General features: G+C 74.3%; 51 protein-coding genes and 3 pseudogenes (1 of these 54 running past the window's edge). 29 read left to right on the forward strand and 25 right to left on the reverse strand.

Annotated elements, in window-relative coordinates; genetic code table 11:
* The 4 genes from IE330_RS02870 to IE330_RS02885 all read right to left on the reverse strand — a co-directional run.
* On the reverse strand, positions 1-51 hold the beginning of the coding sequence (locus IE330_RS02870) for a dihydrodipicolinate synthase family protein (protein ID WP_190134213.1). The gene continues 882 nt to the left of window position 1, outside the view; only the first 51 of its 933 coding nucleotides appear in the window; its start codon is at positions 49-51; its stop codon lies beyond the left edge, outside the window.
* Positions 52-139: 88 nt separating this feature from the next.
* A complete protein-coding gene (locus IE330_RS02875) occupies positions 140-1,801 on the reverse strand; it encodes an FAD/NAD(P)-dependent oxidoreductase (protein WP_229925330.1) in 1,662 nt (553 codons plus the stop codon).
* Positions 1,802-1,904: 103 nt separating this feature from the next.
* On the reverse strand, positions 1,905-2,228 hold the full coding sequence (locus IE330_RS02880; protein WP_190134215.1) for a (2Fe-2S)-binding protein: 324 nt from the start codon (positions 2,226-2,228) through the stop codon (positions 1,905-1,907).
* Positions 2,218-3,417: an NAD(P)/FAD-dependent oxidoreductase gene (locus tag IE330_RS02885; protein WP_190134216.1), complete on the reverse strand. Its 1,200-nt coding sequence runs from the start codon at positions 3,415-3,417 to the stop codon at positions 2,218-2,220. The genes IE330_RS02880 and IE330_RS02885 overlap by 11 nt, the downstream gene beginning before the upstream one ends.
* Before the next feature lie 317 nt (positions 3,418-3,734).
* On the opposite strand from IE330_RS02885, the gene IE330_RS02890 reads away from it, so the two are divergent.
* Both IE330_RS02890 and IE330_RS02895 read left to right on the forward strand, forming a co-directional pair.
* On the forward strand, positions 3,735-6,047 hold the full coding sequence (locus IE330_RS02890; protein ID WP_229925312.1) for a collagenase: 2,313 nt from the start codon (positions 3,735-3,737) through the stop codon (positions 6,045-6,047).
* Positions 6,048-6,204: 157 nt separating this feature from the next.
* Positions 6,205-7,077: an alpha/beta hydrolase gene (locus IE330_RS02895; RefSeq protein WP_190134218.1), complete on the forward strand. Its 873-nt coding sequence runs from the start codon at positions 6,205-6,207 to the stop codon at positions 7,075-7,077.
* Between the two features lie 16 nt (positions 7,078-7,093).
* Here IE330_RS02895 and IE330_RS02900 read toward each other — a convergent pair whose 3' ends face one another.
* Entirely contained in the window at positions 7,094-7,672 is a 579-nt protein-coding gene (locus IE330_RS02900) for a histone deacetylase (protein ID WP_190134281.1), read from the reverse strand.
* 348 nt (positions 7,673-8,020) lie between these two features.
* On the opposite strand from IE330_RS02900, the gene IE330_RS02905 reads away from it, so the two are divergent.
* Positions 8,021-8,566, forward strand: coding sequence for a hypothetical protein (locus IE330_RS02905; protein WP_190134219.1), 546 nt, complete (start codon positions 8,021-8,023; stop codon positions 8,564-8,566).
* A gap of 76 nt (positions 8,567-8,642) precedes the next feature.
* Here IE330_RS02905 and IE330_RS02910 read toward each other — a convergent pair whose 3' ends face one another.
* Positions 8,643-11,129 (reverse strand): hypothetical protein, encoded by a 2,487-nt coding sequence (locus IE330_RS02910; protein WP_190134220.1) that lies wholly within the window; start codon positions 11,127-11,129, stop codon positions 8,643-8,645.
* A gap of 121 nt (positions 11,130-11,250) precedes the next feature.
* On the opposite strand from IE330_RS02910, the gene IE330_RS02915 reads away from it, so the two are divergent.
* Positions 11,251-13,509 (forward strand): ATP-binding protein, encoded by a 2,259-nt coding sequence (locus tag IE330_RS02915; protein WP_190134221.1) that lies wholly within the window; start codon positions 11,251-11,253, stop codon positions 13,507-13,509.
* Between the two features lie 180 nt (positions 13,510-13,689).
* Positions 13,690-14,214 (forward strand): VOC family protein, encoded by a 525-nt coding sequence (locus IE330_RS02920; protein ID WP_190134222.1) that lies wholly within the window; start codon positions 13,690-13,692, stop codon positions 14,212-14,214.
* A gap of 123 nt (positions 14,215-14,337) precedes the next feature.
* Here the strand turns inward: IE330_RS02920 and IE330_RS02925 are convergent, their stop codons facing one another.
* A complete protein-coding gene (locus tag IE330_RS02925) occupies positions 14,338-15,120 on the reverse strand; it encodes an alpha/beta fold hydrolase (protein WP_190134223.1) in 783 nt (260 codons plus the stop codon).
* A gap of 230 nt (positions 15,121-15,350) precedes the next feature.
* On the opposite strand from IE330_RS02925, the gene IE330_RS02930 reads away from it, so the two are divergent.
* Together IE330_RS02930 and IE330_RS02935 are read left to right on the forward strand one after the other, a co-directional pair.
* Positions 15,351-16,256 carry a LysR family transcriptional regulator gene (locus IE330_RS02930; RefSeq protein WP_190134224.1) on the forward strand — a complete coding sequence of 302 codons (906 nt, stop codon included), beginning with the start codon at positions 15,351-15,353 and terminating at the stop codon, positions 16,254-16,256.
* A 296-nt stretch (positions 16,257-16,552) separates the two neighbouring features.
* Positions 16,553-17,611 (forward strand): methyltransferase, encoded by a 1,059-nt coding sequence (locus tag IE330_RS02935; RefSeq protein WP_229925314.1) that lies wholly within the window; start codon positions 16,553-16,555, stop codon positions 17,609-17,611.
* A gap of 31 nt (positions 17,612-17,642) precedes the next feature.
* On the opposite strand, the gene IE330_RS02940 is transcribed toward IE330_RS02935, so the two are convergent.
* The gene (locus IE330_RS02940; protein ID WP_190134225.1) at positions 17,643-18,350 is read right to left on the reverse strand and encodes a class I SAM-dependent methyltransferase; all 708 of its coding nucleotides are present in this window, start codon (positions 18,348-18,350) and stop codon (positions 17,643-17,645) included.
* A 105-nt stretch (positions 18,351-18,455) separates the two neighbouring features.
* Between IE330_RS02940 and IE330_RS02945 the strand changes: the two genes are divergently transcribed.
* The 3 genes from IE330_RS02945 (at position 18,456) to IE330_RS02955 (ending at position 20,509) form a co-directional block, all read left to right on the forward strand.
* Positions 18,456-19,142, forward strand: coding sequence for a response regulator (locus tag IE330_RS02945; protein ID WP_190134226.1), 687 nt, complete (start codon positions 18,456-18,458; stop codon positions 19,140-19,142).
* A 47-nt stretch (positions 19,143-19,189) separates the two neighbouring features.
* Positions 19,190-19,915, forward strand: coding sequence for a class I SAM-dependent methyltransferase (locus IE330_RS02950; RefSeq protein ID WP_190134227.1), 726 nt, complete (start codon positions 19,190-19,192; stop codon positions 19,913-19,915).
* A 120-nt stretch (positions 19,916-20,035) separates the two neighbouring features.
* Complete coding sequence (locus tag IE330_RS02955; RefSeq protein WP_190134228.1) at positions 20,036-20,509, forward strand: carboxymuconolactone decarboxylase family protein; 474 nt, start codon at positions 20,036-20,038, stop codon at positions 20,507-20,509.
* 159 nt (positions 20,510-20,668) lie between these two features.
* Here IE330_RS02955 and IE330_RS02960 read toward each other — a convergent pair whose 3' ends face one another.
* Positions 20,669-21,316, reverse strand: coding sequence for a TetR/AcrR family transcriptional regulator (locus IE330_RS02960; protein WP_190134229.1), 648 nt, complete (start codon positions 21,314-21,316; stop codon positions 20,669-20,671).
* A 262-nt stretch (positions 21,317-21,578) separates the two neighbouring features.
* Between IE330_RS02960 and IE330_RS02965 the strand changes: the two genes are divergently transcribed.
* The 5 genes from IE330_RS02965 (at position 21,579) to IE330_RS02985 (ending at position 26,287) form a co-directional block, all read left to right on the forward strand.
* Positions 21,579-22,292: a DUF1326 domain-containing protein gene (locus IE330_RS02965; protein WP_190134230.1), complete on the forward strand. Its 714-nt coding sequence runs from the start codon at positions 21,579-21,581 to the stop codon at positions 22,290-22,292.
* A 365-nt stretch (positions 22,293-22,657) separates the two neighbouring features.
* Complete coding sequence (locus IE330_RS02970) at positions 22,658-23,725, forward strand: hypothetical protein (RefSeq protein ID WP_190134231.1); 1,068 nt, start codon at positions 22,658-22,660, stop codon at positions 23,723-23,725.
* Positions 23,726-23,939: 214 nt separating this feature from the next.
* Positions 23,940-24,545, forward strand: coding sequence for a dihydrofolate reductase family protein (locus IE330_RS02975; protein ID WP_190134232.1), 606 nt, complete (start codon positions 23,940-23,942; stop codon positions 24,543-24,545).
* 496 nt (positions 24,546-25,041) lie between these two features.
* A complete protein-coding gene (locus IE330_RS02980; protein ID WP_190134233.1) occupies positions 25,042-25,974 on the forward strand; it encodes a trypsin-like serine peptidase in 933 nt (310 codons plus the stop codon).
* A gap of 10 nt (positions 25,975-25,984) precedes the next feature.
* Entirely contained in the window at positions 25,985-26,287 is a 303-nt protein-coding gene (locus tag IE330_RS02985) for a carboxypeptidase-like regulatory domain-containing protein (RefSeq protein ID WP_190134234.1), read from the forward strand.
* A gap of 39 nt (positions 26,288-26,326) precedes the next feature.
* Here IE330_RS02985 and IE330_RS02990 read toward each other — a convergent pair whose 3' ends face one another.
* Positions 26,327-26,593, reverse strand: a complete 267-nt coding sequence (locus tag IE330_RS02990) for a hypothetical protein (RefSeq protein WP_190134235.1) — start codon at positions 26,591-26,593, stop codon at positions 26,327-26,329.
* A gap of 393 nt (positions 26,594-26,986) precedes the next feature.
* On the opposite strand from IE330_RS02990, the gene IE330_RS02995 reads away from it, so the two are divergent.
* Complete coding sequence (locus IE330_RS02995; RefSeq protein WP_190134236.1) at positions 26,987-27,415, forward strand: hypothetical protein; 429 nt, start codon at positions 26,987-26,989, stop codon at positions 27,413-27,415.
* Between the two features lie 123 nt (positions 27,416-27,538).
* On the opposite strand, the gene IE330_RS03000 is transcribed toward IE330_RS02995, so the two are convergent.
* The gene (locus IE330_RS03000; protein ID WP_190134237.1) at positions 27,539-27,925 is read right to left on the reverse strand and encodes a tRNA-dependent cyclodipeptide synthase; all 387 of its coding nucleotides are present in this window, start codon (positions 27,923-27,925) and stop codon (positions 27,539-27,541) included.
* Positions 27,926-28,158: 233 nt separating this feature from the next.
* Between IE330_RS03000 and IE330_RS03005 the strand changes: the two genes are divergently transcribed.
* Together IE330_RS03005 and IE330_RS38685 are read left to right on the forward strand one after the other, a co-directional pair.
* Positions 28,159-28,593 carry a hypothetical protein gene (locus IE330_RS03005; protein ID WP_190134238.1) on the forward strand — a complete coding sequence of 145 codons (435 nt, stop codon included), beginning with the start codon at positions 28,159-28,161 and terminating at the stop codon, positions 28,591-28,593.
* Between the two features lie 691 nt (positions 28,594-29,284).
* Positions 29,285-29,497: pseudogene (locus tag IE330_RS38685) on the forward strand (hypothetical protein); the annotation flags it as partial.
* On the opposite strand, the pseudogene IE330_RS38690 reads toward IE330_RS38685, so the two are convergent.
* The 5 genes and pseudogenes from IE330_RS38690 to IE330_RS39965 form a co-directional block, all read right to left on the reverse strand.
* Positions 29,445-29,732 (reverse strand): annotated as a pseudogene (locus IE330_RS38690) (ATP-grasp peptide maturase system methyltransferase); the annotation flags it as partial. The pseudogenes IE330_RS38685 and IE330_RS38690 overlap by 53 nt on opposite strands.
* A 190-nt stretch (positions 29,733-29,922) precedes the next feature.
* Positions 29,923-30,297, reverse strand: a complete 375-nt coding sequence (locus tag IE330_RS39960; RefSeq protein ID WP_373314546.1) for an MvdC/MvdD family ATP grasp protein — start codon at positions 30,295-30,297, stop codon at positions 29,923-29,925.
* Entirely contained in the window at positions 30,294-30,728 is a 435-nt protein-coding gene (tgmA, locus tag IE330_RS39850; protein ID WP_190134240.1) for a putative ATP-grasp-modified RiPP, read from the reverse strand. Before tgmA ends, IE330_RS39960 begins: the two co-directional genes overlap by 4 nt.
* Before the next feature lie 97 nt (positions 30,729-30,825).
* A complete protein-coding gene (locus tag IE330_RS38700; protein WP_229925318.1) occupies positions 30,826-31,155 on the reverse strand; it encodes a hypothetical protein in 330 nt (109 codons plus the stop codon).
* A gap of 798 nt (positions 31,156-31,953) precedes the next feature.
* Positions 31,954-32,466: pseudogene (locus IE330_RS39965) on the reverse strand (pentapeptide repeat-containing protein); the annotation flags it as partial.
* A 53-nt stretch (positions 32,467-32,519) separates the two neighbouring features.
* On the opposite strand from IE330_RS39965, the gene IE330_RS03030 reads away from it, so the two are divergent.
* Together IE330_RS03030 and IE330_RS38705 are read left to right on the forward strand one after the other, a co-directional pair.
* Positions 32,520-32,744 carry a hypothetical protein gene (locus IE330_RS03030; RefSeq protein WP_190134242.1) on the forward strand — a complete coding sequence of 75 codons (225 nt, stop codon included), beginning with the start codon at positions 32,520-32,522 and terminating at the stop codon, positions 32,742-32,744.
* A 134-nt stretch (positions 32,745-32,878) separates the two neighbouring features.
* Positions 32,879-33,994 (forward strand): hypothetical protein, encoded by a 1,116-nt coding sequence (locus tag IE330_RS38705; protein WP_229925319.1) that lies wholly within the window; start codon positions 32,879-32,881, stop codon positions 33,992-33,994.
* Positions 33,995-34,024: 30 nt separating this feature from the next.
* On the opposite strand, the gene IE330_RS03035 is transcribed toward IE330_RS38705, so the two are convergent.
* The 6 genes from IE330_RS03035 to IE330_RS03060 form a co-directional block, all read right to left on the reverse strand.
* Positions 34,025-34,477 (reverse strand): recombinase family protein, encoded by a 453-nt coding sequence (locus IE330_RS03035; protein ID WP_229925321.1) that lies wholly within the window; start codon positions 34,475-34,477, stop codon positions 34,025-34,027.
* A gap of 346 nt (positions 34,478-34,823) precedes the next feature.
* Positions 34,824-36,389 (reverse strand): alkaline phosphatase D family protein, encoded by a 1,566-nt coding sequence (locus IE330_RS03040; RefSeq protein ID WP_190134243.1) that lies wholly within the window; start codon positions 36,387-36,389, stop codon positions 34,824-34,826.
* On the reverse strand, positions 36,386-36,964 hold the full coding sequence (locus IE330_RS03045) for a phosphoesterase (protein ID WP_190134244.1): 579 nt from the start codon (positions 36,962-36,964) through the stop codon (positions 36,386-36,388). The genes IE330_RS03040 and IE330_RS03045 overlap by 4 nt, the downstream gene beginning before the upstream one ends.
* A 188-nt stretch (positions 36,965-37,152) precedes the next feature.
* Complete coding sequence (locus IE330_RS03050) at positions 37,153-38,634, reverse strand: helix-turn-helix domain-containing protein (protein ID WP_229925323.1); 1,482 nt, start codon at positions 38,632-38,634, stop codon at positions 37,153-37,155.
* Entirely contained in the window at positions 38,631-39,437 is an 807-nt protein-coding gene (locus IE330_RS03055; RefSeq protein ID WP_190134245.1) for an SAM-dependent methyltransferase, read from the reverse strand. Before IE330_RS03055 ends, IE330_RS03050 begins: the two co-directional genes overlap by 4 nt.
* The gene (locus IE330_RS03060) at positions 39,434-40,285 is read right to left on the reverse strand and encodes a helix-turn-helix domain-containing protein (RefSeq protein WP_190134246.1); all 852 of its coding nucleotides are present in this window, start codon (positions 40,283-40,285) and stop codon (positions 39,434-39,436) included. The genes IE330_RS03055 and IE330_RS03060 overlap by 4 nt, the downstream gene beginning before the upstream one ends.
* A 163-nt stretch (positions 40,286-40,448) precedes the next feature.
* On the opposite strand from IE330_RS03060, the gene IE330_RS03065 reads away from it, so the two are divergent.
* The 7 genes from IE330_RS03065 (at position 40,449) to IE330_RS03095 (ending at position 49,481) form a co-directional block, all read left to right on the forward strand.
* Complete coding sequence (locus tag IE330_RS03065) at positions 40,449-42,644, forward strand: helix-turn-helix domain-containing protein (protein WP_229925325.1); 2,196 nt, start codon at positions 40,449-40,451, stop codon at positions 42,642-42,644.
* Positions 42,645-42,917: 273 nt separating this feature from the next.
* Complete coding sequence (locus tag IE330_RS03070; protein ID WP_190134247.1) at positions 42,918-43,508, forward strand: RNA polymerase sigma factor; 591 nt, start codon at positions 42,918-42,920, stop codon at positions 43,506-43,508.
* A gap of 388 nt (positions 43,509-43,896) precedes the next feature.
* Positions 43,897-44,049, forward strand: a complete 153-nt coding sequence (locus tag IE330_RS03075; protein ID WP_190134248.1) for a hypothetical protein — start codon at positions 43,897-43,899, stop codon at positions 44,047-44,049.
* 327 nt (positions 44,050-44,376) lie between these two features.
* Entirely contained in the window at positions 44,377-45,726 is a 1,350-nt protein-coding gene (locus tag IE330_RS03080) for a TolB family protein (RefSeq protein WP_190134249.1), read from the forward strand.
* A 70-nt stretch (positions 45,727-45,796) separates the two neighbouring features.
* Positions 45,797-46,732 carry a hypothetical protein gene (locus tag IE330_RS03085; RefSeq protein WP_190134250.1) on the forward strand — a complete coding sequence of 312 codons (936 nt, stop codon included), beginning with the start codon at positions 45,797-45,799 and terminating at the stop codon, positions 46,730-46,732.
* Positions 46,733-46,814: 82 nt separating this feature from the next.
* Positions 46,815-47,243, forward strand: a complete 429-nt coding sequence (locus IE330_RS03090) for a pyridoxamine 5'-phosphate oxidase family protein (protein ID WP_190134251.1) — start codon at positions 46,815-46,817, stop codon at positions 47,241-47,243.
* Positions 47,244-47,582: 339 nt separating this feature from the next.
* Complete coding sequence (locus tag IE330_RS03095) at positions 47,583-49,481, forward strand: protein-arginine deiminase domain-containing protein (protein ID WP_190134286.1); 1,899 nt, start codon at positions 47,583-47,585, stop codon at positions 49,479-49,481.
* Positions 49,482-49,601: 120 nt separating this feature from the next.
* On the opposite strand, the gene IE330_RS03100 is transcribed toward IE330_RS03095, so the two are convergent.
* The gene (locus IE330_RS03100) at positions 49,602-50,018 is read right to left on the reverse strand and encodes a helix-turn-helix domain-containing protein (protein WP_190134287.1); all 417 of its coding nucleotides are present in this window, start codon (positions 50,016-50,018) and stop codon (positions 49,602-49,604) included.
* A gap of 327 nt (positions 50,019-50,345) precedes the next feature.
* On the opposite strand from IE330_RS03100, the gene IE330_RS03105 reads away from it, so the two are divergent.
* Entirely contained in the window at positions 50,346-51,236 is an 891-nt protein-coding gene (locus IE330_RS03105; protein WP_190134252.1) for a hypothetical protein, read from the forward strand.
* Positions 51,237-51,309: 73 nt separating this feature from the next.
* Positions 51,310-53,679 carry a protein translocase subunit SecD gene (gene secD, locus IE330_RS03110; RefSeq protein WP_190134253.1) on the forward strand — a complete coding sequence of 790 codons (2,370 nt, stop codon included), beginning with the start codon at positions 51,310-51,312 and terminating at the stop codon, positions 53,677-53,679.
* 30 nt (positions 53,680-53,709) lie between these two features.
* Here secD and IE330_RS03115 read toward each other — a convergent pair whose 3' ends face one another.
* A complete protein-coding gene (locus IE330_RS03115; RefSeq protein ID WP_190134254.1) occupies positions 53,710-54,918 on the reverse strand; it encodes a M20 metallopeptidase family protein in 1,209 nt (402 codons plus the stop codon).
* A 119-nt stretch (positions 54,919-55,037) separates the two neighbouring features.
* Positions 55,038-56,432: a M64 family metallopeptidase gene (locus IE330_RS03120; RefSeq protein ID WP_190134255.1), complete on the reverse strand. Its 1,395-nt coding sequence runs from the start codon at positions 56,430-56,432 to the stop codon at positions 55,038-55,040.
* Between the last annotated feature and the right edge of the window lie 97 nt (positions 56,433-56,529).

Consider the following 56,529-nt stretch of genomic DNA (forward strand, 5'->3'; position numbering starts at 1 on the left):
GTCGGGGGTCCAGGAGGCGGCGGGGGAGGGGGGCGTCGTCAGGGACGTCATGAAGGGGCCCTTCTGTGGTGTGACGTGTGGCGTGGAGGGCAGGGGCTGCGGGCGGGCCAGGGCTGAGGGGGCGTCTTGCGCCCCGGTCCTACTGCTCGTCGGGCGGGGAGCACGCCTGGGCGTCGGTGGCCGTGGCGGAGTCCTCGGCAGGGGTGTCGGCGGTGGCGGTGGCGGTGGTGGCGGTGATGTCGGCGGTGGCGGTGGCGGTGGCGATGGCGGTGTCGTGTGAGGGATGGTCGTCGGGGTCAGGGTCAGGGTCGGGGTCGGGGTCCGGGTCTGGGTCCCGCGTCCCGGTCTCCTCCGTGTCAAGGGCCGCGAGCACTCCCAGGGGCACCGGTGCGGCGAGCGGTCTGCGCTCCGGGGACGGCGGCTGCCGGGGGCCGGGTGCCGCCTCCGCCAGGCAGGCCACGGCCGTGCCGCACACACGGCCCTGGCACCAGCCCATGCCCGCGCGCGTGAGGAGCTTGACGGTGCGCGCGTCCCGGGCGCCGTAGTCGGCGACGGCCTCGCGGACGCGCCCCGCGGTGACCTCCTCGCAGCGGCAGACGTCCGTGCCGTCGTCGAGCCAGCGGGTCCAGCCGGGGCCGGGCGCGTGCGCGCGGGCCATGGCGTCGGCGAAGGCGCGCAGCCGGGCGCGCCGCCGCCCCAGCTCGCGCACGCGTGCCGTGCGGACGAGCGCGGACCGGCCGAGCAGGTGGGCCGCCGCGGCGACACCCGCCAGCTCGCCCTCGGTATAGGCGAGTTGGGCACCGCCCACGCCGCCGGTCTCGCCCGCGGCGAACACCCCGGGGACCGTGGTGGCCTGCACGCCGTCCAGGACGAGGGCGTACGTCCCGTCCGGCGTCCGCCGCGTCGCGCAGCCGAGCCCGAGGGCCAGCTCCACCTGCGGCACCAGGCCGTGGCCGACGGCGAGCGCGTCACAGGCGATACGGCGGCCGGTGCCCGGCACGGGCCGCCAGTGGCGGTCGAGCCGGGAGACGGTGACCGCCTCCACCCGGTCGGTGCCGTGGGCGCGGGTCACCGCGCTGCGGGTGCGCAGCGGCACCCGGTGGCGCAGCAGCGCCGCGCCGTGGGCCGCGCCCTCCACCAGCTTGTGCGGGGCGGCGAGCAGGGCGCGCGGCACGCGGGCGTACGCGCGGTAGGCCGACGCCTCCACCACCACGGGGACGCGGGCGCCCGCCGCGGCCAGGGCCGAGGCCACCGCAAGGAGCAGCGGACCGCTGCCCGCCACCACGACCCGGCGGCCGGGAAGCACGAGGCCCGACTTCAGCATCGCCTGAGCACCACCGGCGGCCACCACGCCCGGCAGGGTCCAGCCGGGGAAGGGCAGATGGCGTTCGTGGGAGCCGGTCGCGAAGAGCACCGCGCGGGCGCGCACGCACACCGGGCGGCCTCCGTCGCCGGCGCCGTCGTCACTGTCCCCGTCCCTGTCGCCGTCCCCGTCGCCGTCGCCGTCGCCGTCCGGGCCGGTGACCGCGTGCACCGCCCAGAGGTCGCCGTCGCGTACGACGGTCCATACGTGGTGGCCGGTCAGGCGGGTCACCGCGCTGGAGGTCAGGCGGTGGTACAGGCCCGTGAAGACGGACCAGTCGTGGTGGAGGGCCCCGGGACGCGCCGCGCCCAGCGCCGGATCGGGGTGGCGGTGGAACTGGCCGCCCGGCCGGTCCGCGCCGTCCAGCAGGGTCACGGAGAGGCCGAGCCCGGACGCGGCCACGGCACCCGCGAGCCCTGCCGGACCCGCGCCGATCACCGCGAGGTCGCAGGGTTCGGCGGGCGGGGCGGGGGCGGGGCCCGGCCCGTGGGTGTCCGGCGTCGGCCCGTCCGTGGTGCACCACGGCCCCGGCCCCTCCGCCTCAGGTGTCGAGTCCGGCACGGCCGTGTCCCTCCTGTGTGGTGACGGCGTCGCCGGGCCGGGCCGGGACCAGGCAGGCGCGGCGGTTGGGGCGGCCGTTGACGGTGGCCAGGCAGTCGTGGCACTGGCCGATGCCGCAGAACGCGCCGCGCGGCCGTCCGCCGACGCGGGTGGTGCGCCAGGCGAGGATGCCCGCCGCCCACAGCGCGGCCGCCACCGACTGGCCGGACAGGGCCGGGACCGGGCGCCCGTCGAAGGTGATCTCGAAGGCGGCCCGGGGCGCCGCGCCCACGAGGCGGGCGGGCGTACGGCTGTCACGCGCCATGGTTCGCTTCCTTTCCGCAGGCGGAGTGCGCGCCGAACCGGTCGGGCCGGAACGGCGCGGTGTCGAGCGGGAGTTCGCCGCCGGTGAGCAGCGCGGCCACCAGCAGGCCCGTCGCCGGGGCGAGGCCGATGCCCGCGCCCTCGTGACCGCAGGCGTGCAGCAGGCCGGGGACGCGGGGGTCGGCACCGATCGCGGGCAGGTGGTCGGGCAGGTACGGCCGGAACCCGGCGTAGGCGCGCACGGCCCGTACGGTGGCGAGGACCGGGAAGAGCCGTACCGCCTGCGCGGCCAGGCGGTGCAGCGCCGCCACCGACAAGGAGCGGTCGAAGCCGACCCGCTCCCGGCTCGCGCCGATGAGCACGGGCCCGGCGGGGGTGCCCTCGACGACGGCCGAGGTCCGCAGCGCCGCCGAGTCGCTGGCGACGTCGGCGACGTAGTCCGCCGCGTACACCTTGCGCCGGACCACGCGCGGCAGCGCCTCGGTGACCAGGACGAAGCCGCGCCGCGGCAGCACGGGCAGGGCCACGCCCGCGAGCCGGGCGAGGTCGCCGCCCCAGGTGCCCGCGGCGTTCACGAGGTACGGCGCGTGCAGCTCGCCCGCGCGGGTCCGCACGCCGCGGATCCGCCCGCCGGCGCCGGTGAGGACGCCGGTGACCTCCTCGCCGAGCCGCAGCCGGACCCGGTCGCCGCCCGCGCGCAGCAGATGGGCGGCGGCGAGGGCGGGCTGCACCTGGGCGTCCTGCGGGTAGTGGAAGCCGCCCGCGAGGCCGGGAGCCAGATGGGGTTCCAGCTCGCGGAGCCGCTCGCCCGGCACCTCCCGCGCGGTGACGCCCGCGTGCGCCTGCCGCCGGGCGAAGTCGCGCAGGGCGGCCATGGCGCCCGGCTCGGAGGCGACGACGAGACCGCCCTTGGCCTCGTACTCGATCCGGGGCGGCAGCAGTTCGGCGAGCGAGCGCCACAACCGCGTGGACAGCAGGGCCAGTTCCAGTTCCGGGCCGGGCTCCTTGTCCGAGACCAGCAGGTTGCCCTCACCTGCGCCCGTGGTCCCGCCCGCGACGGGGCCGCGGTCGACCACGGTGACGTCCAGGCCGGCGCGGGCCGCGTAGTAGGCGCAGGCGGCACCGACCACGCCCGCTCCGACGACGATGACGTCCGGGGAGGTGCTCGCTGTCCGCTCGACCGTGGCCACGTCAGTAATATTTCACATTGCACCGAGGCTGCCAAGGGATCGCGTGGCTCCTCAACTGCCGCTCGTCAGATGCCCGTTCGTTGCGGCAAAGGCGTGTCTGACCCCTTGTCAGTGCAATTTCACATTACTACGTTACGCGTCACATGGCGGAGAGCGAGCCGCGTGGGCAACGCCGCCAACGGCCCTACAAGGACCTGCACTTGAGCTCCGGCGCATCATGCCGCGGCGCCGCTCTCCCACGACCCCCCACCTCGGGAGCCCCTGTGTTTCCTTCGAGACCCGGTCCGAGACCACCGCGCAGGCCCCTGCACGGACCCTTGAGCCGATCCTTGTGCAGAGGCGCGCTCACCTTCCTCACGGCGGTGGCCCTGTGCGTCACCGTCGCCCCGCCCGGGCAGGCGGACACCACCGCCCCGGCGCCCGCGGAGCGGCGTACGGCTGACCGCGGGGCCGCCGCGGCCGACCCGTACGATCGGGCCGAGCGGGTGGCCAGGGCGCCCGAGCCGTCGGCCCGGCGGCTGCTCGCGCCGGGCGGTCTGGCCGACGGCCGCGTCCCCGGCCCGCGCACACCCGAGCCCACCGAGCGCACCCGCGTTGCCGGTTGCACGCTCGACGATCTGGCGCGGTTGTCCCCCGAGGGCCTCGCCGACTTCCTCGCCGACCGCGCCGTCACCGCCGACGGCTGCCTGCGCGGCCTCGTCTGGACGTGGGACCGGCGCCTCGCGCCGGTGATGTCCGACGCCCACGTGCAGGCCGTCGCCCGCCGCGCCGGCGCGCTCGCGGCGGGCCACGACGGCAGGAACGGCAGCCACCTCCTGGAGATGTTCACCTATCTGCACGCGGTGGCGTACCACGACTTCTCGCGCGACGAGATCGACGTCACCGACCCGCCGACCGTCGCCGCCACGCGGGCGGCCGTCGACGCCTTCGGATCGGCCGCCCGCACCTTCGACGTGACCCGTACCAATGCCGAGACGCTGCGCGAGGCCCTGTACGCGGCGAGCGCCCCGGGCCTGCGCCAGCACCAACTGCCGCTGATCCAGCGGGTCCTCGCGACCATGGGACCGGACCGGCCGGACACCCACAAGGACGCCTCGTGGGCCGGTGCCGCGCTCGCCGCCCTCTCCGTCAACTACCTGGGCGTGTACCCCGGCAACCAGGACACCGCCTTCCACGCGGCCGTCACCGCCGCGCCCGCCTACCGCGCCGCCTTCAAGGCGTTCGCGCACCACACCCACCTCAAGGGCACGGCCAACGCGTGGGTGGCGCGCGACGCCGTCTCGGAGTACGGGCGCATGGGTCAGATCGACGCACTCCGCGGCGAGATCGTCCCCGGTCTCGGTCCGCTGCTCGCCGTCACCGCCCGCGCCTTCGGCGACCTCAGCGCGCCCTGGGCGAAGGTCGCCGCCTGGCTGATCGCGTTCGACGCCTGCGCCCCGTACCAGGTGTGCCGCCCGGACATCGAGAAGCGTCTCTTCCCGCACACCTACCGCTACGGCGTCCAGGGCACGGACGGCATGGCGGTGCGCACCGCACTCGGCCGGGACACCGTGGACCAGCTCGCCTACGCGAGCCGCCAGGTGGAGGCCCAGTTCCGGCGGGTGGTCGGCACCCGGGCCCCGCTGGCGGGCGACCCGAACACCGACCTGCGCGTCGTCCTGTACGCCTCGCGCGCCCAGTACGAGGACTTCCAGCCGCTCCTGACCGGCCTGGGCACCGACAACGGCGGCATGTACATCGAGCGGGGCGCCACCTTCTACACGTACCAGCGCCGCGTCCCCCAGGACTCCTCGCTCACGCTCGAAGAGCTGTTCCGGCACGAGTACACGCACTACCTCAACGGCCGCTGGGCGGTGCCCGGCTTCTTCGGCGAGGGCCCCTGGTACGAGGGCGACCGGACCACGGCGATGGACGAGGGCACCGCGGAGTTCCTCGGCGGCGCCACCCGCGACGACGGCGTCAAGGTCCGCAAGTCCCTGATCCAGGGCGTCATCGCCGACACCGCGGGCGGCCGCCCGCGCATGACCGTCGACGAGCTGCTGCACGCCACGTACGCCGGTGACGGCTTCCGCTTCTACGACTACGCGGGCGCGTTCTTCACGTACCTGTGGACCGAACACCCGTCCCGGCTCCAGGAGATGTACCGCCTGCTGCGCGCCGGCGACCCGGCGGCCTTCGACGCCTGGCGCGACCGGCTCGGCGGGAACGCGGGCGTCCAGCGGGAGTTCGACGCGTTCCTCGACGACCAGATCGCCCAGGTGGACGACCTGTTCGTGCCGGACACCACGTACGTCCCGGTGGGCGAGCTGCGCGCCGCGACGGCCGCGCGGATCCGCGACTCCCTCGCCGCGACGACCGGCCTCGCGCCGCGGTGCGCCGCCGGGGGTTCCCCGGAGCGCCCGCGCTTCACCTGCACCGGCCGGGTCACGGCGCGGCTCACCGACGCCGCCGACGCGGACCTCGTCCTGAAGGACATGTCCGAGACCGTCGACCACTTCGTCCTGGACCGGGCGACGGGCGGCGACAACAACCTCACCGACATGACCTGCTCCTTCGGCCGGGTGGACATCTGGCCCGACGGCCACGGCGGCACCTCTGACGTGCACTGCGAGGGCCCGCTGCGCGGCTGACACCCGTACCCCGGCGGCACCCCGCCCACGGGCGGCAGCGGCGGAGGGCGCCACCAGTGCCCCCCGCCGCACGCGTGACCCCCGGGATCCGGGGCAGAGGGGAGAGCCGATGCCGCGTCGGCGGGCGTGCGCGAGCCGAGGACCGAGGAGGACAAGGGTGTTCGAAGGTTTCGAGGAGACACGGATCGACGTCGGTGAGGCGTCCGTCTTCGTCCGCTTCGGCGGTGACGGCCCGCCGGTGGTGCTCCTGCACGGCTACCCCCGTACGTCGGCGACGTGGCACCGGGTCGCGCCGCGGCTCGTGGCGGCCGGCCACACGGTGGTCTGCCCGGACCTGCGCGGCTACGGGCGCTCCACCGGGCCGCGGTTCACGGCGGACCACGCGGGCTACTCCAAGCGCGCCGTCGCCGGGGACGTCGTCGCGGCGATGCGCCACCTCGGGCACCGCCGCTTCGCCCTCGCCGGACACGACCGCGGGGGCGCCGTGGCGCTGCGCCTGGTGCTCGACCACCCGGACGCCGTCTCCCGGGTGGCCTTCCTGGACTGCCTGCCGGTGACGGAGCACCTGTCGCGGATCACGGCCGAGTTCGCCACCCAGTGGTGGCACTGGTTCTTCTTCGCGCAGCCGGACATCCCCGAGCGGGTCATCACCGCCGACCCCGACGCCTGGTACCGCGGCGACCCGGACGCCATGGGCCCCGAGAACTACGAGGAGTGGCGGCAGGCGACCCGCCGCCCCGAGGTGGTGCGGGCGATGCTGGAGGACTACCGCGCCGGGCTCACGGTCGACCGGTTCCACGAGGAGGCCGACCGGGACGCCGGGCGGCGTGTCACCTGCCCGGCGCTGGCCCTGTGGTCGCTCCGGGACGACCTGGAGGACCTCTACGGCGATCCGCTGGCCATCTGGCGCCGGTGGGCCACCGACGTGCGCGGGCACGGCATCGACTCCGGCCACCACGTCGCCGAGCAGGCGCCCGAGGCCCTGGCCGCGGCGCTCGCCGACTTCCTCCGGGACGAGCCCCGCGCCTGAGCCGCGGGCCCCGCCCTCAGCGGACCAGCAGCCCCGCGATCCGCCCGGCGGTCCAGTGCCCGAGCGCGCCCGGGCAGGCCGCGAGATAGGCGGCGACGGCGGCCTCGTCCCAGGCGGCCGTCTCCAGCAGGCCCGCGGCCAGGTGCCGCAGATAGGCGCGCGCGGGGACATTCAGGGCGACGTCGGTCAGCCGCCAGGGGGCCGTGAAGGTGAGCAGGGGCAGCCCGTCGAGCAGGCCCGCGCACACCAGGGTCTCGTAGCGCCCGGCGCCGAGGCGGGCCCGCCCGTCCCGCAGGACCGCCGTCAGGTCGAGGTCGGTGCCGGGCGGCCGGTACATCTCCTGGGCGGCGATGTCCGAGAACTGCGCCGGAGTCACCAGGTGCGCCCGCGCGTACACCCGGCCGTCGGCGCCGGGGTCGTAGAAGGCCCGGCCGCCCGTCCACAGGACCGACTCCGTGGCGAAGTACAGCACACCCGGCAGCTCCACGGCCCGGGACACCCGCGGCGGGCGGCGGTCGCGGCAGCCGGGGTGGTCCCGGGACGACCCCGGGGGCCTGCCGCCGGCGATGTACGCCATCAGGCGGTCCAGGTGCATGTTCGAGCCGTAGGAGACGTACCAGACGTGCTCCGGGCCCGGGACGGGACGCGGCACGAGCGGCTCCGTGTGCGGCGGGGGCGGACTCCTGACCAGTATGAGCCCGACATGGTCCGTCATCACGCGAAAGTGATCGAAAGCTCTCGAAAAGAAGATCGACTCCTCCTTATACTTCGCTTTGTTCGAAGGGCGGGGGGCTGTGTCTTCGAGACGTCCCTCCTCCCTGCCGCCGTCACGCCACGCCATGCCGCCCCATGCCATGCCCTGCCATGCCATGCCGCGTCGTGTCGTGCCGTGCGGCGCACGAGCTCCGAGAGACCCCCAAGAGACCTACGAAAAGGGACCCCCATGTCACGCAAGAGCCTGGCCGCCGCCGGTCTGCTCGCCACCGCCCTCACCGCCACCCTGGCCCCGTCCGCGCAGGCGGCCTCGGCCTCGATCACGCGGGCCGAGTACGACAAGGTCAAGCTGGGCGCGACCGTCGCCAAGCTGCACTCGACCGCGGGCTCGGGCGCCTGCAAGAAGACCTCGAGCAGCAGCTCGCCCGGCTACTCCAGCAAGACCTACACGTGCAAGGGCAACAAGAGGGGCAGCACGGCGTCCTTCCTGTTCGTCAACAGCAAGCTGGAGCTGAAGTCGCAGGGGGGCCTGGACGGCAGGACGTCCAACGGCAAGATGACGAAGGCCAAGTACAAGAAGATCACCAAGGGCAAGACGGTCGCCCAGATGCACGCGGTCGCGGGCAGGGGCGTGTGCGTGCGCACCGCCGACGCCGAGGCCAAGGGCGCGAAGTCGGCGGTCTACACCTGCGAGCAGAAGTCCCCCTTCGGCGTCGCGTCCTTCTCCTTCACCAACGGCAAGCTGAACGGCCGCAGCCAGTTCGGTCTGCGCTAGGGCACGTCCGGGCAGGGCGCCCGGGCCCGGGCCCGGCCGCGTCGGACCGGCTCGTGCCCGGCCCCGGTGACCCTCCTCAAGGCCGCCGTTGGACGAGCGACACCGACGGCGGCACCGGCGTCCCGCCGAGGCGGGCCTCGAAGGTCAGCGGGTGGTCCACGCCGGAGGGCACCCGTTCGCCCGCCGTGACGGTGAAGGGCACGCCGAACCGCCCGTGCGCGGGCACCCGCACCTCCTCCACCCGCTGGGGCGTCACCCGCCAGCCCTCGGGCGGCCGTACCCGGAGCGTGACCGTCCGCGCGACCCGGTCGAAGTTGTAGACGTCGAGGACCATCCGGGTGCGCGCCCCGAGGCGGTACCCGAGCGGCGGCTCCGCGTCGCCGTCGGCCTTGCCGGGAGCGGAGTCGGCCGCCGCGTACCGCTGGGCCAGGACGATGTGCTCCGCCGGGGAGAGGACCCGCGGCCGGAGCGGGCCGGACGGGGGCCGCGGCGTGCCGGGCGGCGGCGCGTCCGTCACCAGGTAGAGCGGGTCGCGGGACGCCCGCACGCGCACGGTGCCGCGCCGCGACCGGGGCGGCGCGGGGTGCGGGGCGCCCATGATGTCGTACACGCGCGTCGCCGCGTCCGGCACCGGCACGTCCACGGTCCGCGTGCGCGGCGCGCACACCACCGTCACCGTGCGCCCCGCGCCGTCGGCGAAGACGAACCCGGCCGCGCGCGGCAGCAACTCCGCCAGCGTCCGTACGTAGTTGGCCTCGCCGAGGAGCGCGGTCAGCGCGGCGTACGCGCTGTACGCGGGCAGCGGCTGGAAGGCGCGGCTGAACAGCGCGAACGAGGTGCCCTCGTCCGTGCACGGCGGCCCGCAGAACCAGAACTGCCGGTCCGTGCCCGCGGCCAGGCTCTCCACGGTCGACAGCACCAGGTAGCGGGCCTGTACGCGCTGCGTGGCGTACGGCAGGTCCGCGCCCGGCTCCGCGGGCAGGAAGGCGCCGCACTCCGTCATCCACATCGCGAGCCGCCGGGCCGGGGCCCCGTACCGCTCCCGCAGCTCCTGCTGGTCCTCGGGCGCCGACGGCGGCTCGGGGTCGGGGTCGTCCAGGGGCGGATAGCCGTGGAAGCTCCACACGTCGGCGTACCGCGCCACGTCGTTGCGCAGCATCAGCTCCTGGAAGACGCCCTCGCCCGCGATGCCCGGCAGCACCACGGGCGGCCCGCCCGGCCGGTCCCGGACGCCGAGCGCCGCCGCCTTCACGTACGCGGCGTGCTGGTCGCCGGTGCTCGCGGTGTCGTCCACGTCGGGCTCGTTGGAGAGCTGGAGCGCGTCGGCCACGGCCCGCTTGCCGCGTCCGGCGAGGTGGGCGGCGTAGCGGTAGGCGTCACGCAGGTCGGCGGGCAGCGGCACGGAGACCGGCGTCAACGCCCAGTCCGGGGGCGGGGACACCACTTCGAGGACTGCCAGGCCGTGCTCGTGAAAGGTGTCGATGACGGTGTCGTGCACCTCGCTGTCGAAGGGCGCGTGCCGGGCGCGCTGCGCGGCCGGCCAGGAGCTGCCGTCGCGGACGCACCCGACGCCCATCGCGGCGACGGCCGAGGCGAGCGCGGGCAGCCGCGCGGGCGGGACAAGCGCGAACGTGGCCACGTTGACGCCGAAGCGGTTCGCAGGGCCGGACACCGCACGGCGCGCGGGCAGCCGGGCGAACCGCCCGGTGACGGTGGACCGCGGGGACGTGCTCAGGGCCGCGACGGCGCGGTAGGCCCCCGGCGGCAGCGGGGGCAGGGGCGCCGCGGCCCCGGTGGCCCCCGCCGGGACGCGCACCGAGCCGGAGGCGACCCGCCGCGAGGAATAGTCGAGGACACGGTAGGAGACGGTCAACGGCTCGGGCGCCGACGCGTTCAGCTCGAAGCGCAAGGGCGCGTGCTCGCCGTCGCGGTGGTGGCCGAGACCGGCCGCCGGATCCCCGGCGTGCACCCGGCGCAGGGCCACCGGGACACGGGTGAGCGTGAACTCGTCCAGCAGGAAGCGGTATCCGGTGTACGTGTCCAGGACCGTCGGCCCGTCCACCCTGAACGTGACGGTGTTGGCGCCCCGGCACAGCTCGACGTCGCCGAGCGCGACCCGGGACAGCGCGCCCCAGGCCCTGGGCGACTCGTACCAGTGGGGCTGGGAGTGGGCGAGCGGCACCGGCTCGCCGCCGTTGACCGCCAGGCGGACGTACGAGCCGGGCTCCTCGGCGCCGGGCCGCTCCACGGGCACGGAGGTGACCGCCTCCAGACGGTACGGCCCGGCCGCCGGGGCCGTCACGGTGTACGTGGCGTACCAACCGCCCCCGGCGGGCGGGGGGTCGGCGGTGGCCAGCGCCAGGTACGCGCCGCCCGAGGCGCGGCGGTCGCGGGCGACGGGGAGGGTGGTGCGGGTGGGGAACTCCCCCTGAACGCTGATGATTTGCCGGTCCGGGGGTCGGCCCGCGGTGGCGTTCCTGGCCGTGGCCGCTGCGGACCCGGCCGCCAGGGCAAGTCCGGTGGCGATGCCTCCCGTGACGGCGGTGCGTCGGTCGATGCTCATGGGTCAAGGACACCGTGGCCGGGGCGGGGTCGCGTCCTGCGCGGGCAGGGGTCCGGCACCGGCCAGAGGGCCGGTCTCTCCTCCACCCCTGGGTGGAGAAGGGCGCCGGTAGGGTCGCGGTGTGGGACGGGGACCGACGGGTGCGGGGCCGGGCGGGCCGAGGGCCGCCGATGTGGTGGTTCCCGCGCTGCTCGTGGCGGGACATGTGGCGGCGGTCGTCCTGGGCGGGGTCCTCGACGGTTTCCCGGGCGGGGCCGGAGGCGAGGGCGGAGCCGGGGGCGGGGGAGGCGGCGCGGGCGCGGCCTGGCAGTCGGCTGTCGGGTCTCTCGTGGTGGTCCTGGCCGCGGCGGCCCTGGTGCGGCGGAGGACGGCCCCGGCACCGGTGTGCTGCGCCGCGCTCTGCGCCGACGTGGTGACACGGGCGCTGCTGCCCCAGTCGGTCCTGACGGCCGCGCTGCCCGTCGCCGTCTGGGTGGCGCTGTACTCCCTGTCCGTGCACCGGCCGGTGCGCCTCGCCCTGCCCGTCGCCGCCCTCGCGACGGCGGCGACACCGCTGCCCGGCGCGGGCGGTGACCTGGCCGGGCCCCTGCTCGACGACCTCGTCGCGGGGGCCCTGCTGCACGCGGCCGTCGTCCTTGGCGGGCGCCTGTGGGCCCACCGGAAGGCCGGGCGCGCCCGCGCCCTGGCGCGCCTGGCCGACGTGGCGGGCGAACGCCGAGTCGCGGCGGCCGCCGAGCGCGAACGGCTCGCCCGCGACCTGCACGACACCGCGGGGCACCACTTCACCGCCCTGGCCGTGCAGGGCGCGGCGGCGCGGCGTCTCCTCGACGCCCACCCCGAACTGGCCGACGAGGCCCTCGCCGCGGGCGCCGCGGTGGGCCGCGACGTGCTGGCCGCCCTCGGAGCCATGGTCGCGGCGGCCGCCGACGTACCGGACGAGGGGGACGGCGGGGGCGACGAAGGCGGTGGGGGCGGTGGGGGCGGCGGGGCCCGGAGGGGTGAGGGGTCCGAGAGGACGGTGGGGGCTTCGGGGGTTGAGGGGGCCGAGAAAGCTCTGGGAGCCGAGAGGGTTGAAGGCACGGAGAGGGATGAGGCCACGGAGAGGGGTGAGGGCACGGAGAGGGACGATCGGAACGCCGGGCTGCACGACGTCCTGCCGTCCCTGTGCGCGGGCCTGGAACGCCTCGGCACGCCCGTGTCCCTCGACCTCCACGGACGCCCCCGCGCCCTGCCGCCCGACGTCCGCGTGACGGCTTACCGTGTCGTGCAGGAGTCGCTGACCAACGCCATGCGGTACGCCGCCGGGGCACCGGTCACGGTACAAGTACGCCAGGGTCTCGTGGAGTTGACGGTCGCGGTGACCAACGCCCCCGCCCCGCGGCCCGCCGGAGGTGCCACGGCGTGGGGCAGCGGCCGGGGCCTCGGGCTCCTGCGGGAGCGGGTGGCGGCGCTGGGCGGGAGGCTGACGGCGGGGCCGGGGGCGCACGGGGGCTGGACCGTGGCCGCGAGCCTGCCGACCCCCGTACGGCGCGCCCGGCGCGCGTGGTGGCCGAGGGCGCTGGACGTGGCGGCGTTCACGGCCTGCGCGGCGGGGCCCCTGCTCGCGACGGCGGCGGGGCCCTTCGCCGCAGCCGCGCGAGGCGGCCCCGAACTCGCTGCCCTGGCCTGCCTCTTGACGGCGCACGCGGCCCCCCTGCTGCTGCGCCGCCGGGCCCCCGCGACAGCCCTCGCGGCCCTGCTCGCCGTGTCCCTGGCCTGGTCGGCGGCCACGGCCGCGGGCGTCCTCGGCTTCGCCTGGCTGACGGCGCTGGCCCTCGCGTGGCCGGGCGAACTGATCGCCCTGCACGCGGTCGGGGCGTACGGGCCCGCCCGCGCGACCTGGCCCGCGCCGGTGGCGGTGGGCGTCGTCGGCGGGACGGAGCTCGGGCTCGCGGTGGTGGCCGACCCGGCCGAGGCGGCGGGCTTCGGCACCGTGGCCGTGACGACGGCCCTGGGGCTGGCGGCGGTGCCCTGGCTGCTGCCGGTCTGGGGCCTCGGCCTGCTGGCGCGGGCCCGGCGCGGCGAGGGCGGCCCGTGGGAGCGGCGCGTGCTCGACGCGGTTGCCGTACGCGTCGGCGACGCGGCCGCCGGCGAACGGCGCCGCGTCGCCACGGCCCTGCACGGCACGGTCGTCGGCCACGCGGTACGGCTGGTGCGCAGCGCCGAGGCGGGCCTCGCCGGGACGGCCGACCGCAGCTCGGCGCTTGCGGAGATGACGACCGCCGCGCGCGGGGCGCTGGCCGGGCTGCGGGACCTGCTGGACGCACTGGACGCCCGCGCGCCCGCGCCGGGCCTGGGGAAACCGGATGCCGCGCACTCCCAGCCGGACGAGGGCCGTTGAGCGAGGCCGCACCGGCGTGCCGCACCACCGCCGTACCGGCGTGTCGTACCGCCGGTGCCGCACCACCGGCGCTCGTCCCAACTAGGACATGATCTGACCTACTTGAGTCCTACTGTCGTCGTGTTGCGAGGCCCGGCACGCACCGCGTCGGGCAGGACGGCACGAGGGGACGAGAGAACCATGGAGAACACCGCACCCGAGGGGTACACCAGCGTCGCGCCGTGGGTGGTCACCGACGACACCGGCGCGCTGCTGGACTTCGTCGCCGCCGCGTTCGGCGGGGAGGAGCTCGCGCGGGTGCCGGTCGAGGACGGCACCATCGGGCACGGCGAGATCCGCGTCGGCGACACGGTCGTGCTGGCCTTCGACCGGCGGCCCGACTGGCCGGTGATGCCCTCGCTGCTGCGGGTGTACGTCCCCGACGCGGACGCCGCGGTGGACGCCGCCGTCGCGCACGGCGGGCGGATCGTCACCGAGGTCCGCGACAGCGCGTGGGGCGACCGCGGCGGCCGCGTACGGGACCCCTTCGGCAACATCTGGTGGGTGATGAGCCGCCAGGAGGAGGTCACGCCGGAGCAGGCCTGGGAACGGATGTCCGAGCCGAAGTACGTCGAGGCCATGCGCGTGGCGCAGGAGACGCTGGACGTGGAGCTCAGCGGCCGCGAGACGGGCATCGCGAGCCGTCCGGTGGGGCCGCGTAACTGAACTCAGCGTCATTGACGGGAGCTGACGGCCCCCTCAGTGAGGGGCCGGGCCGGACGCGGGGGCGGCCGCACGAGCGCGCGTGTCCAGCCGGGCCGGGCGGGGGCGCGCCCGCGTCCACGCGGTTCACGCCGCGGCCGTGACCGTGGCGAGCGCGGAGCGGAGCGCGGCGTTGAAGCGGTCGGGGAACTCCTGGTGGGGCATGTGGCCGGCGCCGGCGAGCACGGTGAGGCCGGCGCCGGGGGTGAGGGCGGCACAGGTTCGGGCCACCTCCAGGGGGATCGCGGCGTCCAGCTCGCCGTGGACGTAGTGGACCGGCACGCGGAGGCCGGGCAGCGCGGGACGCGGGTCGTAACCCCGGGCGGCGGCCTGGTGCTCGTCGATGTGGACGCCGGAGTCCAGGATCTGGCGGACGGTCCGCTCCACGAGCGCGGGCGCGGTGCCCGGCGCGTACCACCCCGGCACCCAGGAGGTGACCGTGCCGGTCCGGTCGCGGCGCAGCCGGGTCAGCAGCTCCGCCTGGTCCTGGGGCCGCGTCGACGGCCAGTACGCCGGGGCCCCCACCGGGATCACACCGGCCGCCAAGTCGGGCCGGTGCAGGGCGAGTTCCGTCGCGAACGTCCCGCCGATCGACGAGCCGACGACCACCGGCCGGTCCAGCCGCAGCGCGTCGATCAGTGCCACCAGGTCGGCGACCACCCCGGCGATGGTGTTGCCCCGCCGGGGGTGGGCCGACCGGCCGCAGCCCCGCCAGTCCACGGTGACCACCCGGTGGTCCCGGGCGAAGTCGGGCACCTGGGCGTCCCAGGCCCGGCCGCTGGTGCCCCAGCCGTGCAGGAAGAGCAGCGCGGGGCCGCTCCCCTGGTCCTCGTAGTGGAGCGTGGTGTCGTCGACGTGCAGGCTGGGCATGGTTCTCCTCTGTTCCGGGGGGTGTCCCGTGGGCTGCACCGGGACTGCCCCATGGGCTGTGCCGCGGGCTCTCGCGGGCTCCCGCGGGCCACGGCTTCGCGGCGTCCTCAGCCAACCGTGATCACCTCCGCCGACCAAGGGGCGTCCCGCGCCTAAACTGATCGCGAACGGTGATCAATGCTGGTCACGGCGGGCGTGAGGCAGGTGGACGAAGGGGAGGGCGGGGAGCCATGGAGCTGCGTCAGTTGCGCTACTTCCTCACCGTGGCGGAGGAGCTGCACTTCGGCCGTGCCGCCGAGCGGCTGCACATCGCGCAGTCCGCGGTCAGCCAGCAGCTCCGCCGCCTCGAACGGGAACTGGGGGCCGAGCTGTTCACCCGTACCACCCGTGTCGTCCGGCTCACCGAGGCCGGCGACCGGCTCCTGCCGTACGCCAGGGAGATGCTGGCCCTCCAGGCCCGGGCCAGGGAGGCCGTCGACGACCTGCGCGCCGAAGGGGCCGCCACGGTGCGCCTCGGCACCAGCGCGGGTCTGGGGGCCCGCCTGGACGCCGTGCTCACCGCGTTCGGCGGGCACGCCGGAGCGGCCCAGGTGGAACTCGTCACCGGCAGCGTCGAGCACCGCCTGGCGCAGGTGCGGACCGGTGACCTGGACGCGGCCCTGCTGCGCGGCGAACGGACCCCCGAACCCGGGCTCGAGTTCCTGCCGCTGTGGGAGGACGCGCTGCTGGCGGCGCTGCCCGCGAGCCACGAGCTGGCCGCCCTGGAGACGGTCGAGCTGGCCCGGCTCGCGGAGCTGCCGCTGCGGCTCGCCCCGCGCTCGCGCAACCCCGCCCTCCACGACCTGGTGGTGCGCTCCTGCCGGGCGGCCGGTTACACGCCCGTGCCGGGGCCGGAGTTCACCAACGACCAGGACACGCTCGCCGCCATCGGCCACGGCAGACCGACCTGGACGGTCTTCTACGCCCCGCATGCCCGCCAACTGCCTGTACCCGGCGTGGTGTTCCGCCCCTTGAGCGGACCGGAACCCACCATGCCGACGTACCTCGTGGTGCGCGACGGCCCGCCAGGAGCCGCGCTCCGCGCCTTGATCGAAGCCTGCTACGAGGCGGCCGAGGCGACCCCGGTGCGAGGCTGAGGGGGGCGCGGCGCCCCGGCCGTCCGCGCGCGTCCGCCGTGCGGAAGCCGAGCAGCACCTGGCGGCTCGTCCGGGACACGAGGCTGCCGGAGGCATGGTCGGCGAAGGGGAGTCCGGGCACCGGGGTGGCACCTCCGCGGCGCACGGCACGGCGCCGAGGGCGCCGCCGAACGCACCATCCGCACAAGCCCCTTGGCCGGATCGCGACGGTCCCACCACACGGCAAGTTAGGGTGACCTAACTTGCGCGGCTCGCGGGGGACGGCGCGCGTCCGGAGCGGAGATGGGGAGGCAGCGGTGGCGGAGACGAACGGCGGAACCCTGGGGGCGGGCGGCGCGGACCGCGCGCACGTGGTCCAGCTCGTCCTCGGGAGCATGGCGGCCCAGACGCTGCGCGCGGCGCTGCGGCTGCGCGTGGTCGAACTCCTCGGCGACCAGGAGCGGCAGGCCGCCGAGGTGGCCGCGGACGCGGGTGCGCAGCCGCAGGCCATGCACCGGCTGCTGCGCGCCCTGGCGGGCCTCGGCGTCCTGGAGGAGCGCGCCCCGGGCGCCTTCGCGGTGACGTCCGCGGGCCGCCTCCTCGACCCGGGGCGGCCCGACTCGATGGCGGCGTTGGTGGGCATGTTCACCGAGCCGGCGATGCTGCGCGCCTGGGAGCACCTGGACGACGGCGTACGGACCGGCGGGACCACCTTCCCCAAGGTGTTCGGCAAGGAGTTCTTCGCCCACCTCAAGGACGAACCGGAGCTGTCCGCGCAGTTCAACGCGGCGATGAGCCAGGGCACCAGGGTCACCGCGGCGCAACTGCCGGACGCGTACGACTTCGGCCGCTTCACCACGGTCGCCGACGTCGGCGGCGGTGACGGCACCCTCTTGGCCGGGGTGCTCGGAGCCCATCCGAAGCTGTCCGGCATCCTGTACGACACCGAGGAGGGGCTGGCGCAGGCCGCGGAGAACCTGGCGCGGCACGGCGTCGCCGAGCGGTGCTCCCTGGTGGCCGGGGACTTCTTCGCGTCGGTTCCCGAGGGCGCCGACCTCTACCTTCTCAAGAGCATCGTGCACGACTGGCCGGACGACCGCGTGGTCACGCTGCTCGGCCACTGCCGCGCGGTGCTGCCGCCCGGCGGGCGCGTCCTGATCGTGGAGCCCGTCCTGCCCGACGTGGTCCCCGGCCCCAACGGCGGCCTGACGTACCTGAGCGACCTCAACATGCTGGTGAACGTGGGCGGCCGGGAGCGCACCCGCGACGAGTTCACGCAGGTGTGCGCCCGCGCGGGCCTCACGGTCACGTCGGTGACGCCGCTCGGCGAGGGCAACGCCTTCCACGCCATCGAGGCGGAGGCCACCGCCGGGTGACGGCGGGCGCCCAGGCCCGGGCACGACTGCCTCACGGGCCGGGCTTCCGCCAGGTCAGCGAGTACCGGCGGAGGACGTGCCGGCGGTAGCGCACGCCCGGCAGGATCCGGTGCGCCGCGGCCCGCACCTGGCCGTAGCTCAGCCGCGGGGCGGCCAGCGGCATCCCGTCGGGCGTGCGGGCGCGGCGCACCAGCTTCGTGAGGCGCACGACCGGGGCGGCCGCGACGGTCACGGCCCACTCCGCCGGACCCGCCGAGCGGGCGAGTCCCACCACCACCAACGTGCCACCGGGGCACAGGAGTTCCCGCATACGGGTCAGGGCCGCCTCGAAGTCCATGTGGTGGACGGCCGACACCGAGCAGACGAAGTCGTAGCCGCCGGTGGGCAGGTCCGCGGCGAGGAAGTCGCCCTCGACGAAGGTGAGCCCCGGCCGTCCGCGGGCGAGCCCGCGGGCACGGGCGATCATCTCCGGCGCCTCGTCGACGCCGGTGACGCGCTCGGCCCGCCCGGCCAGCTTCCGCGCCAGCAGCCCGTCGCCGCAGCCCACGTCCAGCGCGTCACGACACCCCGGCGGGACCGCCCGGAGAATGTCCCGGTGCCGAGCGACGTTCGTGTTCCAGTACGGCGAGAGGTCGTCAGGGGCGGGGTTGTCCCGGCCGGGGTTGTCCTGGCCGGGGTTGTCCTGGCCGGGGTCGTTCCGGCTGTCGAGGTCGCCCTGGTGGGGTTCGTTCCGGCGCATCGGGCCACCGTAGCCACCCGCGGCGGGCCGCGGACGCGCGGTCCTGCGCTGTAATGGTCACCGGCGAACGGGGGGTGGCTCCGCGGCGGCGGGGGAGGGGGAGCGATGGCGGTACGGGTGCTCGTGGTGGACGACCAGGCGGTGGTGCGCGCGGGCTTCGCGGCCGTCGTCGACGCCGAACCGGACCTGGCCGTGGTCGGGCAGGCCGCGGACGGCGCCGAGGCCGTCGCGCTGGCCCGCGCGCACCACCCCGACGTGGTCCTGATGGACGTCCGCATGCCGGGCATGGACGGCCTGGAGGCCACGCGGCGGCTGACGGCCCTCGACCCGCCGGCGCGGGTCCTGGTGCTGACCACCTTCCGGCGCGACGAGTACGTGTTCTCCGCCCTGCGCGGCGGCGCCTCCGGCTTCCTCCTGAAGGACTGCGAACCCGGGGAACTCGTCGACGCCATCCGCACCGTGGCCGCCGGGGAGGCGCTGCTCGCCCCGGCCGTCACACGCCGGCTCGTCGACGCCTTCGCCTCCGGCGCCGTGTCCCCGCGGCCCCGGCCCGACGGCCGCCTCGACGCCCTCACCGCGCGCGAGACGGACGTACTGCGCGAACTGGCCAGGGGCTCGAGCAACCCGGAGATCGCCCAGGCCCTCGGCATCGGCCGCTCCACGGTCAAGACCCACGTCAACGCCATCCTGTCCAAGCTGGGGCTGCGGGACCGGGCGCAGGCCATCATCTTCGCGTACGAGGTGGGGCTGACGGGGCCGGGCGCGAACGGGGCCGACACGGACGGCTGTTGACGTGTGAGCCGGGTGGTCCGTGAGCGGCCGGGGATACGTTGGGCCGTATGGCTGACGAGAGTTACGGACATCCGCGGCTCGCCGCGATCTACGACCGGCTCGACCCGGACCGGAGCGACCTCGACCTCTACCTCGGGTGCGTGCGGGAGTTCGGGGCGCGCCGGGTGCTGGACATCGGCTGCGGTACCGGGGTGTTCGCCCTGCTCCTGGCGGACCGCGGGGTGGAAGCCGTCGGCGTGGACCCGGCCCGGGCGTCCCTCGACGTCGCCCGGGCGAAGCCGGGCGGTGAGCGGGTGCGCTGGATCCACGGCGACGCCACGGACCTGCCGCCGCTGCGGGCCGACCTCGCGACGATGACGGCGAACGTCGCCCAGCACCTCACCGACGCGGCGGCCTGGAGCGGGACCCTGCGCGGCGCGCGCGAGGCCCTGCGCCCCGGCGGGCGCCTGGTGTTCGAGACCCGGGACCCGGCGTGGCGCGCCTGGGAGGGGTGGAACCGCGAGCGCACCCACGGCGTCACGCGCGTCCCGGGGGTCGGCGCCGTCGAGTCCTGGGTCGAGCTGGTCGAGGTGAGCCTGCCGCTGGTGACGTTCCGGTGGACCTACGTCTTCGCCGCCGACGGGCAGGTGCTGACCTCGGACTCGACGCTGCGCTTCCGCGAGCGGGACGAGGTCGGGAGCGACCTGGCCGCCCACGGCTACACCGTGGAGGACGTGCGCGACGCCCCCGACCGGCCCGGCAGGGAGTTCGTCTTCGTCGCGCGACGCCCCTGACTGCTCCGCCACTGAAGGGGTGTGGCGGGGGGAGACGCAGGTCACAACGGGCCGTGTCACATCCGGCCGCTGCGGTCCGTCGTATGGGTGGAACCACCGACCGACACGATGGAGCAGATCATGGAAGCGCGCCTGAACCCCTTCACCAACCCGGTCCTGGGCAAGGTCTTCAAGCACATCGTCGCCGCCAACAAGGTGCTCGAGGAGTCGACCCTGCCCCGCTCGACGCAGGAGCTGGTGAAGCTCCGCGCCAGCCAGATCAACGGCTGCGGCTTCTGCACCGACATGCACTTCAAGGACGCCGTGCACGCCGGGGAGTCCGCGGAGCGGCTCAACCTGGTCGCGGCCTGGCGGGAGGCCACGGTGTTCACCGAGGCCGAGCGCGCGGCGCTGGAGTTCGCGGAGGAGGCGACCCGCATCGCCGACGCGGCCGGCGGCGTCCCGGACGCGGTGTGGGCGAACGCCGCCAAGCACTACGACGAGGAGCAGCTCGGCGCCCTGGTGGGCGTCGTCACCGTCATCAACGCCTTCAACCGCGGCAACGTCGCGATCCAGACCCCCGCGGGCGACTACCAGCCGGGCCAGTTCGGCTGACGGGTCTGTCGACAGGGGCGCCGACGGGTCCGTCCTCGGGAGGGAACCGGCCTGCGGCGACGGAGGCGGGCCGGTCCATGGCGCCGGAGGCGGACGGGCCACCGGACCCGCCCGTCTCCCGCCCGGCAGGGCCGGGCCGACCCGGTCGCCCCGGCCCGGTCAGCGCTCCAGGACGCTGTCCAGTTCGGCCGCGAAGAGCACGGCGGGGTCGAACCCCATCCCGCTGAAGTGGCCCGCGAGTTCCAGGGACAGCGCGCCGTGCAGCCGGGTCCAGAAGGCCAGGGCGCGGCGCAGGGCCGCGGGCGGCGCGGGGTGGTCGCCCGCCCAGTCCCGGTGCCCCGCGAGGTGCTCCTGGAGCGGGCCCCCGGAGTCGCCCGGGGGCGGCGGCGTGAAGGCGTCGAGCAGGGTCGTCATGATCTCGGCGGCGATCCGGGTGATGTCGTCGGGCGCGTGGTAGCCGGGCACGGGCGTGCCGTAGACGAGGAAGTACCGCTGGGGGTCCGCCAGGGCCCAGTCGCGCAGGGCGTGCGCGAGACCGGCCGCGTCGGCTCCCGGGGCGGCGGCCGCGCGGAAGGCGTCGGCGAGGCTCCGGTACGCGTCCCGGACGAGTTCGGTGATCAGCTCGTCCCGGCCGGCGAAGTACCGGTAGAGGGCCGGGCCGCTCATGCCCATCTGCTTGGCGATCGCGTTCAGCGACAGCGCGGACGCCCCCGCCGTGGCGATCTGCTCCCGGGCGTGCTCCTTGATCTCCGCGCGCACCTGCGCGCGGTAGCGCTCCCGGGGCCCCTGCGGGCTCTTCTCCGCCATGGCGTGCCGCCTTTCCCGCCTGCCCGGCTAGATCGTGCAGATTTCGTTAGAGGTTATCAGGGAGCGTGGTCGCGACGCAGGGGCGCACATGTGTGGAATGCATACCCCTGGGGGGTACTTGACGTCGGCGGGGCGAAGGCCCTAGCGTCCTCTCTTGTCGGCGTGCATACCCCCCCGGGGTATGCACCACGTGAGGACGCTGTGAACGCCCCCCTCACGCCCGTCTCGCCCCTCTCGCCCCTCGACCCAGGAGGAACCCACCATGTGCACCACCACCGCCACCTCGCGGACCACCCCCGCCGGCCCCGCCGTCGTACGGGCGGGAAGCGCGGGGAGCAACGGCACGCTGCCCGACTGGCACCTGCGGGGCGAGTGGTTCGACGTGTGCAGTTGCGCGCTGCCCTGCCCCTGCACCTTCGCGCAGGCCCCGACCCACGGGGACTGCCTGTTCACCCTCGTCTGGCAGGTCCACGAGGGGCACTTCGGGGACGTACGCCTTGACGGCCTCGGCGTGGTCGCGCTCGGCGAGTTCGCGGGCAACATGTGGGTCGGGGACCCGGACGCCACGATGAAGGTGATGCTCTACATCGACGCCAAGGGCGACCGCGCCCAGCGCGACGCGCTGGAGCAGATCTTCGCCGGGCACGTCGGCGGCTGGCCGGGCGAGTTCGGCTCGCTCATCAGCGAACTGCGCGACATCCAGTACGCGCCGGTCCACTTCGACGCCGCCGAGGACCTGTCGTACTGGCGGGCCGACGTCGACGGCAAGGTCGCTGTCGGCGCCACCGCCCTCACCGGTCCCACCGCCGACCCCACACGCCGGGTCCAGCTCGTCAACGCGCCGGGCGCCGAGGCGGGGCCGGGGCAGATCGCCACCTGGGGCGTCGTCGACCGCGACCACGCCGAGGGCTTCGACTTCTCCCACACCTACCGCGGCGGGTCGAGCAAGCACTTCCCCTTCGACTGGCGCCCCTGACCCGCGCCGGGCCCTGACCCGCCCGGCCCAGGGCCCCGTCCGGCCTGGACCCGCGCCCGGCCCCGGACCCGGGCCGGGCGGGTCCCTCGCGGTGTCCTGTCTCAACGGGACACCAACGGGACACCCGAACCCGTATCCCCACACGCGTACCACCGACCAACCCCCTTCTCGCGCCCGCCACTTGGCGCTTCCGGTGGAACGCGCATCCCTTCGCAGCGGTGTGGGAACCGCAGTGGTGAGGGTCGACCCATGAGGCATCCGCGGGACCGGAAGGGGCACAACGCCACCCCGAGACCCCTGCCGCTCCGTCGACACGTCCACCGCACCGCCGAAGACCTGACAGCGCGCACCAACGGGGGAGAACGATGAGACGTACGCACAGTGCCGCCCGCTTCCTGCTCTCCGCAGCACTGATGGTGACAACGGCCGGTATCGCGGCGCCCACCGCCACCGCCACCGCGGCCGAGGCCGAGTCCTGCACGTGGACACGGACCGCCCTGAGGATGCCCGCCGGCGCGCTCGCCGGCAGCGTGACCGCGGCCGACGGAGAGGGCGGCTACGCGGGCGCCCTCTCCTACGGCGCCCATTCCGAGAAGAACGGCGCCGCGGTGTGGAAGAACGGCGAGTTCACCGCGTACGCCAACCTGAACGATCCGGACTTCCAGAACCGGGTGGCCGTCCACGGCCTCAACGACGCCGGGACGGTCGTCGGCGACGTCCACCGGCAGGCAACCGGCTTCCCCGCCGCCGTCCACTCGCGCAACCACGGGATGGAGCGCCTGCCCGAGCTGCCCGGCGCCTACGCATCGAGGGCGGAAGGCATCAACGACCACGGGGACGTCGTCGGCGGCGTCGCGATCGACGACGAGGACGGCAACCGGTGGCATCCGGTCCTCTGGCCCGCCGACAAGCCCGGCACCGTGGTGGCGCTGACCGGCCTGCCGACGGGCACGGACGCGATCGCCACGGGCATCGACCAGGACGGCACCGTGCTGGTCTCGGTGGGGAACGGATTCGGCGAGGACACGCCCTACCTGTGGAAGGACGGCGAGGCACGCGCACTGCCCGTCCCCGACCGGACCCGGGACGTCGTCACACGCGGGATGTCCAACGGCCGGGTCGTCGCGGACGTCACCTCCTACGAGGGGCCCCCGCGGAGCGTGCTGTGGGATCGCGACGGCGAGCCGCGGGTGGTGTCGCGGAACGCGGACATCCGGGGCATCAACCGCGATGGACAGATCGTCGGGCGCACCGACGACCCGAGCTGGCGGGAACAGGGCGTGTGGCGGTTGACGGCGCTCGACGCCACGCTGAAGTGGGAGCCCGACCGCGGACTGCAACTCCTCGTCTCCAGTGACGACGGCACGATCGCGGGCCGGAGCTGGGCGATCCCCGGCGGGCGGGACGAGCCGACCGTCTGGGCCTGCCGCTGAGCGCACTCCCGCGCCGCGTCCGACGCTCCCGCAGGCGCGGCCTTTCCCTTGCCACCGACCGCGGTGACCCCGCCGTCGGCGGCGAGGTCACGTACCGCGCGACCGATGAGTCCGCGGCCCCCGGCCGGTCCAAGCTCGTGACACGCCAGCACTGGTGACACGCCAGCACTGGTGCCACGCCGGCACCCGTGACACCCCGGGAAAGGACACCGCCATGTCGGAGCTTCTCGTCGACTTCATCACCTCCCTCGACGGCCACGCGTCGGGGGAGGGCTGGCCCGGCTTCTGGGGCCTGGAGGGCCCGGAGTACCTCGCATGGCTCGGTGAGCAGCCCGAGGCCACCTACCTGATGGGAGCGAACACCTACCGCCTGATGTCGGGCTTCGCCGCGGGCGAGGTCCCGGACGGCCAGGACGAGTTCCGGCCCGAGGAGGAGGCGTCCGTCGACGAGCTCACGCAAGCGCCCAAGGTGGTGTTCTCCTCCTCGCTCAAGGAGCCGCTGACGTGGGCCAACTCCACGCTCATCCGTGACGACGCCGTCGGGACGGTCCGTGCCATGAAGTCGAGTGGCTCCGGACTCCTCAGCACGATCGGCAGCCTCAGCCTGTGCCGGTCCCTGCTGCGGGCCGGACTCGTCGACCGCTTCCGGGTCGTGATGTTCCCGGTGATCACCGGGGCCACGGGCGAGGAACGCATCTACGACGGCTATCCGGACGTCGCCCTCGAGATGATCGAGCACCGGACCTTCGACGGCCGCATCCAGCTCGTCGAGTACAAGCCCCGCGTGCTCGAACACCCGCCGCTCGGCGCCCCCGCCTGACGTCGCCGGTACACCGGTCCCGGACACCGGTCCCGTACGCCGGTCCCGTACGCCGGTCCCGTACAGCCGGTCCCGTACGTCGGTCCCGTACGGCCGGTCCCGTACGCCGGTCCGGACACCGGTGGCGCCCGGCGACGGCTCACAGGTGCGGTGCCGAGTCCGACGGGCAGCCGGATTCGGGCAGGACGCCCCGGCCGACCCCGCGGCGCGTGGGGCGCGCGCGGGGTGGTGGGGCAGAGGGGGTCCCGCCCGGGGCGTTCGTCGTGGGGCAGCGGGGGCGGACGTCACCCTGGCCGCCACACGGGCCCCCGGAGTCCGCAGCCGGCGTACTCGGCATCCGCCCGGAAGGGGACACGCGCCGACAAGTGGTCGGCGCGAACGGCTCATTGCGGCACATGCCCGGCGGCAGTAGAAGAGGCATTGACCCCCTACGTTGCGGCCGCGGCGTCCAGCAAGGCATCACATCGCAGCTCTCAGAGAAGCCGGGTGATCCAGCATGCCGCACGACCCGCACACCGCAGTGACGAACGAACCCGACGAAGCGGCCGTCGCTCCGGTCGTCGAACAGGAAACCGTCCTGCAGCCGCCGTCCCAGGGCACTCAGGGCGACACCCAGCACGCGACCGGAGAGGGCCTGGAGCACGTCGAGGGCTACCGGCGCCCCGAACACTTCGCGCCGGAGGCCTGGACGGCCCCGACCGCCGTGCTGCCCGACATCGGCGAGGCCTCGTACGGCCCACCGCCCCCGGCTCCCGAGACCGTGCACGGGCCCGACGACCGCGTACAGATCACCAACACCACCGTGTACCCGTGGCGGGTGCACTGCTACCTGCTGATCACGGCCCGCGACAACGCCCGCTACCAGGGCACCGGCTGGCTGCTCGGCCCCCACACCCTCGCCACCGCGGGCCACTGCGTCTACATCAAGGGCAGCGGCGTGGCCGGCCGGGACGGCTGGGTCAAGAGCATCCAGGTCATGCCCGGACGCAACGGCGGTTCGCTGCCCTACGGCAGCATCACCTGCACCAGCTTCCGGTCCGTGCTCGGCTGGACGCAGGACGGCGACGAGAACTTCGACTACGGCGCCATCATCGCGCCCTCCGACATCGGCTCCACCACGGGCTGGTTCGGCTTCGGCGTGTGGTCGGACTCGGACCTGCTCAAGACCACGGGGAACATCGCGGGCTATCCGGGCGACAAACCGCCCGGAACGCTCTGGTACGCGGCACGCGGCATCGACTCGGTGGCCGCGCGCAAGGTGTACTACGACATCGACACCGCCGGCGGGCAGAGCGGAAGCTCCGTCTACCGCATCGACAACAACAACCGCTACGGCTTCGCGATACACGCCTACGGCGGGGCACGGGTGAACTCGGGAACCCGGTTCACCACACCGGTCTTCAACAACTACGTGGCATGGAAGGCGTGAGCACACCCCCATGAGCGGCGGCGACTCCGCGGTGGAGATCACCGGACGCGTCCGGGACGCCTCCGGCGCGCCGGTGCCGGGCGCGCACGTCCTGTTCACCGACGGGCCCCGGCCGCTGCCGGACATCGCGGCCGTGACGGACGCCGAGGGACGCTTCTCCCTCGGCGCCCCCACGGCGGGCCGGTACACGCTCACCTGCCGGGCGGACCCCCTCACGGGCCCGCCCGGCACGGCCGAGGCCACCGTGCGCGTCGGACCGACGCCGTCGGCCACCGCTCCGGGGCCCGTACGGATCGAGCTGACGCTGGGCTGACATGCCCTGAGCCCCTACGCCCTCGCCGCGGGAAAAGACCTAGCCGGCGACAATGGCACCGAGGATCATGCCGCCGATCAGCCCGACGGCACCGACTATCAGGGCGATGGTGGAGAGCCGCTCGTGCCGGGCGAACTTGGCGATGAGGGCCAGGATCAGCCCGCCCAGTCCGAAGACGATCGGCAGGAAGAGGAAGCCGATCGCACCCATGACGATCGCGATGATGCTGAGAACGTTCTCGCCGGCACCGCTCCTGGCCGGGGCGTGGTGCTGCCCGACCGGCTGGTTACCGTACTGCGTGGTCATCTCTCGCTCCTTCGCGTCGGTCGCTCCGAGATCCGGTCTGACGACGACCGGCCTGACGTCCGGGTGCCCCGAACACCCGGCTCCATACGGCCAGCAGCCGTCCGTCCGCTCCTCGCTGGTGCGCGTGGGCTGCTGCCCGACGAGCCCATGACGGCCCATCAGAGCCGTTTGTATCGGGCCCTGTTGCCGCGCCGCCACCGCGCCTGAGCTGTCCGGCGTCGACCCCGCCCGGGCCGTCCCCCCGGTCGGCAGGGCGCTCGCAGACGCCGATGGGATGACACGCTGTTTGAGTGATAGTCGTGCCGGACGCTTCAGGCGTCGGCCGGTGCCGCCGATGGATCGAGGTGTCGGGGACGCCTCCGCGTCCTCGCCTCAAGATCGGCAAGGAGAATCATGACTGCTGTCCATCGTCGTGTGCTGAACGTCGCCGTGCCCGGGGCGCTGGCCCTCATCGCCCTGGTCGCACCGGCGCACGCGGCTGCCGCGACCGTTCCTTCGGTTTCCGCCACGCCCAGGGGGTGCGACGCCATCGATTCCTACGCCCCGAACGCCCATGAGGAGCACTCCGTCGCACTCGTCGACGGCCGTGCCTTCGCGGGTGAGTGGGACCCCAAGCTGCGCACGATCGTGTGGCAGGACCTGTCGGACAACCCGGGCTTCCCCGCGCACGCGTGTGACATCACCATCAGCGAGCAGGGTGACAGGGCGTTCGTCAAGACCATCACACGCGGCGGGGCGGTATACGAGACCACCTGTGACGCCGGTGGCATCGACCTGAAGTGCGACAAGCGGTGGACGCAGCTCAAGCCCTCGCACCACTGATCGTGACGTGACGGGAAGTCACCCGGTCTGAGCGACCGCGAGTGCCGCCAGGTCCACGAGGCCCGGCGGCGCTCACGCATGGCCGCGCAAGGTCCAGCCTGCTGTGGGGTGCTCGGCGCACGCTCAGAGCCGGCACACGACTTGCAGGTGGCCTTGATTGGGCGACGGCTGCAGTTGGTAGGCGCGCTCGAAGAAGCGCTGCAGCAAAGGGCTGGGGCGGTGGTAGCAACGGACGGACGACTCCGCTCCCACGAGGGCTCCGGTATCGATGCACGTGGGCATCTTCTCGAGCAGGTAACGGGCGGCCAGCGTCAGACGCGCCGGATCGTCCAACGCGACGAGACGGCGTACCAGTTCGGGCGACCGCACCACGGTGAAGTGCCAAGCCTGGTTGTTGACGCATGACGGAGCGGCCAGAGCGGCATCCAACAGGCTCTCGACCTCCCAGGCCTCCACCGGCTCCTGGGCGAGAGCACGCACGGACCTTCGGGTGCGCAGCACGTGCAGCACGTCAGTGCCGGGGCGCGCCGGAGGGGCCTCGTCCGCGCCGATCGCGCCCGCCCGGCCGTGACCGCTCGGCCCCTGTCGACCCGCATGGTCCCCCTCCCGGCCGGTCGAAGTGGAGGACGGCCCCGGCGCGGACTGGTCCGGCCGGTCACTTCGGGAAGCCAGGCACCCAAGGCGGCCCGGCCGTGGGCCGGTTATCCTGCGCTCTACCGCTGACGAGCAGGAGCAGACAGAGGATGACGGGCGTGGACATGCGCAGGGCCGTCGAGGACTTGACGGAAGAAGCGGAGCGGCTGATCCGCGACCAGGTGTGGGTCCTGACGTCCGCCGAGCGCTACGCCGCGGCCAAGGCGGCGGCCGAGCTGCGCGCCGCCGTGGGCGCCGAGCAGTCCCAGCAGTCCCTGTCACAAGTGGACCGGCTGGCACATCTGAGGGGAGCGCTCGCCGCTGTGGCCATCGCCCTCGCCCACGTCCACGGACGCCTGGCCTGGTTCTTCGGCGCGGCTGCCACCGCGCTCACGCCAGTCCTGCACTGGCGCGCCGTACCGGCCGAGGACGGCCCCACCTTCGGCGCAGTCCCGCCGACCCCCGAGCAGTACACGGAGGCCGAAGAGGCGGTCCGCCGGCTCGAGAGCACCCTCGTCGGCATGGCCCGCATCGGCACCGCCTGACACCGTCCGGCTCGGCCCGAGGAGCCGCCGCGCGGCGACTGCAGCAGACAACCCCCCCCGCGCGCAGCGCGTGCACATGGCCCGTCACATCACCGCCCCACAGGTCCATCGCGGCCATGAGGCGACGACCGGACCGTCTGCTGCTGCGAGCCACGCTTGGGGCACGGGGAAGCCCTGGGCGTGCGCGCACAGGGCTTTTCCCGCGAGGGCCCGGTCAATCCCTTCGGTACTGTCCGCCGCATCGGGAGGTGCACTGTGCTCAGCCTCGGACACCCCGCTCAGCAGCGCTGAATGGGGCGTTCTGGCGCACTGGATGTCGCACATGCCGTCGAGTTGCTTGAAAGGAGGCTGTCGATGTCGAGCACGTGAACGACTCGTCGCTGCTGAACAGGGATTTGGCCATCAGGTGTGCGCCGACCTCTTGTACGGTGCCGTGCCGACGGGCACCGGCCACGAAGCGGCAGGCCGCGCACGTGGACGTCTACCAGCGCACACCACCATGGGTCCTGCCGTCACCGTGCCGGAGTTCCCCAACCTGTATCTGCTGCTGGGCTGTCCAGACGGCGCCCGCGCCTCGCTGGATCCTCCCTCGCCAACCGGGGCCCGATCAGCGTCAGAATCGCGGGGACCAGCAGCCGCGCGTAGAGGGCGGACATCACCAGCATCCCGGCCGTCGCCGTCTCAAGGCCCACCGGGGGTTGAGGGGTTCACGGTCATCCCGAGACGCTGGACGATTTAGCGGAGCATCGGATGGCTCATGCACCACCGCCGACTCGCCCACGACTACGAAACCCACCCCCACCGGTCCGAAGCCATGATCCACCTCGCAGTACCGGCGTGCAGCCGGCCTCGGCCAGGTGTGCGGCGGCGCTGGCCGCGAGGGCGGCGTCGTACTCGATGCTGATGACGTTCCCGGCGGCGAGCCGGTGGCACAGCAGGGCGGTCGAGTAGCCGGTGCCGGTGCCGGTGCCCACCTCCAGGACCTTCAGGCCGGGCCGCAGCTCTGCCACCTGGGCGGTGCGGACCACCAGGGAGGGCAGGGTGGCCCGGGAGGTGGGAATTCCGGTAACCGGGCGGGCCATGTCGGCGGCGTCCTGGCCCTCGACTTGGGTGACCCACGTCTGGTCGCGGTAAGCCATCCGCAGCCAGTCCTCCTCCCCGGCCTGCGCCCGGTGGGCCGGTTCCCATGGGCTGCCGGCGGGGCGAGAGACCGGGGAGCCCAGCAACAGCTCGCGGGGGACGGCGGCGACGGCGTCTCGCCACCCGGCGTCCAGGGCCGGGTCGGCAGCGGCGATCTGGTCGGCCAGCGCGCGGCGCAGTGAAGTGGGGTCAGCGGGGGCGCCAGGGGTGGTTGACGTAGTGCGCGCTGGGCGGGGAGGGGAGGATGCCGCCGAGCCCGTACCGGGCCTCGTTCACGCACCAGCGGGCATCCTGCTCGGCCAGGCCGGTAGGAGCCGTGTAGAGGTGTGGGCGGCACCAGTACACCGAACGCACCCGCTGGAGATCCACCACGCGAGAGCGCGTCCATGCGCTTCCGCGCATCCCGTCCTCGTCCAGGCGGGCCGCAACGGACAACTCCCCGGGGGAATCACCGGGATCCAGGCGTACCACCGGGATCCGCCGCCGGTTCAGCTCACCGGTGACCGCATCGGCGGTCGCGTCGTCTGCCTGTGAGACGGCCAGGACAGCGGCGGCCGACGTCAATCCGTGTCGCCTTCCTGGTCACTGCCCTCATCAGTGTTGTCGTCCAGGCTGGTCCTGGTGGAGGTCTCCTTGCTCGTCTCGGTCCTTTTGTGCCTGGCTGTGCGAGGTAGGTCCCGGCCGTCCGGGCCGATGAAGCGCCCGGTCTGGGTCTCAGGAGCAAGGATGATCTCGGCAGCAGGGAGAGCGGCCGTGTCGGGATAGGGCCGCATGTGCGTTACACCCCAGGGCACTGCTGTGTCGCGCACTACTGCCTCCAGTCGCTGCCGGATCGGCGCGCAGTGTGCCGCCTTGCACCGCACCGGTAGAGCACATTCAGGCACTGCTGGATCGCCCGTGGCCACCCGCGACGCACCGCGCCCGGTGCTGGAGCCGCTCAAGGCGGTCACGGCACTGGGCGCAGAGGATTTGGTCGAGGTGGCAGCGCATGGCATTGCCTGGGAAGTCTGGTGGCTCCGAACTGGCTCATCGCCATTGCCACGCTGCTCGGCTCTGCCGCCGCCTTGATCACAGCCATCCGCGGGTAGGCGGCTAGCGCTTCACCCGCCCCCGGATCGCGAGGGCTCCGAGGCCCAGCAGAATCGGCTCGGAGAAACGGGACGCCATCTCGATGTACTCGCCGGCCGTAGTCAAATCCTGGCCGCTGGACCGGAACACGACCGAGTTGAGCGTGACCTTGAGCGCCTGTTCGAAGCGCTTTGTCGTGAACCGGTCTCCGCTTGGGTTCTCCGGATCGCCCTTGTCGATCTCGAAGGTGACCTTCCCGCCGCCCGGCGGCACGGTGCCGGTGGCTTCCTGCTTGGGGGAATTCTGCGGCAGCCCGAGGCCCATCATCAGCAGGATCGTCGTCAGCATCGCCACGGCGAGCCACCCCAGCGCCCGCGAGGCGCGCAGACCGTAGCCGGACAACAACCAGTAAGCCGTTAGGACGGCTTGTTCCGAGCAGGGGGACCCTTGGAATTGACGACGCGCGCTCATTCGGCGGGGATTTATTGAACGCGATCGTGTGGGTCGATCAAGGCGGCGCATCTCCATTTCGCCATAGTAGAAGTCCGCCGCTCCGGGCTCATTCTTGGCATCCTCCAAGGCCTTGCGTAATTGTCGGTAGTTTCCGGCTAGCGCTTTGGGCCAAGGCAGGGTCGGTACAAGGTCAGGTGGTGTGGGCGGCCGCCATCTGTATCGCAACACGCCTCTCTGGGACCGCAATGATGCCTCTTCGGCCAGTATGCGCCGTCTGGTGAAAGGGCTAGGAGTCGTGCGGAAGATGCACCCCCCTTCAAGCCTGATTTGATCCAGATGGATCGCGCCGGTGAACCAGCATTCGGAAAGGTCTACGTCTGTCAGGGATAGAAGTGCGCAGTCGACACCTCTCACGTTTGATACCTTTACGCCGTCGGCCATGTGGCGTGAATGTGGCGTGAAGAAGCCCTCTCTCCCGGTGACGGCGAGCGGGGAAGTCAGTACACAATCGCTCAAGTCGACGGTCGTGCGCATCAGTCGCAATGTGGCGGGCGCTTCCCATGTCGTTCGGTGACACATGAGCGACCCCGCCGCAATGTCCATGGTGACGGCAATAGCGAAATTTGCTCTCGACAGGTCGAGTTTCCCGTGACAGGTAACGTGATCTATCGCGTGTACACCCTCGAACCGGGCTCCTGTGAATATGGCATCCGATTTGAAGAGTAGATTCCTGAAGGAGGCCGGCGTATGGAATTGGGCAGCCGTAAAATCTGCATCGCCTTCAAACGTGGCCAATTCGAACGATGTGTCACTTGCGAAGATGGACGAAGTGAAGTCGACTGACCCAAACTTGGCGCCCATGAAGTTGACGCCGAAATGGAGATTGCGATCGGCGAAGGATGTATTGTCGTCGAATTGGGCACTTCTGAAATCAAGACTTGCTACGTCGGCCCAATCCAGTATGTCCAAAAGTTCTAGCAGTGAATTCCGAGTGAAGTGAGTTCTTGAGTAATTCAGGTGCCCTACGTTGCGTGCTCGTGATCTGACGTCTGCGGAAGCATGTTCCCAGCACGGAGGGCCCGAAGGGGAATCACCTGTCGCAGGGATCACCACATCAAGTGACGCGGCCAAGCAGCCGAGGGGATCGGCGTCCGGATCGGCGCCGTGCCCACAACGGGGCCACCGCGTGTGACTGTCAGTCGACGCACTCATGGCGATACAGCTACCTCATTAGCTGCTTCCGAGCAGGAAGTTGAGGAAACTCGTTGCACCTGACTGCCCACGCCATCGCTGCCTGGCAGCGCGGCTTTACAATCTTCCCGTGCAACCCGCCGGGGACCCGCTGCCCGCAGTCCGGCGACGTCATCGACAAGCAGCCGCACCTCGTGCAAAAGGACAAGCCCTACAAGATCCGGTGGGGCGAGTGGGCGACGCGCGACCTCAACCGCATGGGTTCCCCGTGCGGGGTGCCGGTCTTCACGTTGGCGTAGGTGCCCTCCGCGTTCACGCTGACCGCGGGCACTTGGGTCTTCAGACCTTCACCCAGTAGGCATCGCGGTCCACGACCCGTTCGTACCAGGTCCGCGGGCTGTGCGACCGGTGCGCGGTAGAAGACCACGTCACCATGCTGTTCGCCGGCGTGCCCGAGGACAACGGCCCCTACGCCCACATGCGCGCGGCCTTGGCCGAGTGCCCCGAGCCGCGCAGGGTCCTGAACTGGCTGTGCAGCTCCCGCTCGGCCCGCCTGCTGGCCGACCTGATCGCCACCGGCCGCCAGCTCACGCACGAGGACCTGGATGCCACCGCCACAAGCCGCTCCGCCGCGATGACCGCGGAATACCTGCGCGGCCTCCTCATGGCCTACCAAGTACTCCCCGAGCGCGACGAACCGACCGCCCGTATTACCCGCCACCTCGATCCGGTCACCGCCCGCCACCCCGAGCACGCGGTACTGCTGCGCGCTTACGTCCGCTGGTCCTTGCTGACCCGGGCCCGGCGCCACCAGCGTCTGCGCGGCGGCGGGGCCACGCACCGCATCCACTGGGCCTACACCCGCATCAACCTCGCCGCACGCTTCCTGACAGCGATGACGGCCCGCGGGCTGACGCTCGCCGAGGTCACTCAGCATTACGTCGACGACTGGCTCGTCGGCGGCCGCCCCAGACCCGCTACGACGTACGCGGCTCTCTCGTCTGGGCCCACCGCCGCCACCACGCCAAAGGCCCTGCACGTCCCGCACCGCCCCAAGGCCGATCCCGTGGGGCTGGAGGAAGATTCACACTGGGACCTGCTGCACCAGTGCCTGACCGACGCCACCCTCCCGCTCGAGGTCCGGACCGCGGGCGCGATCCTCCTGCTGTTCGGCCAGGACCTCACCCGCATCACCGCGCTGACCACCACCGCCCTGACCACCGTGGACAACACCTTCTTCCTCACCCTCGACCACGCCCCCATCCCCCTGCCCGTCTACCTCGGCCACCTCTTGGCCCATCTCGCCAGGCGTGCCGCGTCCACCGGCTGGGCCGCCAACACCCCAGCCGACTGGCTCTTTCCCGGCCACCTGCCTGGCGCCCACCTCTCCGCCATCGCCGTGAGCCACCGCCTGACCGCCCCCCCCCACATCCCCAGCCGCCCCGCCCGCACCACCGCACTGATCACCCTCTCCCAGGACCTCCCCCCGGCGGGTGCGGTCGCGGATGTACTCGCGTTCCATGCCGGACATCGCGGGCGAGCACGGTGAACACGATGCCGGAGGGGTCGTGTGAGCCCTTCAGTTCCCTGGTACGGTGAGGTACTCCAGGCCGACGTCGCTCGTCTTCAGCTCTTCGGCGGGCATGGCCAGTCCGATGCCGCGGCCGAGGCGCTTGTGCTCGTGCACGACGAGGGCGACGGCGACGTCGGAGGAGCGGATCTTCCCGGCGAGCCTGACGGCGGCCTCCAGCTCCGGGCGCCGGGCGGCGCGGGTGGAGATCTTCACCGAGAAGACCCCGGTCGCCTCGGTCTGTGCGAGCGAGTCGAGCTGGGCGTCCAGGGACTGCCGGGCGGTGGAGGCCTGGGCGTAGCCCAGGCGGACGTGTCCGACCGGTGCGGCGCCGGCGTTCACCGGCCGGGGCAGCTCGGTCCACGACGACCCTGGCTTCCGCGCCGCGGGGGTCGGGACGCTCAAGACCTTGACGAGTTGGGGCACGAGGCGGAAGCGGGCGGTGTGGCACGGGACGGCCACCTTGCGACGTTTCGAGACCTGCACCATTTCGTTGACGCGGTGCTCATCGCTTCGGGTGTTGAGCCGCGCAAGGTTCAGGCGCGCATGAGGCATGCGCCTGTCGGAGACGCTGGACACCTACGGTTATCTGGACTGGGTAAACGCTCCGGCTTCGTTCGAGGAGCTGTACGGCATGCCGGCGCCGCCCGGCCTCCCGGGTGCTGCCCTGGTGCCTGGGGCTGAGCGGAGGGGCGGCGCCGACATGGCTGAGTGCTGTCGCCGTCTTCGTCATGTGCACGTGGTGTGCACGGGCGTGGGAGAAGCCCTGGGTAGGCGCAGTTCACAGGGCTTCCCCGCGGAGGCCCCGTCAGTCCCTTCGGTACTGCGCGGGTGACGCCTTCGTGGCGTCGTCCTCGTACGATCCGGTCTTGCCCCGGTCCACGTGGAAGGTGGTGAGCGTGGAGACGGGGGAGTTCGGGTCGCGGCGGTCGCCGATCACGCGCATGTGCGCGCTGAACCGCTCCGGGGTCACCTCGTACACGTCGTAGCCGTACCGGTTGCCCTCGAAGTACTTCAGGTGCGGGTTGGCCTTGCCCATCAGGGGGCCGTTCTTGGCGTTCCACTCCGGGGAGTACGCGCCCGAGGTCACCGAGTGCGCCGTGAACTCCGTGCCCACCAACGGGGAGTCGGGGGTGTCGAAGTCGGTGCGGATGTCGTCGACGAACGCCGAGTGCCAGTCGCCGGTGACGACCACCAGGTCCTCCAGGCCGCTCGCGTGCACGTGCCCGAGGACCTCCTTGCGCTCGGCGAGGAAGCCGTCCCACTGGTCGGTGAACATGTAGGAGCCGCCCGGCCGGCCGCGCAACTGGCTCAGCATGATCGAGTTGGCCCAGACGTGCCAGGAGTCCGGGGCCCGGTCGACGGTCTTCTTGAGCCACGCCTTCTGCTCGGCCCCGAGGATCGTGCCGTCGGGCAGGTTCTGCGCGGAGCGGTGCGAACGCAGGTCGAGGACGGTGAGTTCGAGCAGGTCGCCCCAGCGCCGGACGCGGTGGATCTCCGGGTCCGGCAGCGCCGACCCGCCGAACGAGTCGCGGTGCGGCATGTGCTCGAACCACGCCTGGTACGCGGCGGCGCGGCGCTTCATGAACGGCGCGCCGCCGCCGGTGCCGCTGTAGTCGTTGACGACCTCGTGGTCGTCCCACGTCAGGAACCACGGGTGCGCGGCGTGCGCCGCGCGCAGCGACGCGTCGCCCTTGTAGAGGGCGTGCCGCTTGCGGTAGTCGGCGAGCGTGAGGATCTCCGGGCCGTCGTGGTCCCGTACGTGCGCCTCGGGGACGCCGCCGACCTGCCCGTGCTCGTAGATGTAGTCGCCGAGGTGCACGACGAAGTCGACGTCCTCGCGGGCGATGCCCCGGTGGGCGGCGTAGTAACCGTCGTGGAAGGCCTGGCAGTTGGCGGCGGCGAAGGTCACCTTGGCGACCTTGCCGCGCGGCGCGGTCCGCGTCCGGCCCACGCGGCTGGTGCGGCCCAGCGCCGTGAACGCGTACCAGTAGGTGCGGCCCGGCGCCAGCCCGTCCACCGGCACGTGCACGCTGTGCCCGAGCGTGGCCGACGCCGGGGCCGTGCCCCGGGCGACGACGCGGCGCAGGCCGGCGTCCTTGGCGACGACCCACGCGACCTCGACGACCTCGGGCAGGTCCTGCTCGGCGGCCAGCGGCTCGGGCGCGAGCCTGGTCCACAGCACCACCGAGTGCGGCTGCGGGTCGCCGGAGGCCACGCCGAGCGTGAACGGCGCCCGGTCGTACACGGCACCCAGCTTCTCGGCGGCCTCCCGGGCCTGCGCGGGGCTGAGGCCGGTGGCGAGCGGCCAGGCCAGGTTCAGGGCGCCCGCGGCCGCGGCGGCCTTCAGCAGGTCACGGCGGTTGACGGTCATCGGTGGCCTCCGGCGGCGCTCAGGGTGAGGGAGACGGCGTCGGCGTAGCCGTCGTTGGAGGTGCCGCCGCCGCTGCGCGTGAACACCAGCAGGACCCGCGCCGAGCGCGCGCCCGGCGGTACGAGGGCCTCCGCCTCGCACCGCACCAGACCGGTACGCCCACCGCGCTCGGCGGCGCTCACCGGGCCGAGCACGCTCAGGGCCACCGGCGTGCCCTGGTCGTCCCGGAACTCCACGGAGAGCCGGGCGCCGTCCTCCTGCCCGGCGTAGCCGCCGAGCCACGCGGTCACCGCGTAGCGCACCCGCCCCGCGTCGACGGCGCGCCGCCCGGCCGGGCCGGACCAGGGCAGGGGTATGTCCTGCGACAGTGCCGTGCGGGGGCTGTTCCCGCCCGAGAAGAAGCGGCTCCCGCGCCGCTCGGGACCGGGGTCGGACGCGGTCGGATAGCCGCCGCCCAGGCTGTACGGGACCAGCGCCGGGGCTCCTTGGACGACCTTCCAGCCGCGTACCGCGGTGACGGGCTCGGCACTGCCGCCGGGCCCGCTCTCCGCGTCGCCGTTGACCACGAGATTCACTCGCGCCTCCTGTGGTGGGGTGACATGGGCGCGGTCAGCCCACCAGCCCCGTGTGAACCAGGAGAAGCGGCATGGCGAATTCTGTTACCGGGGCGGGCCCGCCCGGCGGCGTACCGGCGACGCACGGACCGGCCGGACGGCCCGCGCGCGGCCCCGACGGGCGGCCGGTCGCGTGCGCCCGCGCGCGGCTACGGCCGCGCCCCCCGGTACGTGCGGCCGCCGCGCCGCGGCAGGGCCGCCGGTACGTCGTCGGGGGCCGCGGCCGTCTCCACGGCGAGGCGCAGCTCGGCCCGCACGGTCGCGGACGACAGGTCGAGGCCGAGGGCGCGGCCGCACTCGCCCAGCCAGGTGGTGAGCGTGGTGCGGTGCAGGACCAGCTCGGCGGCGGCCGGCGCGGTCCGGCCCCGGTGCGCAAGCCAGCAGCGCAGCGCTATCCGCAGCCGCTTGTCCAGCGGCTCAAGCAGCGCCGAGGCCCAGCCCCGGGCGTGCTCACGGCCGAGCAGGGCGTCCGGCACCGGCGGGTGGGGCAGCACCGGCACCGCCGCCGTGGCCCGCGCGGGCCCGGCGGGCACCCGCAGGGCGAGCAGCAACTGGGCCTGCACCGTGGGGTGGTCGAGGTCCGCGGCGAGCCGCGCGCCGACGCCCCGCAGCCGGGTCCGGACCGTGCCCTCGGACACGCCGAGGGCCGCGGTGGCGGCCTGCGCCGAGCCCGACCGCAGCCACGCCTCCAGCGTCCGCCGCTGCTCGCCGTCCAGCGGGAGCAGGACGGCCGCCGACCACGCGGCGAGGCGGTCCGGGGGCACCACGTGGAGCAGCCCGTGCGCCGCCAGGCCGTGCGCGGCGGCGATGCGGCCGACGGCGGCCCCGGTGCGCGCGGCCCCCGCCTCCGCCCAGGCGGTGACGAACATGTCCAGCGGGGCGGGGGCCGCCTCGCCACCGACGAGCTGGTGGCGCTCGGTGAGGCGGGCGAGGAGCGGCCGCGTGGGGTGCTGGTCGCCGTCGGCGCCGCGCGGGTCGGGGGCGCCGTGGCAGGCGACGACCGCCAGCTCCGCCCCGTCCAGGCAGACCAGCACGCGCGGCCCGGCACCGGACGCCTCGGTCTGCGTCGCCCGCCACAGCGCCTCGTGCGCGGCGCCCGCGCCGGGCCCGGTGAGCCGGTACACGGTGGCGTGCGTGGCGGACGTCCCGAGCACCTCGGCGGCCGTATCGGCCCGGCCGCGCAGCAGCAGCCGCAGCACGGCCGTGTGCAGCCGCTGCTCGGCGCCCCGCGCCTCCTCGGCCCGCCGGGCCCGTACGCGCAGCAGGTCGACGGCGGTCTGCGCGGTCAGCGTGACCAGGGACGCGGAGGCCGCGGGCCCGGGGGCGAGGACGAGGACCGGGCCGTCGGCCCCGGACACCTGGTGCAGGGACAGGCGGGAGTGCGCCTGCGGCTGGGTCACGGCCCGCAGCCCCGCGGCCCCGGCGCTCCGCGGGGTGCTGTGGCCGGCGCCCGCCAGCGGGTCCACCAGCGCCGCCCGGCCGTCGGCCAGCGCGGTCACGTCGGCGACCAGGGCCGCGCCGGAGCGCGTCGCCGCGCGCGTGAGCCGCCGCACCACCTGGGCGTACTCGGCGGCCGACGGGGTCGCGGACGGCGTGGCGTGGGGGTCGCCGCCCGTGGCGCGCGTCGTCACGGTATCCGGGCGACGCCACCCCAGCCCGCTCGCGCGGTGAGGGTGCCGGTGGTCGCGTCGGGCCGCCAGTTGGGCCAGGACACATAGCCGGGTTCGACCAGCTCAAGACCCTCGAAGAACGCGATCGTCTGCTCCGGCTCGCGGAAGACGTAGGGGATCGCGCCGGAGTTGTTGTACTCCTCCTGCACCTCCCGGTGCTTGTCGTCCGAGGCGGTGGAGTGGCTCAACGACACGTAGCTGCCCGAGGGCAGTCGCGCCACCAGTCGGCGCACCAGGCCCAGGGCGTCCTCCCACTCCACGATGTGGCCGAGGACGTCGTTGATGACCAGGGCCACGGGCCGGGCCAGGTCCAGCGTCCGGCCCGCGCCCTCCAGGACGGCGTCGGTGTCCCGCATGTCCGCGAGTACGTAGTCCATGGCGCCCTCGGGGGTGCTCCTGCCCATCGCCCGCACGTGCAGCAGCACCAGCGGGTCGTGGTCGACGTACACCACCCGGCACTCCGGCGCGATGCGCTGGGCCACCTCGTGGGTGTTGTTGGCGGTGGGCAGTCCGGCGCCCACGTCCAGGAACTGCCGCATCCCGGCCTCCTTGGCCAGCCAGCTCACGGTGCGGACCAGGAAGCCCCGCGACTCCTGGGCGAACGGCTCGATCAAGGGGTACTTGTCGCGGTAGGCGTCCCCGGCGGTCTTGTCGGCCTCGTACCAGTCCTTGCCGCCCAGCCAGTAGTTCCACACGCGGGCGCTGTGGGCGACGGACTTGTCGATCTCGTCCCACCGCGGCGGGAGCCTCATGGGTTCGGTCATGGGAGGGCCAGTACCTCTTTCGACTTGTCGGGGTGCAGGGCGGTGGCGCAGGAGTAGTCGAGGAGCAGGCGGTAGGCCGTCACCGTGTCGGGCGCGTCCCAGACGTCGGCGGTCCCGGCCAGGCCTCCCTCCCGGACCACGTGGTCGGAGATCTCCGGCACCTCCACCCGGAACAGGGTCAGCGTGGGCTTGCCCGTCAGGGCGTGCGGGGGCCCGTCCAGCGGATGCACCTGGAGCGTCACGTCGGGCCGCTCGGCCGCCGCCCGCAACGCCTCCACCTGCCCGGCCATGACGTCCGGCGGCCCCACCCGGGTGTACAGGGCCGCGGCCGACATCACCGCCCAGATGCGGGTCCGCTGCGTGCGCAGCCGCTCCTGGCGCTCCATGAGCAGCTCCGTCCTGCGGTCCCTGGCCGCGGGCGACAGGTCGGGCCGCAGGACGTCGTCCACGGCGCGGGCGTAGGCCGGGGTGCGCAGCAGGGCGGGGACCAGGGCGGGTTCCCAGGTGCGCACGATGCCGGCCGCGGACTCCACGCTCATCAGGTCCAGTTGCCAGGGGTCCATGACGGACCGCCAGGGGTGCCACCAGCCGGGCGCGTTGGCGCTCGCCAGCTTGCCGAGGAAGTCCTCGGTCTCCGCCGCTGCCGCCCCGTACGCCCGCAGCAGCACGGAGACCTGGCCCGCGTCCAGGGACGTCTGCGCCTGCTCGATGCGGCGGACGGTGGCCGGGTGGGCGCCCAGGGCACACGCGGCCTGCTTGAGGGAGAGCCCGGCGGCCTCCCTGAGGACCTTCAGCCGGGTGGCGAGCACGAGGTGCGCGACGGTCCTTCCGGATCGTTCGCGAGCCACACGCGCCCCCTCCTGACACTCCCCGCAACTTGTGGATGCTGCACACCTTGTCGCTTGCAATCCCCGCACGCAACCCGTTGAGTATGTCCCGTACCGGAGCGGCCGGGGAAACCCGGAGCGGGCAGCACGTCGTGCGCACGGGGGAGTCAACGGGGGAGATGACGTGTTGACGCTGGGCACGCTGGCCGGCAGGGCCGAACTTGAGCTCGCCTTCGCCGGAGGTGTGTCCTCCGCTTCGCACGGGGCGGTCAGGGTCGTCCAGGTGGCGACCCTGACCCTGCCCCAACTCCTGGAGGGCGAACCGCAGCGCCGCCTCGCCCCCGGCACCCTCGTCCTTCTCACCGAGGTGCCGTTCCGGCTCCGGGGCCGCGCGGAGGTCGCCCTGGAGACCCTCGTGGAGCAGCTCGCCCTGGACGACTGCGCGGGCCTCGTCGCCCACGTCGCCTCCGGCGACCACCAGCCGTTCCCGCACGGCGTCCGCGCCCTGGCCGCGGCCGTCGGGCTGCCGCTGCTCACCACCACCGCGCCGCTGCGGCAGTGGACCGTCGTACGCCGCGGCCTCCAGGACCGGCGCCTGGCCGTCGTGGAGCGCCAGGCCGCGCAATTGAGCGCCCTGGTCGAGGAGTTGCCCGCGCGGCTCGCCGACCCCGGGGCGATGCAGCGCGTCGCCGACGGCCTCGCGCGCGCCCTGCGGGCCCAGGTCCTCGTCAGCGAACCGGAACGCGTCCTGGCGGCCGCACCCGCCACCGCGGCCGACGCCCTGGCCCGGGCGCTGCCCCGCGGTCCGGGCGAGGGCACCGGGCCGGGCCCCTGGACGCGGATCGTGCCGCTGGGGCTGACGGGGGAGGGGGACGCGCGCCTCGGCCCGCAGGGCGCGGGCCCCCGTGGCGAGCCCGACGCCGTGCATGGGGGCGCCACCTTCGGGCGAGGGGGCTCCACCCTCGATGGAGGGGGCTCCACCTCCGGCGTGGCGGCCTCCACCTCCGGCCAAGGTGGCTCCACCCTCGGCGCAGAGGCCCCCACCTCCGGCCAAGGCGGTTCCACTCCCGGCCGCGAGGACGCCTCCACCCCCGGCCAAGACGTCTCCACCCTCGGCGCAGAGGCCCCCACCTCCGGCCAAGGACGCTCCACCCCCGGCCAAGACGGCGCCGTCCTCGCCGTCACCCGTCCCGCGCCCTCGTTCGACGACGCCGACCTCCGGCTGCTCGACCACGCCGCGCGCCTGCTGGGCCTCCTCGACCAGGCGCGCCGCGAGCACCGGACGGCCACCGACACCGCGTACGCCGTCCGCCGGGCCGCCGTGGAACTGCTCCTGGACGCCGAGGTCGACAAGGCGCGCCGGGTCATGGCCGCGCAGGCCCCGGGCCTGCTGTCGCCGGAGGCGGTCCGCGCCTTCGTCGTCGACGTCCCGGCCACGCACCGGGACGCCGTCCTGCGCCGCTGCGAGACCGCCACGGCGGGCCTCGCCCTGGCCGTCGCCGACCCGCGCGAGGACCGGCGCGTCCTCGTCGTCGAGCCGGTCAGGACCGGCCGGGCCGACGACCGCGTGGCCACCGCGCTGACGCGCCTGGTCGCCGGCCTCGGGTCCGACGCCTCGCTGGGCGGCAGCGGAGTCCACCGGATGGCGATGCTCGCCGACGCCGTGCAGGAGGCCGTCACCGCCCAGCGGTTCGCGCTGCGCCGCCCGGACGCGGTGGCGCTGTCCGCGCAGAGCACGGACCTCATCGACGTGCTTCCGGCGCCCGCCGCGCGGCGCTGGGCGCGCGCGTTCCTCCGGCCCGTGCTGCGGCCCCTGGACCACTGGGAGCTGCTGCGGGAGACGCTGCCCACCGCCCTGGCCTACCCGTACTCCGTCGCCGCGCGGCGGCTGCACGTCCACCGCAACACCGTCAGGCGCCGCGTGGCCCGGGCGGCGGAACTTCTGGAGATGGACTTCTCCACCGTCACGGACCGGATCGCCGTGGGGTTCGCCCTGGACGTGCTCGCTGCCGAGCGGCAGGTGCCCGCCCGGCCGGCCGGGCCGTTCGCCGATCCGGCCCCCACCCTGCACGACCTGCTGACCACGCCCGAGGCCACGGCCTGGGCGGAGAGCCTGCTGTGCGGCGCGCGCGGCGACCACCGGGGCCTGCTGGCCACCGCCACGGCCTGGCTCGCCCACGACGCCCACGTCGAACCGGCCGCCCGGGCCCTCGGTCTCTCCGAGTTCACCGTCCGCTCCCACCTGCGCGCCCTGGAGGCCCACACGGCCCGCGACCTCGGCTCCCTGCGCGGCCTGCGGGACCTCCAGTTCGCGCTGCACATCCTGACCGGCAAGGTCGACATCACGGACCTGCGCGGCGGGCTGTGCGCGACACCGTGACACGAGGGCCGTGGCCCGCCTGGAGTGAGCGACGTCACAGAGAACGGGCTCCCTTCCGCGTGGGGTCAGGGCTCCACCGTGCCTATAACACCCATGTGACACCAGCGCCGAGGCAGTACCTCGGGACACCGGAACGGGGGCGATGTGCGGGACGACGCCCAGCCACGGCTCACGACCCCCGCGGACGAGTCCCCTGAGGCCCCATCGCGGGCCGAACCACCGCGAGAGGTCCGGGACCGCCTCCACGTGCACGGGCACGAGACCTTGCGGAACATGATCCGCTCACAGCGGGTCTACGAGCGGTGCCGGACACAAGGGCGCTTCGTCACTCCCACCCCCGCCGAGCTGGACGCCTTGCGCGGGTCGCCGGAGGACCGCGACGACCTGGCGGGTGACACGCTGCTCAAGGTCCTTGAGCAGGCCGAGCAGCCGTGGACCACCTGGGACGCCCGGAAGGGCGCCTCGCTGGAGACGTACGTCGTCGGAGCCCTGCTCCTGCACTTCCCGCGGGTCTTCTCCTCGTGGCGGAAGGCCCGGAGGCACCGGCAGGAGCTCCGACGGCACCTGGCCGCCGACGCGGGAACCGCGCCCACGCCCGCCGGCACCGGCACGGCCGACCCCGCCCTCACCGTCGTGGCCCGTGACGTGCTGGAGCGGGCGCTGCGGACCGCCGATCCCGACGTACGGGTCATCCTCGTGCTGGTGGCCGCCGGTCACCCGCGGCGCGCCGTCGCCGAGCAACTGGGGATCAGCGAACGGGCGGTGGAGGGACGGCTCCACCGCTTCCGCAAGCAGATCCGCGACAGCGCCCTGGGCCAGGACGTCCGGGACGTCCTGCGGGAGCAGGCGTCGCTCCGCGCCTGACGGGTTCCTCGTCGGGGTGACCGGCCCGCGGACCCATCGCGCCACGAACCTGGCAGGGGCACCAGGCCGAGCCGCTTCGCGGTCGCGCGAGCGCGAGCCTGGTGCCCCTGCCAGAACCGTGGCGGAGGGCACGCGCGGGCCGGTCACCCCGAGGAGGAACCATGGACCAGCTCACGGCACCCGCCGCGCGCCCCCCGCCACCCGCGGGCGCCGTACGCCCAAACCCACGTACGACAGCGGTAACTGACGGCCAGTCAACTTACTGCCCTTCCGAAGCCCCGCCTCACGCAGGCGGGGCTTCGTCGTTTCCCGCCCACTTCCCGACACCTCTCGACCCCGCGCGCGGCCCGCGGGCCCGCGCCCCACGACCTGATCCGGAGGAGAACCCATGGACACCAGGACCACACCGCCCGCCCCGCCCGTCTTCGAACTCCGCGTCGGAGGCCTGCGCCTGACGATCCAGCGCGTGCCGTACCGCCTGCTCACCCTCGCCGCCGCCGTCGGGGGCCCGCTCGCGGGCGCGACCTGGTTCGCGCGGTGACCCGGCCGGGCCCTCGCCCGGGGGCGCGGTGCCGCCCCCGGACGAGGGCCCGCACAGGGCACGGACCCGTCGGCGGGGAGGCCGATTTCCGCCGAGGGTTGCGCCTCCCGCGCGAGTACGGCACAAAAGTCCGCCGAAGCGCCGCGCCCGCCTGATGCAACCGGCCCATCCGCACCGTGGACGGCACGCGACACATTGACCCCCGGGCGGCGCAGGGTGTTCGCTCGGCTACGGTGCGCCAGGACCTCACCTCCGCCGCGGTGGCGGGCGCCCGGCCCCACGTGCCCGGACGGCACCCGGAGACCGCTGTCGACACAGGAGGAACCGATGACCGTTCAGCAGCGCGTGACGGCGGCGGGCGCCGCGCTCACCGCCCTCTGCGCCGTGGCCGTGCTCTCCCCTCCGGGCGTGTCCGCCGCCGAGACCTCCGCGCCGCGTACCGAACGGGTGAGCGTCGGCCCCGGCGGCGCCCAGGGCAACGCCGCGTCCACGCACCCCTCCCTCAGCGCCGACGGCCGCTACGTCGCGTTCGTCTCGGCGTCCAGGAACCTGGTGGCGAACGACACCAACGGCACGCCGGACGCCTTCGTCCGCGACCTGCGCACCGGGACGACGGAGCGCGTCAGCGTCAGGAGCGACGGGAAGCCGAGCCACGGCGTCGTCCGCGAGGTCTCCCTCAGCCCCGACGGGCGGTACGCGGTCTTCACCTCCACCGCCGACGACCTCGTCCGCGGCGGCGACCCCAACGACCTCGACGACGTGTTCCTGCACGACCGGCGCACCGGCAGGACCGAACGGATCAGCCCCACCGGTCCCTCGTACGACGGCCTGCGCGGACCCCTGACGTACGACCCCGCGGTCAGCGGCGACGGCCGCCACGTGGCGTACGCCTCGGGCGCCGGGGACCTCGTCCCGGGGGACGGCAACCAGCGCGACGACGTCTTCGTGTACGACCGCGGGAACAGGACGACGGAGCTCGCGCAGCTCGACAGCGCGGGCGGGCACGGCCAGGGCGACGCGTTCGCCCCCGCGTTCGCGGGCGACTCCGGCGGCCGGTACCTGGCCTTCACCTCCAACACCTCCGGCCTGGCCGGGGTGGAGGACCACGCCTCGGCGACGGACGTCTTCCTGCGCGACCGGGAGCGGGGCACCACGGAGCTCATCAGCGTGCCGCACGGCTACAACCGCAAGACCCCGTCCTGGGACGCCGCCGTCAGCGGCGACGGCCGGTACGTGGCGTTCACGTCGGCCTCCCGGGTGCTCCGGCCGGAGGGCCCGGCCCCGACCAGCTCCCACAACGTCTTCCTGTACGACCGTGAGACGCGGCGCGTGCGGCTGGTCAGCGCCGCCGCGGACGGCACCCCCGCCGACGGGGACAGCGGCGGCGTGTCCCTGAGCCGGGACGGGCGCTACGCGGCGTTCACCTCCGCCGCCGCCAACCTCGCCCCCGAGGACGACGGCGACAGCAGCGCGGACGTGTTCGTACGCGACATGGTGACCGGCCGGGTGGACCTCGTCAGCCGCGAGAGCGAACCGGTGTCCGAGGACACCGCGCCCGGACCGCGCACCGGCGTCAGCGAGGACGGCGGCGCGGTGGCGTTCGACTCCCCGGCAGGGAACCTCGTCCCCGGCGACACCAACGCCGCCGCGGACGTCTTCCTGCGCCGACTGCGCTGACGCCCCGCCGTCCGACCTCCCCCTGACCTCCCCCCCGACCGACCGAAGCCGGTGCGAAAGAGGCTGAACCGTGGCCGCCGAGGAGAACCGTCCCCGCCCCGTGAACTCCCCTGCCGCCGGGCGGACTTGGCGGCCGCGGCACCGCGCGGTGGCCGCGGCCGTCGCGGTGGGGCTGCTGGGCGGTGCCGCCGGAGGCCTCGGCGCGCACCTGCTGTGGCCCGGGGACCCCGGCCCCGGTCCAGGCGGCCGCGAGCGCCCCTCCGCCACCGCCACCGCGGGCCCCGTGGCCGCGCCCATCCGCGCCGCCATGCTGGACCGGCGGCGGGTCGGCGTCGACGTCGTGGCCCGCACGGGCGGCGACCCCGGCTCCTTCACCGGCCAGGCCCGCCTCGACCTGCGCGGCGCCACCACCGCGAGGGCCGCCACCCACGTCCTGTACGACATGGGCGAGGGCCACGCCTGGCACCCGCCGGAGGTCGTGCTGATCGGCAACCGCGCCGTCATCACCCCGGCCGGGGAGATGACCGGCCCCGCGTACGGCCCGGCGGGCTCGTACCGCACCGAGCCCGACGCGACCGCCGCGGCGGCGGACGACACCGCGGTGCGCAACGCCCTGGAGACCCGCTGGCTGGCCCAGCCCGCGCACCTGGTGGCGCTCCTCGACGGCGCCACCGCGCTGCGGACGGACCGCGCCCGCGGCCCCCGCACCCTCACCGGGACCACCCCGCTGCGCGCCCTCGCCGCCGCCCCGGCCGTCGGCCCCCTCTACCGCCCGTACGCGGCAGAGGGCCGCCCCGGGGCCGCCGTCCGCTTCACCCTGGTCGTGGCGGCCGGTGAACTGCCCAGGAGCCTGCGCACCGAGGTGCCCTCCGGCTCCGGCGACGACGTGTTCCGCGTGGAGTACCGCGACTGGGCGAGGGGCGGGCCGATCACCGCGCGGCCGGGTCCCACCCCCGCACCCCAGTGGACCACCGCCCGGGAATCAAACGGTGGTTCGCCGGGTTAGGCATGCGCGTGGCGCCCGGTCCTGCCGGGATCCCGGGCGCTTGGCTCACGTCCCTTCCGTAGCGACGCACAAGGAGACACCGATGGCCCTCACCCGTGAAGAGCGCGAGCAGTTCCTGGCGGAAGCGCACATCGCGGCGCTGTCCGTGGTGGCCGACGAGGAGGAGCGGGCACCGCTGACCCTGCCGATCTGGTACCAGTACGAGCCCGGCGGCGACGTCTGGATCATGACGGGGCGCGACTCGCGCAAGGCCCGACTGATCGCGGCGGCGGGACGGTTCACCCTGATGGTGGACCGACTGGAGCCGACGATCCGGTACGTGGCCGTGGAGGGGCCGGTCGTCGCGACGGAGCCCGCGACCCGCGAGCAGTTGCGCGAGATGGCCGCACGCTACCTGCCCGCGGAGAAGGTCGACGGCTACGTGGACATGGCCGCCAAGGAGCACGGCGAGCAGGTGGTCATCCGGCTGCGCCCGCAGCGCTGGGTGTCCTCGGACCTCGGCAGCGTCTGACCCGGCCCGTCCGGGGCGGCGCACGGGCCCCCGGACCGTCCGGGGCGGTGCGGGGCGCACCCGGCCCCGTCCGGAACGGCGTACCACACCCGGGAGTTCGGGGCGGCCCACGACGGCCGCACTCCGGGGGAGCGCGCGGTCCGGCGGCGCCGTACGGCGGTGACGCGCGCCCCCGGCACCTGCCGTCCCGTCAGCGCCCGACGGCGGCCGCCGCGAGCAACCCCCGTGGCCCGTACGGCCTCTTTCTCTCCAGTGGCCCTCGCCAACTGACCAGAGGGCCCTGACGAGAGGGGAACTGTGCATACGCACGGCTGGAGAAGGGTCGCCCTGGCGACCGGCATGGCCGGGGTGCTCGCGGCGACGGGGGCCACGGCCATGGCCGACACCGCGGCACCGGTCCGGGCCAAGGCGCCCGACCTGCGCGCGGACGTGAACCGCGACGGAAGCGTCGACGTCGGGGGCGACAGCGACACGAGCGGCGAGAACACCTGGACCGCACAGCGGGGGGCGGTCCTCCTGCCCAACATCGACGACGACGCCAAGCGCTGTCCGGTCAAGGACAGCCGGGGGCGGCCCCTGTCGGACGCCGAGCTGGCCCGGTGCAACGACGCGTCGGACACCAAGGTCAACGGCGCCGAGGACGCCGCCGACCTGGCCCGGCTGCGGACCGTGCCGCTGCCCGACGCGGCCGACGGCAGCCGCGGCACCGTCAAGGCGGTGGGCGCGGAGGCCAAGAAGGCCCGTCTGTTCGTCAAGCGGGACGGCCGCTGGGCGCTGCTGAAGCCCACCGACAAGCTCACCGCCAAGGAACTGCGCTCCGGCGTGGAGCTCGGCGTGGAGGCGACCGACGTCGTCCGCGACGCCAGTCGCTGGAACGGGCTCGTGACCGTGCGGTTCACCGTCACCGTCACCGGCGACGGCCCGGCCCGCTCCGACGACGTCGTGCTGCGCACCGCGCCGGTCCTCACCCACCACCACCTCCAGCGCGCGCAGGAGGTCCTGGTGACGAAGGTCAAGGGCGCCGGCGCATACGGCCGCGACCAGCGGAAGTTCGTCAAGGCGCTGGCCGAGCAGGTCAAGGCCGCCGGGATCGGCAAGCCGCTGACCACGTTCACGAAGTACGACGACGTCTGGGCGCAGGACTTCGTCGAGCCGGGCTACGCCAGCATGCCGGGCCCCGGCGGCAAGCCCCGCACGATGCGGGTGCTGATACGTTCCGCCCAGCTCGACCGCCCGGCGGGACGCGAGCTGTTCGAGAAGCTCCGCGGCCCCGACGTCGGCGTGGTGCAGGTCGGCAAGGCCGGTCCCGACGAGGAGTGGACGCTCAACTCCATGGGCAACCTGGAGACCATCCCGCCGTACACGCTCGGCGACAAGAGCTACCCCGCCGGGCGCATCATCCAGGGCTACCGCAAGGACACCGGCTCCAAGCCCGCCAAGTCCATGCGCACGTTCCTGAAGTCGCAGGGCGCCCAGGACCCGCTGCTGCTCGACACCTCCTGGCTGGCGGTCGGGCACGTGGACGAGTTCGTGCAGTTCCTGCCCGCCGACACCGGGCGCGGCTGGCGCATCGGCGTGGCCGACCCCAAGGCCGGCGTGGAGCTGCTGCGCAAGGCCCAGCGCGAGGGCCACGGCGGCAAGAAGATGTTCTCGGTGCCGGGCGGCCCCGGCATCCCGGCGCCCAAGGAGACCATCGACAAGGTCCTCGGCTCCGCGAAGTTCACGGCGGACAACAAGCTCGCCGCCGAGCGCATCGAGGCCAACCTCGCCGTCCTCAAGCGTGAGACCGGCGTCACCGACGCGGAGATCGTGCGCGTGCCCGGCCTGTACGTACGGGACGACGCCGGCGGCAGCGGCCTGAGCAGCAGCCGCAAGCTGCGCCGCCTCGGCCCCGACTCGCTGCGCGCGTTCAACCAGCTCCGCGGCGACGAGGGCCGCTCCGGCAGCGGCACCGGGCCCTCCACCCGCGCCGCCGCGTGGCAGAACAGCGCCTACGTCCCGGGAGCCGTCAACGGCGTGCTGCTCAGCCCGACCCGCTACCTCGCGCCCAAGCAGTGGGGCCCGGTCATCGGCGGCAAGGACATCTTCACCGAGGCCGTGACCTCGGTGTACGCCAAGGCCGGGTTCACCACGTCGTACATCGACGACTGGTACACGTACCACATCGGCATGGGCGAGGTGCACTGCGGCACCAACACGCTGCGGGACACCGGCACCCCGTGGTGGCCCAAGGCCTGACGGGCACGCTCGTGGGGCCGGTGCCCGTCCCCGGCACCGGCCCTTCGCGCATCCGCGCCGTCGCGTGCTGCGCCGCGTCCGCCGTCGTGTCGTCGCCCGCGTGACGTCGGGCGGCGGGGCTCAGGCGGCGAGGCTCAGGCGGGCCCGAGCCGGGCCGCTGCCGCGCGGGGCGGTGCCGACGTACGCCACGGAGGCGCGCGGCTCCGCCACGGAGGACGCCCCGGTGCCGTGGCCGCGGCCCCGCGCGCGCCGGGTGCCGGCCGTCAGCTCGTGGTACGTCAGCCCGAGCAGGTCGCCGAGGCCGAGGCCGAGCGCGTGCGCGGCCGCCGCGAGCACCTCCGACGACGCCTCCTTGCGGCCGCGCTCGACCTCCGACAGATACGGCACCGATATCCGGGCCGCGTCCGCGACGTCCTTCAAGGTGCGCTCCTGCGCCAGCCGTTCACGCCGCAGCACGGCTCCGACGAGGTCGCGCCACAGGGGCTCCTTGGGGGCGGGCTCCGCCGGGGCCGCGGGGGCCGCCGGGCGCAGCGGGATGACGCGGGCGCCCTCATCGGGCCGGCGCGCGGAGGTCGAAGGGCTGGTCGGGTTCGTCGCCTGGCTGCTCACGGGTTCAGCGTAGGAGCCGCGGGGGCGGCCGGGGTGATGTTCTGCCCTCGGCAGAAGCGGGACGGCGGCCTCCGCTCCCGGCCGGACCACCCGCCGTCGCGAGGGGCGGCACATGGCCACCGGGGGCGGGAACTCGCCGGTCGGCCAGGGCGTTGGAGCGGTTGACCCCTGAGCGGTGCGGCTCCCCGCCCGGGGTCTTCCCGGCGCAGACGGCCGGGAGGCCCGACGACCCGCCGACCCGGCCAGGAGGCCCGCGTGCCGTACCGCGCCCGGTCCGCCCGGTCGGCGGCCTCGCTGCTTGCGGTCGTCGCCGCGGTCCTGGCCTTCGTGGTGCCCTCCTCGGGCCCGGGGGCCGCACACGCGATCCAGGCCTGGGCGGCGGCACCCCACACCACTCACGTCGCCGCCGCCCCCGCGGCCCAGGCCTGGGCGGCGGCACCCCACCCCGCCCACGCTGCCTCGGTCCCCACGGCCTCCGGGCGCGCCGAGGCGGGACCCGCAACGCAGGCCTGGAGCACGGCGGCACCGCACCCCGCCTCGGCGCCCGGCGCCTCCGCACCCGCACGGGCCCGCCCGGACGCGCGGGCCCGTGACGACGGTGGACGGGCCGAGGGCCACCGGCCCCCGGACACCGCCGCGCACCAGCTCCAGGGTCCCGCCCCCGCAGGCAGCGCGGGCCCGCACGTCTCCGAGCTTCCGCACAGCACGGCCCCGCACGTCGTGGGGGCACACGCACCAGGGCTTCCGCGCAGCGCGGGCGCCCACGCCTCCGAGCTTCCGCATGCCGAGGGCGCGCACGCACCTGCCCAGGCGCGCAGCGCGGGCCCGCGCGCTCCTGGGCTTCCGTACACCGCAGGCCCGCACACCGCAGGCCCGCACACCGCGGCCCCGCCCACCGCCGCCCACCCCACCCCCGACCTGCCGTACGCCGACCGTGCGACGGTCGCGCACGTCACCCCCGCCCACCTTCCGCATCCGCCCTGGCCGGGTACCACGGCCGCCGACCGGGCCCCGTACCGCTCGGCGGGTGGGCCCGCCGTGGCTCCCGTGGTCGCCCCGCTCGTCCGGCAGGACACCGCCAGCGGGCCCCGGCCGCGTGGTCCGCCCCCGCGATGGAGCAACGACACCGTCATGGACGCCGCCTGACGGGCGCTTCGCGCGCCCGGCCGCCGCGCCGTCCCCCTTCGTCATGCCCTCATCGTGGATGTGGAGTACGCCCATGCCCCGCGCACCCCTGTGGCGGGCGCTCGTCGCGCTCGTCGCCGTCGCCGCCTCGCTGTATCTCGCCCTCACCCAGTCACCCCGCCTCGGCCTCGACCTGAAGGGCGGCACGCAGATCGTCCTGGAGACCAAGGACTCACCCACCGTCGAGGCCGACGAGGCCGCCACCCGCAGGGCCGTCGAGGTGCTGCGGCAGCGCGTCGACGCGCTCGGCGTGTCCGAGCCGAGCCTCGCCCAGGCCGGCGACCGGCGCATCGTCGTCGAACTGCCCGGCGTCCGCGACCCGCGCGAGGCCGCCGAGGTCATCGGCCGCACCGCGCAGCTCACCGTGCACCCGGTGACCGGCGAGACCGACCGCGCCGGCCGGGCCGCGCCCGCCGCCGACGGCTCCCGCACCCTGCCCGACCCCGACCGGCCCGGCGGCCACCTCAAGCTCGGCCCGACCGTCCTCACCGGCGACGGCGTGAAGAACGCCGACGCGGTCCTCGACCAGCAGACCCTCAACGGCTGGTACGTCACCCTCGACTTCCGCGGCGGGGCGGCGGCCGACTGGGCCGACGTGACGGGCAAGGCGGCGTGCGCGCCGCAGGGCGCGCCCGAGCGGCGCGTCGCCATCGTCCTCGACGGCAAGGTCATCTCCGCGCCCGGCGTCAACGCCGACGTGTCCTGCGGCACCGGCATCACCGGCGGCAGCACCCAGATCACCGGCGGCTTCGACGAGGACGAGGCCCGCGACCTGGCCGCCCTCGTCAAGGGCGGCGCCCTGCCGGTGCCCGTGGAGGTCGTCGAACAGCGCACCGTCGGCCCGACGCTCGGCGCCGCCGCCATCGAGGCCAGCACCCGGGCCGCCCTCATCGGCCTCGCCCTGACCGGTCTGTTCATCGTCGTCGTCTACCGGCTCCTCGGCGCCCTCGCCACCTTCGCGCTCGCCCTGTACGGGCTCATGGCGTACGCGGCGCTCCTCGCGGTGGGCGCCACCCTCACCCTGCCGGGCCTCGCCGGCTTCGTGCTTGCCATCGGCATGGCGGTGGACGCCAACGTGCTGGTCTTCGAGCGGGCGCGGGAGGAGTACCTGGGCGCCCGCGCGCTCCGCCCCGACCGGGAGCCCCGCACCACCGCGGCCCCGCGCAGCATGGCCAAGGCGCTGCACACCGGGTTCACCAAGGCGTGGAGCGCGGTCGTCGACTCGAACGTGACGACGCTGCTCGCCGCGGGCCTGCTGTTCTTCTTCGCCACCGGCCCGGTCAAGGGCTTCGGCGTGACCCTGTCGATCGGCGTGCTCGTGTCCATGGTCGCGTCGTTCGTCGTGACCCGGACGCTCGCCGAGACGGCGGTGCGCCGCCGCTTCGTGCGCGCCCGGCCGAAGCTGACGGGCCTCGCCGGCACCGGCCGCGTCCGCACCCTGCTCGCACGCCGCGACCCCCAACTGGTCTGCCACCGTGGCCGCTGGCTCGGCGCCGGCGCGCTCCTGGTCGCCGTGGCGGTCGCCGGGATCGTGGTGCGCGGGCTCGACCTGGGCGTCGAGTTCACCGGGGGCCGCATGGTGGAGTACAGCACCAGCCGCTCCGTGGACGCCGACACGGCCCGCGCGGCCGTCGCGGACGCGGGCTTCCCGCGCGCGGTGGTGCAGGAGTCCGGCGACGGCGAGACCGCCGACATCACCGTCCGCACCGGCGACCTCACCGACGCCGAACAGCAGCGGATCAAGGAGGCCCTGGCGGGCCCCGGCGGCGAGGTGACCGTCGAGCGCGACGAGCGCATCGGCCCCAGCATCGGCGACGAGCTGCGCCACAAGGCGCTCATCGCGCTCGGCATCGCCGTCGCCGCCCAGCTCCTGTACCTCAGCGTCCGGTTCCGCTGGACGTTCGCGACGGCCGCCGTGGCCGCGCTGGTCCACGACGTGCTGCTGGTCGTCGGCCTGTTCGCGTGGCTCGGCAAGACCGTGGACAGCGTCTTCCTCGCGGCCGTGCTCACGGTCATCGGCTACTCCGTCAACGACACCGTGGTCGTCTTCGACCGCGTCCGCGAGGCGCGGCGCCGCGACCCGCGGGCCGAGCTGGCGGCCCTCGCCAACCAGGCCGTCCTGCGCACCCTGCCGCGCACCGTGAACACCGGCATGGGCGCGCTGTTCGTCCTGGCCGCGCTGGCCGTCCTCGGCGGCGACTCGCTCGCGGACTTCTCCGTCGCCCTGATCGCGGGCGTCCTGCTCGGCATGGCCTCGACGGTGTCCGTGGCGGTCCCCGGGGCGGTGCTCCTGGAGCGGCGCAACCCGGCGCCGCCCCGCCAGGACCGGACCTCCGACGGCCGCGGCCCCGCCGGCCCGCCGGCGGCGCGGCGCCGGCGTGACGGCTCCGGGGCGGTGGTCTGACAGCCACCCCCCGGCCCGCCGTCCGCGCGGTCAGCCGCCCAGGAAGTCCAGGGCGACGGCCGCGTGGACGGCGCTGCCGACCGCCATCGCGTCCTCGTCGAAGACGACCCGGTTGGAGTGGATGTCGGGGGTGCCCTCGGGCGGTGTGCCCGGCGGCCGGGTGCCGAGGTACGCCATGGTGCCCGGGACGCGTTCGAGGACGTACGAGAAGTCCTCGGCGCCCATCACCGGCTCGGGCAGGTGGTGGACGCGGTCCGTGCCGAGCAGGGCATCGGCGGCGGTGTGCGCGGCCGCGGTGAAGCCCGCGTCGTTGACGACCGGCGGATAGCCCTCCTCCAGGTCCACCTCCGCCGTGGCGCCGTGCGCCGCCGCGACGTGGCGGGCGACCCGGGTGACGTTCTCCCGCATCAGCTTCCGCGCCTGCGGCGTCAGCGTACGGAAGGTGCCGTCCAGTTCGGCGGTCTCGGGGATGATGTTGGTGGTGGTGCCCGCGGCGATCCGGGCGACGGTCAGCACCACCGGGTCGAAGACGTGCGCCGTGCGGGTCACCATCGTCTGGAGGGCCTGCACGATCTCGCAGGCGACGGGCACCGGGTCGAGCGCCAGGTACGGCGCCGAGGCGTGCCCGCCCCGGCCGCGGACCGTGATGCGCAGCAGATCGGCGGCGGCGAACGACGGCCCGGGCCGCAGGTGCACGGTCCCCGTCTCGAACCGCGTGGAGACGTGCAGCGCGAAGGCCCCCTCCACACCGGCGCCGTCGGCGGTCTCCAGGACCCCCTCGTCGATCATGTGCCGGGCGCCGCCGCCCTTCTCCTCGCCGGGCTGGAACATGAACACGACCCGGCCGGGCAGCTCCGCGCGCCGCTCGGCGAGCAGTCGTGCGGCGCCGACCAGCATCGTCGTGTGCAGGTCGTGCCCGCAGGCGTGCATCACGCCCGGCACCTCGGAGGCGAACTCCAGGCCCGTCTCCTCCTGCTGCGGCAGCGCGTCCATGTCGCCGCGCAGCAGGATCGTCCGCCCGGGGCGGCCGCCGTCCAGCGTGGCCACCACCGAGCTGAGCGCCCGCCCCGTCGTCACCGTCAGCGGCAGCCCGTCCAGGGCGTCGAGCACCGTCCGCTGGGTGCGCGGCAGGCGCAGCCCGGTCTCCGGGGCGCGGTGTAGCGCCCGCCGCAGGGCGACGAGCCCGGGCAGCAGCCGCAGCGCCGCGGCGGTCAGGGGTTCCTGCGGGACGGAGCTCATGGCGTCGACACCCCCGGTCGGACGGACGGGACGGGCAGCGAGAACACTGCCCGTCCCGGGGGTGCGTCATACCTGGCCCGCGGCCGGGACGACGGCGTCCACGCCGGGCGGTGCCGGGGTCAGCGCGTGACGCGCCAGGTCAGCTCGCCCGTCAGGAGCCCGCGCAGCTCGGGGTCGCGGACCGCGCGGGTGGTGTCCCGCGCACGGACCGTCACCGTGTGCGCGCGGCCGTCGGCGGGCACGCCCAGGGAGCGCGGGGTGACGGTCCGCGCGTCCTCGCCCTTGTGGGCGGCCCGGCCGTCGACGAACCACCGCAGCCGGACGCCCTCGCCCGCCTCGACGGTGACGCGCTGTCCCCGCCGCACCGCGCTGTCGGTGGGCGTCCTGCCGGTGACGACCGACGCGTGCCGGTGGAAGCCCGCGATCATCGCCTCGCGCCCGGGCAGGTTGAACTCCCGGCCCAGGGTGCGCATGATCGAGTTGTCCGTGGGCCGGTACAGGCCGCGCGGATGGTAGCCGCCGCCCTGGTACGCGCCGACGGTGCCGCCGTCCGGGGAGGTCCGGCCGATCCAGCGGTACCACTTCTTCTGCTGCGCGGTGAGCTGCGCGGCCGTGAGCTTGCTGATGTTCGACTCCCACGGCTCGGCGCCCGTGTAGGTGCCGTACTCCTCGTACCAGTACTCGTCCGCCAGCTTGCCCAGCGAGTGGCCCGTCTCGTGTACGACGACCTGCGAGGACCGCGCGTTGTCGGAGGAGGCGGTGGCGATGCCGTCGTAGCCGGACGGCGAGGTGATGTCGTTGTAGCCCGCGCCGCCGTACTTCGTGGAGTTGGCGAGGACGATCACCAGATCCGGGTCGGCGGCCTTGCGCGCGTAGGCCTCCACCTTGTTGGTGTCGACACACAGCAGCCGCTCGATGCCGTCGCAGAAGAAGGCCGAGCCGAGCGCGGTGTCCTTGCGCACCCCGCTCGCCGGGTCGCCGGAGACACCCGACTGGCGCGAGTGGGCGTCCACCGCCCAGACGTTGAAGAGGTGCTTGTACGAGGCGTAGGGCTCGACCGCGGAGACCTCCGCCCACTTGGCGCGCACGTCGGCGTGGAAGTCCTCCTGCTGGGCGGCGGTGTAGCCGTCGCCGATGAACACGACGTCGGCCTTGGAGCCGACGGGACCGTTGCGCACGATCGGCACCACGTCGCCGTCGCCCGCGACGGCTCGGCGCTCCGCCCCGGACAGCGGCTCGGACGGCGGCACGTGCGTGTGGCGGGGGTGGCCGTCCACGCCGAAGTACTCCACGCGCTGGTGGGACGAGCCGGCGGACGGATCCGGGTGGGCTTTCGGACGGGCTGCGGGGCGGGCTTCCGAGGGGGTGGCCGCGCGGGTTCCCCGGGGGGCTTCCGGGTGGGCGGTGGCGGCGCCGGTGGCGGCGAGCGTCGCCGTGGCCAGGACGCCCGCGGCCAGGGCGATCCGCAGGCGCGTACGTCTGGCACTGCCGGATATGCCATATATGTCAGGCATGTCAGGTGTGCTGGACGCGCTGGATGAGCCGGATGGGCCTGATGCGCCGGACGGGCTGGAAGAGTCGTTACGCATGTGGGGGTCTCCTGAAGTGTGC

Source organism: Streptomyces longispororuber (assembly GCF_014656095.1).
In the GTDB taxonomy this organism is placed as follows: Bacteria; Actinomycetota; Actinomycetes; order Streptomycetales; family Streptomycetaceae; genus Streptomyces; species Streptomyces longispororuber.

Excerpts from the sequence above, each read along its gene's own strand:
- IE330_RS02880 (WP_190134215.1), bottom strand. The coding sequence starts at position 2,228 with ATGGCGCGTGACAGCCGTACGCCCGCCCGCCTCGTGGGCGCGGCGCCC.
- IE330_RS02900 (WP_190134281.1), bottom strand. The coding sequence starts at position 7,672 with ATGCACCTGGACCGCCTGATGGCGTACATCGCCGGCGGCAGGCCCCCG.
- IE330_RS02905 (WP_190134219.1), top strand. The coding sequence starts at position 8,021 with ATGTCACGCAAGAGCCTGGCCGCCGCCGGTCTGCTCGCCACCGCCCTC.
- IE330_RS02910 (WP_190134220.1), bottom strand. The coding sequence starts at position 11,129 with ATGAGCATCGACCGACGCACCGCCGTCACGGGAGGCATCGCCACCGGA.
- IE330_RS02920 (WP_190134222.1), top strand. The coding sequence starts at position 13,690 with ATGGAGAACACCGCACCCGAGGGGTACACCAGCGTCGCGCCGTGGGTG.
- IE330_RS02925 (WP_190134223.1), bottom strand. The coding sequence starts at position 15,120 with ATGCCCAGCCTGCACGTCGACGACACCACGCTCCACTACGAGGACCAG.
- IE330_RS02930 (WP_190134224.1), top strand. The coding sequence starts at position 15,351 with ATGGAGCTGCGTCAGTTGCGCTACTTCCTCACCGTGGCGGAGGAGCTG.
- IE330_RS02940 (WP_190134225.1), bottom strand. The coding sequence starts at position 18,350 with ATGCGCCGGAACGAACCCCACCAGGGCGACCTCGACAGCCGGAACGAC.
- IE330_RS02945 (WP_190134226.1), top strand. The coding sequence starts at position 18,456 with ATGGCGGTACGGGTGCTCGTGGTGGACGACCAGGCGGTGGTGCGCGCG.
- IE330_RS02950 (WP_190134227.1), top strand. The coding sequence starts at position 19,190 with ATGGCTGACGAGAGTTACGGACATCCGCGGCTCGCCGCGATCTACGAC.
- IE330_RS02955 (WP_190134228.1), top strand. The coding sequence starts at position 20,036 with ATGGAAGCGCGCCTGAACCCCTTCACCAACCCGGTCCTGGGCAAGGTC.
- IE330_RS02960 (WP_190134229.1), bottom strand. The coding sequence starts at position 21,316 with ATGGCGGAGAAGAGCCCGCAGGGGCCCCGGGAGCGCTACCGCGCGCAG.
- IE330_RS02965 (WP_190134230.1), top strand. The coding sequence starts at position 21,579 with ATGTGCACCACCACCGCCACCTCGCGGACCACCCCCGCCGGCCCCGCC.
- IE330_RS02970 (WP_190134231.1), top strand. The coding sequence starts at position 22,658 with ATGAGACGTACGCACAGTGCCGCCCGCTTCCTGCTCTCCGCAGCACTG.
- IE330_RS02975 (WP_190134232.1), top strand. The coding sequence starts at position 23,940 with ATGTCGGAGCTTCTCGTCGACTTCATCACCTCCCTCGACGGCCACGCG.
- IE330_RS02980 (WP_190134233.1), top strand. The coding sequence starts at position 25,042 with ATGCCGCACGACCCGCACACCGCAGTGACGAACGAACCCGACGAAGCG.
- IE330_RS02985 (WP_190134234.1), top strand. The coding sequence starts at position 25,985 with ATGAGCGGCGGCGACTCCGCGGTGGAGATCACCGGACGCGTCCGGGAC.
- IE330_RS02990 (WP_190134235.1), bottom strand. The coding sequence starts at position 26,593 with ATGACCACGCAGTACGGTAACCAGCCGGTCGGGCAGCACCACGCCCCG.
- IE330_RS02995 (WP_190134236.1), top strand. The coding sequence starts at position 26,987 with ATGACTGCTGTCCATCGTCGTGTGCTGAACGTCGCCGTGCCCGGGGCG.
- IE330_RS03005 (WP_190134238.1), top strand. The coding sequence starts at position 28,159 with ATGACGGGCGTGGACATGCGCAGGGCCGTCGAGGACTTGACGGAAGAA.
- tgmA (WP_190134240.1), bottom strand. The coding sequence starts at position 30,728 with ATGCCATGCGCTGCCACCTCGACCAAATCCTCTGCGCCCAGTGCCGTG.
- IE330_RS38705 (WP_229925319.1), top strand. The coding sequence starts at position 32,879 with ATGCTGTTCGCCGGCGTGCCCGAGGACAACGGCCCCTACGCCCACATG.
- IE330_RS03040 (WP_190134243.1), bottom strand. The coding sequence starts at position 36,389 with ATGACCGTCAACCGCCGTGACCTGCTGAAGGCCGCCGCGGCCGCGGGC.
- IE330_RS03055 (WP_190134245.1), bottom strand. The coding sequence starts at position 39,437 with ATGACCGAACCCATGAGGCTCCCGCCGCGGTGGGACGAGATCGACAAG.
- IE330_RS03070 (WP_190134247.1), top strand. The coding sequence starts at position 42,918 with ATGATCCGCTCACAGCGGGTCTACGAGCGGTGCCGGACACAAGGGCGC.
- IE330_RS03075 (WP_190134248.1), top strand. The coding sequence starts at position 43,897 with ATGGACACCAGGACCACACCGCCCGCCCCGCCCGTCTTCGAACTCCGC.
- IE330_RS03080 (WP_190134249.1), top strand. The coding sequence starts at position 44,377 with ATGACCGTTCAGCAGCGCGTGACGGCGGCGGGCGCCGCGCTCACCGCC.
- IE330_RS03090 (WP_190134251.1), top strand. The coding sequence starts at position 46,815 with ATGGCCCTCACCCGTGAAGAGCGCGAGCAGTTCCTGGCGGAAGCGCAC.
- IE330_RS03095 (WP_190134286.1), top strand. The coding sequence starts at position 47,583 with ATGGCCGGGGTGCTCGCGGCGACGGGGGCCACGGCCATGGCCGACACC.
- secD (WP_190134253.1), top strand. The coding sequence starts at position 51,310 with ATGCCCCGCGCACCCCTGTGGCGGGCGCTCGTCGCGCTCGTCGCCGTC.
- IE330_RS03115 (WP_190134254.1), bottom strand. The coding sequence starts at position 54,918 with ATGAGCTCCGTCCCGCAGGAACCCCTGACCGCCGCGGCGCTGCGGCTG.
- IE330_RS03120 (WP_190134255.1), bottom strand. The coding sequence starts at position 56,432 with ATGCCTGACATATATGGCATATCCGGCAGTGCCAGACGTACGCGCCTG.